The sequence below is a fragment of the Streptomyces sp. NPDC054765 genome (assembly GCF_053612065.1).
The window spans coordinates 1-56736 of record NZ_JBSHBP010000038.1; the positions used below are offsets into that span (position 1 = coordinate 1).

At 70.4% G+C, this 56736-nt stretch carries 53 protein-coding genes and 1 pseudogene (1 of these 54 only partly in view); 28 read left to right on the top strand and 26 right to left on the bottom strand.

The window, feature by feature from the left end:
- Positions 1-398: 398 nt before the first annotated feature.
- Positions 399-1427 (top strand): tryptophan--tRNA ligase, encoded by a 1029-nt coding sequence (gene trpS / locus ACWGJY_RS23045; protein WP_453262711.1) that lies wholly within the window; start codon positions 399-401, stop codon positions 1425-1427.
- A 156-nt stretch (positions 1428-1583) separates the two neighbouring features.
- Here the strand turns inward: trpS and proC are convergent, their stop codons facing one another.
- From proC to ACWGJY_RS23060, 3 genes are all read right to left on the bottom strand, one after another.
- Positions 1584-2393: a pyrroline-5-carboxylate reductase gene (proC, locus tag ACWGJY_RS23050; protein ID WP_453262712.1), complete on the bottom strand. Its 810-nt coding sequence runs from the start codon at positions 2391-2393 to the stop codon at positions 1584-1586.
- A gap of 102 nt (positions 2394-2495) precedes the next feature.
- Positions 2496-3335 (bottom strand): ABC transporter permease, encoded by an 840-nt coding sequence (locus ACWGJY_RS23055; RefSeq protein WP_453262713.1) that lies wholly within the window; start codon positions 3333-3335, stop codon positions 2496-2498.
- The gene (locus tag ACWGJY_RS23060; RefSeq protein ID WP_453262714.1) at positions 3332-4135 is read right to left on the bottom strand and encodes an ABC transporter ATP-binding protein; all 804 of its coding nucleotides are present in this window, start codon (positions 4133-4135) and stop codon (positions 3332-3334) included. Before ACWGJY_RS23060 ends, ACWGJY_RS23055 begins: the two co-directional genes overlap by 4 nt.
- A 263-nt stretch (positions 4136-4398) precedes the next feature.
- Between ACWGJY_RS23060 and ACWGJY_RS23065 the strand changes: the two genes are divergently transcribed.
- The 5 genes from ACWGJY_RS23065 to ACWGJY_RS23085 all read left to right on the top strand — a co-directional run bounded on the left by ACWGJY_RS23065 (position 4399) and on the right by ACWGJY_RS23085 (position 10193).
- Positions 4399-4821, top strand: coding sequence for a hypothetical protein (locus tag ACWGJY_RS23065; protein WP_453262715.1), 423 nt, complete (start codon positions 4399-4401; stop codon positions 4819-4821).
- A 240-nt stretch (positions 4822-5061) separates the two neighbouring features.
- Complete coding sequence (locus ACWGJY_RS23070; RefSeq protein ID WP_453262716.1) at positions 5062-6648, top strand: SulP family inorganic anion transporter; 1587 nt, start codon at positions 5062-5064, stop codon at positions 6646-6648.
- A gap of 193 nt (positions 6649-6841) precedes the next feature.
- Positions 6842-8269 (top strand): M1 family metallopeptidase, encoded by a 1428-nt coding sequence (locus ACWGJY_RS23075; RefSeq protein ID WP_453262717.1) that lies wholly within the window; start codon positions 6842-6844, stop codon positions 8267-8269.
- A gap of 242 nt (positions 8270-8511) precedes the next feature.
- The gene (locus tag ACWGJY_RS23080) at positions 8512-9225 is read left to right on the top strand and encodes a TetR family transcriptional regulator (RefSeq protein ID WP_453262718.1); all 714 of its coding nucleotides are present in this window, start codon (positions 8512-8514) and stop codon (positions 9223-9225) included.
- 8 nt (positions 9226-9233) lie between these two features.
- Positions 9234-10193: a hypothetical protein gene (locus tag ACWGJY_RS23085; RefSeq protein WP_453262719.1), complete on the top strand. Its 960-nt coding sequence runs from the start codon at positions 9234-9236 to the stop codon at positions 10191-10193.
- 13 nt (positions 10194-10206) lie between these two features.
- On the opposite strand, the gene ACWGJY_RS23090 is transcribed toward ACWGJY_RS23085, so the two are convergent.
- Positions 10207-10761, bottom strand: coding sequence for a hypothetical protein (locus ACWGJY_RS23090; RefSeq protein ID WP_453262720.1), 555 nt, complete (start codon positions 10759-10761; stop codon positions 10207-10209).
- A gap of 200 nt (positions 10762-10961) precedes the next feature.
- Entirely contained in the window at positions 10962-11282 is a 321-nt protein-coding gene (locus ACWGJY_RS23095) for a peptidase (protein ID WP_453262721.1), read from the bottom strand.
- Between the two features lie 171 nt (positions 11283-11453).
- Between ACWGJY_RS23095 and ACWGJY_RS23100 the strand changes: the two genes are divergently transcribed.
- The gene (locus ACWGJY_RS23100) at positions 11454-13799 is read left to right on the top strand and encodes a protein kinase domain-containing protein (RefSeq protein ID WP_453262722.1); all 2346 of its coding nucleotides are present in this window, start codon (positions 11454-11456) and stop codon (positions 13797-13799) included.
- Positions 13800-13956: 157 nt separating this feature from the next.
- On the opposite strand, the gene ACWGJY_RS23105 is transcribed toward ACWGJY_RS23100, so the two are convergent.
- Positions 13957-14181 carry a hypothetical protein gene (locus tag ACWGJY_RS23105; RefSeq protein WP_453262723.1) on the bottom strand — a complete coding sequence of 75 codons (225 nt, stop codon included), beginning with the start codon at positions 14179-14181 and terminating at the stop codon, positions 13957-13959.
- A gap of 169 nt (positions 14182-14350) precedes the next feature.
- Here ACWGJY_RS23105 and ACWGJY_RS23110 point away from each other — a divergent pair, with 169 nt between their 5' ends.
- From ACWGJY_RS23110 to ACWGJY_RS23130, 5 genes are all read left to right on the top strand, one after another.
- A complete protein-coding gene (locus ACWGJY_RS23110) occupies positions 14351-15193 on the top strand; it encodes a DUF5753 domain-containing protein (protein ID WP_453262724.1) in 843 nt (280 codons plus the stop codon).
- Entirely contained in the window at positions 15175-15465 is a 291-nt protein-coding gene (locus ACWGJY_RS23115; protein WP_453262725.1) for a DUF397 domain-containing protein, read from the top strand. The genes ACWGJY_RS23110 and ACWGJY_RS23115 overlap by 19 nt, the downstream gene beginning before the upstream one ends.
- Before the next feature lie 139 nt (positions 15466-15604).
- Positions 15605-16183, top strand: coding sequence for a hypothetical protein (locus tag ACWGJY_RS23120; protein WP_453262726.1), 579 nt, complete (start codon positions 15605-15607; stop codon positions 16181-16183).
- A 3-nt stretch (positions 16184-16186) separates the two neighbouring features.
- A complete protein-coding gene (locus ACWGJY_RS23125) occupies positions 16187-17782 on the top strand; it encodes an alpha/beta hydrolase (protein ID WP_453262727.1) in 1596 nt (531 codons plus the stop codon).
- A 10-nt stretch (positions 17783-17792) separates the two neighbouring features.
- Entirely contained in the window at positions 17793-18353 is a 561-nt protein-coding gene (locus ACWGJY_RS23130; protein WP_453262728.1) for a hypothetical protein, read from the top strand.
- Between the two features lie 74 nt (positions 18354-18427).
- On the opposite strand, the gene ACWGJY_RS23135 is transcribed toward ACWGJY_RS23130, so the two are convergent.
- The 6 genes from ACWGJY_RS23135 to ACWGJY_RS23160 form a co-directional block, all read right to left on the bottom strand.
- On the bottom strand, positions 18428-18682 hold the full coding sequence (locus ACWGJY_RS23135; RefSeq protein ID WP_453262729.1) for a hypothetical protein: 255 nt from the start codon (positions 18680-18682) through the stop codon (positions 18428-18430).
- Positions 18683-19189: 507 nt separating this feature from the next.
- A complete protein-coding gene (locus ACWGJY_RS23140; protein ID WP_453262730.1) occupies positions 19190-19321 on the bottom strand; it encodes a hypothetical protein in 132 nt (43 codons plus the stop codon).
- Positions 19322-19383: 62 nt separating this feature from the next.
- Positions 19384-21234 (bottom strand): dihydroxy-acid dehydratase, encoded by a 1851-nt coding sequence (ilvD, locus tag ACWGJY_RS23145; RefSeq protein ID WP_453262731.1) that lies wholly within the window; start codon positions 21232-21234, stop codon positions 19384-19386.
- Positions 21235-21492: 258 nt separating this feature from the next.
- The gene (locus ACWGJY_RS23150; protein ID WP_453262732.1) at positions 21493-22149 is read right to left on the bottom strand and encodes a TetR/AcrR family transcriptional regulator; all 657 of its coding nucleotides are present in this window, start codon (positions 22147-22149) and stop codon (positions 21493-21495) included.
- Positions 22146-22970, bottom strand: coding sequence for a sugar phosphate isomerase/epimerase family protein (locus tag ACWGJY_RS23155; RefSeq protein ID WP_453262733.1), 825 nt, complete (start codon positions 22968-22970; stop codon positions 22146-22148). Before ACWGJY_RS23155 ends, ACWGJY_RS23150 begins: the two co-directional genes overlap by 4 nt.
- 163 nt (positions 22971-23133) lie before the next feature.
- Positions 23134-24087: an Lrp/AsnC family transcriptional regulator gene (locus ACWGJY_RS23160; RefSeq protein ID WP_453262734.1), complete on the bottom strand. Its 954-nt coding sequence runs from the start codon at positions 24085-24087 to the stop codon at positions 23134-23136.
- Between the two features lie 141 nt (positions 24088-24228).
- On the opposite strand from ACWGJY_RS23160, the gene ACWGJY_RS23165 reads away from it, so the two are divergent.
- The gene (locus ACWGJY_RS23165; RefSeq protein WP_453262735.1) at positions 24229-24528 is read left to right on the top strand and encodes a hypothetical protein; all 300 of its coding nucleotides are present in this window, start codon (positions 24229-24231) and stop codon (positions 24526-24528) included.
- 88 nt (positions 24529-24616) lie between these two features.
- Positions 24617-25984 carry an amidohydrolase family protein gene (locus tag ACWGJY_RS23170; protein ID WP_453262736.1) on the top strand — a complete coding sequence of 456 codons (1368 nt, stop codon included), beginning with the start codon at positions 24617-24619 and terminating at the stop codon, positions 25982-25984.
- 183 nt (positions 25985-26167) lie between these two features.
- Here the strand turns inward: ACWGJY_RS23170 and ACWGJY_RS23175 are convergent, their stop codons facing one another.
- On the bottom strand, positions 26168-27094 hold the full coding sequence (locus ACWGJY_RS23175; RefSeq protein WP_453262737.1) for a Ppx/GppA phosphatase family protein: 927 nt from the start codon (positions 27092-27094) through the stop codon (positions 26168-26170).
- A 75-nt stretch (positions 27095-27169) separates the two neighbouring features.
- Here ACWGJY_RS23175 and ACWGJY_RS23180 point away from each other — a divergent pair, with 75 nt between their 5' ends.
- Positions 27170-28048: a hypothetical protein gene (locus ACWGJY_RS23180; protein ID WP_453262738.1), complete on the top strand. Its 879-nt coding sequence runs from the start codon at positions 27170-27172 to the stop codon at positions 28046-28048.
- A 123-nt stretch (positions 28049-28171) separates the two neighbouring features.
- On the opposite strand, the gene ACWGJY_RS23185 is transcribed toward ACWGJY_RS23180, so the two are convergent.
- Positions 28172-30022, bottom strand: coding sequence for a BACON domain-containing protein (locus tag ACWGJY_RS23185; RefSeq protein WP_453262739.1), 1851 nt, complete (start codon positions 30020-30022; stop codon positions 28172-28174).
- A 397-nt stretch (positions 30023-30419) separates the two neighbouring features.
- On the opposite strand from ACWGJY_RS23185, the gene radA reads away from it, so the two are divergent.
- A complete protein-coding gene (radA, locus tag ACWGJY_RS23190) occupies positions 30420-31832 on the top strand; it encodes a DNA repair protein RadA (protein WP_453262740.1) in 1413 nt (470 codons plus the stop codon).
- 123 nt (positions 31833-31955) lie between these two features.
- The gene (disA, locus tag ACWGJY_RS23195; protein ID WP_453262741.1) at positions 31956-33080 is read left to right on the top strand and encodes a DNA integrity scanning diadenylate cyclase DisA; all 1125 of its coding nucleotides are present in this window, start codon (positions 31956-31958) and stop codon (positions 33078-33080) included.
- 112 nt (positions 33081-33192) lie between these two features.
- On the opposite strand, the gene ACWGJY_RS23200 is transcribed toward disA, so the two are convergent.
- Both ACWGJY_RS23200 and ACWGJY_RS23205 read right to left on the bottom strand, forming a co-directional pair.
- The gene (locus ACWGJY_RS23200; RefSeq protein WP_453262742.1) at positions 33193-34020 is read right to left on the bottom strand and encodes a hypothetical protein; all 828 of its coding nucleotides are present in this window, start codon (positions 34018-34020) and stop codon (positions 33193-33195) included.
- A 491-nt stretch (positions 34021-34511) separates the two neighbouring features.
- Positions 34512-35324: a hypothetical protein gene (locus ACWGJY_RS23205; RefSeq protein ID WP_453262743.1), complete on the bottom strand. Its 813-nt coding sequence runs from the start codon at positions 35322-35324 to the stop codon at positions 34512-34514.
- A 397-nt stretch (positions 35325-35721) separates the two neighbouring features.
- Between ACWGJY_RS23205 and ACWGJY_RS23210 the strand changes: the two genes are divergently transcribed.
- The 6 genes from ACWGJY_RS23210 (at position 35722) to ACWGJY_RS23235 (ending at position 40788) form a co-directional block, all read left to right on the top strand.
- Positions 35722-36681, top strand: coding sequence for an A/G-specific adenine glycosylase (locus ACWGJY_RS23210; RefSeq protein ID WP_453262744.1), 960 nt, complete (start codon positions 35722-35724; stop codon positions 36679-36681).
- A gap of 357 nt (positions 36682-37038) precedes the next feature.
- Positions 37039-37653 carry a SigE family RNA polymerase sigma factor gene (locus ACWGJY_RS23215; protein ID WP_453262778.1) on the top strand — a complete coding sequence of 205 codons (615 nt, stop codon included), beginning with the start codon at positions 37039-37041 and terminating at the stop codon, positions 37651-37653.
- Positions 37654-38034: 381 nt separating this feature from the next.
- Positions 38035-38592, top strand: coding sequence for a hypothetical protein (locus ACWGJY_RS23220; protein WP_453262745.1), 558 nt, complete (start codon positions 38035-38037; stop codon positions 38590-38592).
- Between the two features lie 9 nt (positions 38593-38601).
- Positions 38602-39312 carry a two-component system response regulator CseB gene (gene cseB, locus ACWGJY_RS23225; RefSeq protein WP_453262746.1) on the top strand — a complete coding sequence of 237 codons (711 nt, stop codon included), beginning with the start codon at positions 38602-38604 and terminating at the stop codon, positions 39310-39312.
- A gap of 8 nt (positions 39313-39320) precedes the next feature.
- On the top strand, positions 39321-40625 hold the full coding sequence (cseC, locus tag ACWGJY_RS23230) for a two-component system sensor histidine kinase CseC (protein WP_453262747.1): 1305 nt from the start codon (positions 39321-39323) through the stop codon (positions 40623-40625).
- Positions 40626-40659: 34 nt separating this feature from the next.
- Positions 40660-40788 (top strand): hypothetical protein, encoded by a 129-nt coding sequence (locus ACWGJY_RS23235; RefSeq protein WP_453262748.1) that lies wholly within the window; start codon positions 40660-40662, stop codon positions 40786-40788.
- Positions 40789-40893: 105 nt separating this feature from the next.
- Here ACWGJY_RS23235 and ACWGJY_RS23240 read toward each other — a convergent pair whose 3' ends face one another.
- Positions 40894-42498, bottom strand: coding sequence for an MDR family MFS transporter (locus ACWGJY_RS23240; RefSeq protein ID WP_453262749.1), 1605 nt, complete (start codon positions 42496-42498; stop codon positions 40894-40896).
- 192 nt (positions 42499-42690) lie between these two features.
- Here ACWGJY_RS23240 and ACWGJY_RS23245 point away from each other — a divergent pair, with 192 nt between their 5' ends.
- Positions 42691-43302 (top strand): TetR/AcrR family transcriptional regulator, encoded by a 612-nt coding sequence (locus ACWGJY_RS23245; protein WP_453262750.1) that lies wholly within the window; start codon positions 42691-42693, stop codon positions 43300-43302.
- On the opposite strand, the gene ACWGJY_RS23250 is transcribed toward ACWGJY_RS23245, so the two are convergent.
- Entirely contained in the window at positions 43284-43952 is a 669-nt protein-coding gene (locus ACWGJY_RS23250) for a M23 family metallopeptidase (RefSeq protein ID WP_453262751.1), read from the bottom strand. The two genes, ACWGJY_RS23245 and ACWGJY_RS23250, sit on opposite strands and share 19 nt — an antisense overlap.
- Positions 43953-44772: 820 nt before the next feature.
- Between ACWGJY_RS23250 and ACWGJY_RS23255 the strand changes: the two are divergent.
- The 3 genes and pseudogenes from ACWGJY_RS23255 to ACWGJY_RS23265 all read left to right on the top strand — a co-directional run.
- Positions 44773-45081: pseudogene (locus ACWGJY_RS23255) on the top strand (NACHT N-terminal Helical domain 1-containing protein); the annotation flags it as partial.
- Positions 45038-45505, top strand: a complete 468-nt coding sequence (locus ACWGJY_RS23260) for an NACHT N-terminal Helical domain 1-containing protein (protein ID WP_453262752.1) — start codon at positions 45038-45040, stop codon at positions 45503-45505. The pseudogene ACWGJY_RS23255 and the gene ACWGJY_RS23260, both read left to right, overlap by 44 nt.
- 106 nt (positions 45506-45611) lie before the next feature.
- Positions 45612-48023: an NACHT domain-containing protein gene (locus ACWGJY_RS23265; protein WP_453262753.1), complete on the top strand. Its 2412-nt coding sequence runs from the start codon at positions 45612-45614 to the stop codon at positions 48021-48023.
- 382 nt (positions 48024-48405) lie between these two features.
- Here ACWGJY_RS23265 and ACWGJY_RS23270 read toward each other — a convergent pair whose 3' ends face one another.
- Positions 48406-50931 (bottom strand): ATP-dependent Clp protease ATP-binding subunit, encoded by a 2526-nt coding sequence (locus ACWGJY_RS23270; RefSeq protein WP_384428108.1) that lies wholly within the window; start codon positions 50929-50931, stop codon positions 48406-48408.
- Positions 50932-51430: 499 nt separating this feature from the next.
- Here ACWGJY_RS23270 and ACWGJY_RS23275 point away from each other — a divergent pair, with 499 nt between their 5' ends.
- Positions 51431-52111 (top strand): SCO3374 family protein, encoded by a 681-nt coding sequence (locus ACWGJY_RS23275; protein WP_453262754.1) that lies wholly within the window; start codon positions 51431-51433, stop codon positions 52109-52111.
- Here ACWGJY_RS23275 and ACWGJY_RS23280 read toward each other — a convergent pair.
- From ACWGJY_RS23280 to nadC, 7 genes are all read right to left on the bottom strand, one after another.
- The gene (locus tag ACWGJY_RS23280) at positions 52042-52380 is read right to left on the bottom strand and encodes a histone-like nucleoid-structuring protein Lsr2 (protein ID WP_129298539.1); all 339 of its coding nucleotides are present in this window, start codon (positions 52378-52380) and stop codon (positions 52042-52044) included. The genes ACWGJY_RS23275 and ACWGJY_RS23280 overlap by 70 nt on opposite strands.
- 156 nt (positions 52381-52536) lie before the next feature.
- Entirely contained in the window at positions 52537-53055 is a 519-nt protein-coding gene (locus tag ACWGJY_RS23285; protein ID WP_453262755.1) for an amino-acid N-acetyltransferase, read from the bottom strand.
- 9 nt (positions 53056-53064) lie between these two features.
- Positions 53065-53607 (bottom strand): BlaI/MecI/CopY family transcriptional regulator, encoded by a 543-nt coding sequence (locus ACWGJY_RS23290; RefSeq protein WP_453262779.1) that lies wholly within the window; start codon positions 53605-53607, stop codon positions 53065-53067.
- 172 nt (positions 53608-53779) lie between these two features.
- The gene (locus ACWGJY_RS23295; protein ID WP_453262756.1) at positions 53780-53959 is read right to left on the bottom strand and encodes a hypothetical protein; all 180 of its coding nucleotides are present in this window, start codon (positions 53957-53959) and stop codon (positions 53780-53782) included.
- A gap of 60 nt (positions 53960-54019) precedes the next feature.
- Entirely contained in the window at positions 54020-54637 is a 618-nt protein-coding gene (locus tag ACWGJY_RS23300; protein WP_453262780.1) for a hypothetical protein, read from the bottom strand.
- A gap of 352 nt (positions 54638-54989) precedes the next feature.
- The gene (locus ACWGJY_RS23305; protein WP_453262757.1) at positions 54990-55787 is read right to left on the bottom strand and encodes a type III pantothenate kinase; all 798 of its coding nucleotides are present in this window, start codon (positions 55785-55787) and stop codon (positions 54990-54992) included.
- 5 nt (positions 55788-55792) lie between these two features.
- Positions 55793-56736, bottom strand: the 3' portion of a protein-coding gene (gene nadC, locus ACWGJY_RS23310) for a carboxylating nicotinate-nucleotide diphosphorylase (protein ID WP_453262758.1). The gene runs 151 nt beyond the window's last position; the window shows 944 of its 1095 coding nt (coding positions 152-1095); its start codon lies off the right edge, out of view — the gene reads right to left on this strand; it ends in the stop codon at positions 55793-55795.

Here is a 56736-nt window from a genome sequence, read left to right on the forward strand (position 1 = left end):
CGGAATTCCTCGTTGACGCATAATCACGTCACGGTCCGAATTTCGGCATGCCGAAATTGTTCCCGGTGAGGGGCCGTGCAGTAGTGGTGTGCCGCTGTTGCGGCGGGATGGCTGCCGCGGGGCCTGTCGGCTCCTTGGCAACTCGGAGGACACTACACGAGGGGTTGGGGTTGTTCAAACCCGCGCCTGGCAGGGGTTTGCCCGGTAGTTTGGGTGTATGACTACGCATGCGCTCGTACAGCAGTGGTGGCCCGCCTGACGGCGGCCGACCAACAGCGCATGCATGACCACGGCCGCCGCTTCGGCGGCCGTTCGCGTATCTCCCTCTCGTAACCGGCCGGCGGGGTCGGCGGTCTCGATACGCACTCGACGCGGGTGCGGGAGCTCGGGAGAGACGGATGAACGCGATGGTGACGGCGGTGGGCGCGCGCAAGCGGATCTTCAGCGGGGTGCAGCCGACGGGGCATCTGACGCTGGGGAACTATCTCGGGGCGATCCGGCGGTGGGTCGAGGAGGACCAGCATCGTGCGGAGGCGCTGTTCTGTGTGGTGAATCTGCATGCGCTGACCGTGGAGCACGATCCGGCGCGGGTGCGGCGGCTCAGCCGGCAGGCCGCGACGCTGCTGCTGGCCGCGGGGCTGGACCCGGAGCGCTGCACGGTGTTTGTGCAGAGCCAGGTGGATGAGCATCTGCGGCTGTCGTATCTGATGGAGTGCACGGCCTCCGACGGGGAAATGCGGCGGATGATCCAGTACAAGGAGAAGGCCGCGCGGGAGCGGGCGCGGGGCGGGAGTGTGCGGCTGTCGCTGTTGACGTATCCGGCGCTGATGGCGGCGGACATCCTGGCGTACGGGACGCATGAGGTGCCGGTCGGGGACGACCAGGCACAGCATGTGGAGCTGACGCGGGATCTGGCCGTGCGGTTCAACCAGCGGTACGGGGCGACGTTCGTGGTGCCGAGGGCCACGTCTCCGGCGGTGGCGGCGCGGGTGCGGGATTTGCAGGAGCCGACGTCGAAGATGGGGAAGTCGCACGCCCGGAGCGCGGGGGTCGTCTATGTGCTGGACGAGCCCGAGGCGGTGCGGAAGAAGGTGCTGCGGGCGGTGACGGATTCGGGGCGGGATGTCGCGTATGAACCGGAGCGGCGTCCGGGGGTGGCGAATCTGCTGGAGGTGCTGGCCGCGTGTGCGGGCGGGGAGCCGCAGCGGCTGGCCGGGGAGTACGACTCGTGCGGCGCGTTGAAGAAGGACGTGGCGGAGGCCGTGGTGGAGATGTTCCGGCCGGTGCAGGCGCGGCATGCGGAGCTGGCGGCGGACCCCGGGTACGTCGATGCCGTTCTGCTGGCGGGGGCCGAGCGGGCGCGGGGGCTGGCCAAACCGCGGGTGGATGCGGCGTTCGAGGCGGTGGGGTTGCGGCCCAGGGGGTGAGGGGTTGAGGTGGTGAGGGGCGGGCGGGCCGTTCGAGCGGGCGGGCCGTTGGAGCGCCCGCCCCTCACCCCCTCCCCCGCTTCTTGTTGGGCGAGGGCCCGCCGCGAGGGCGGGCCCTCGCCGCGCGGGCGGAGCGAGGGGCGGGGGCGGCGCGGGTCAGCCGTTGCCGGAGGCCAGTTCGCGGCTGCGGTCGCGGGCGGCCTCCAAGGCGGCGATCAGGGCGGCGCGGACGCCGTGGTTTTCGAGTTCCCGGATGGCGTTGATGGTGGTGCCGGCCGGGGAGGTGACGTTCTCGCGGAGCTTGACGGGGTGTTCGCCGCTGTCGCGGAGCATCACCGCGGCGCCGATGGCGGCCTGGACGATCAGGTCGTGGGCCTTGTCGCGGGGCAGGCCGAGGAGGATGCCGGCGTCGGTCATGGCCTCGACGAGGAAGTAGAAGTACGCCGGGCCCGAGCCGGAGAGCGCGGTACAGGCGTCCTGCTGGGACTCGGGGACGCGCAGGGTCTTGCCGACGCCGGAGAAGATCTCTTCGGCGCGGGTGAGGTGTGCGCCGGTGGCGTGGGTGCCGGCGGAGATGACGGACATCGCCTCGTCGACGAGGGCGGGAGTGTTCGTCATGACCCGTACGACCGGGATGCCGGCGGCGAGGCGTTCCTCGAAGTAGGAGGTGGGGATGCCGGCGGCGCCGCTGATGACCAGGCGGTCGGCGGGGAGGTGCGGGATCAGCTCGCTCAGGAGGGTGCCCATGTCCTGGGGCTTGACGGTGAGGATGAGGGTGTCGGCGGACTTGGCGGCCTCGGCGTTGCTGACCGCTTCGACGCCGTAGCGGGCGTGCAGCTGCCTGGCGCGTTCCGCGCGGCGGGCGGTGACCAGGAGGTCGGAGGGTGCCCAGCCGCCTCGGATCATTCCGCTGAGCAGGGCTTCGCCGATTTTTCCGGTGCCGAGTACGGCGACCTTCTGGGTCATGCTGCGGTTCACCTCACCGTGGTGCGTGCCTGGCCGGTTGTCCCGTCATCCTCGCACCCGGGGGCGCGAGGTGCCGGGGCGTATCGAGGGCCGGGACGGTGTTCAGGTCGTGCGGCGGCGGAGGGTGGCGGCGCCGAGGGCGAGGACGAGGAGGGCGCAGCTGCTGACGATGGCCACGTCGCGGAGGAAGTCGCCGGTGAGGCCGGGGTGTGTGAGGACCTCGTTCATGCCGTCGACGGCGTAGGACATCGGGAGGAGGTCGGAGATTGCCTCCAGAGCCGGCTGCATGGTGTCGCGCGGGGTGAACAGGCCGCAGAGCAGCAGCTGGGGCATCAGGACGGCGGGCATGAACTGCACGGCCTGGAATTCGGAGGCGGCGAAGGCCGAGACGAACAGGCCGAGGGCGGTGCCGAGGAGGGCGTCCAGAACGGCGACGAGCAGCAGCAGCCAGGGGGAACCGGTGATATCGAGGCCGAGGGCCCAGACCGAGAGGGCGGTGGCCAGGGCCGACTGGACGATCGCCAGCAGGCCGAAGGCAAGGGCGTAGCCGCTGATCAGGTCGGCCTTGCCGAGGGGCATGGCGAGCAGGCGCTCCAGGGTGCCCGAGGTGCGTTCGCGGAGGGTGGCGATGGAGGTCACCAGGAACATCGTGATCATCGGGAAGATGCCGAGGAGCGAGGCGCCGATGCTGTTGAAGGTCTCGGGCCGGGCGTCGAAGACGTAGCGGAGCAGGGCGATCATCACGCACGGGACGACGAGCATCAGCGCGATGGTGCGCGGGTCGTGGCGGAGCTGGCGCAGGACCCGGGCGGCGGTGGCCAGGGTGCGGGACGGGGAGAGGGGCGCGGTGGCGGAGTCCCGCGCTGCGGTGGGGAGGGGCGCGGCGTCGGGGAGGGGCGCGGCGTCGGGGAGGGGTGCGGCGCCGGGGAGGGGTGTGGTCATTGCGCTGACTCCTTGGGGGTGGCGGTGCCGGGCGCCGTCGCTTTGCCCGCGGCCCCGGCCTCGTCGACCAGGTGGAGGAAGGCGGCCTCGACGGTCGGGGAGCCGGTGCGGTCCCGGAGTGCGTCGGGGGCGCCGTCGGCGAGGATGCGGCCCTCGCGCATCAGGAGCAGCCGGTGGCAGCGCTCGGCCTCGTCCATGACGTGCGAGGAGACGAGGAGGGTGACGCCACGGTCGGTGGCGAGGGTGTGGAAGAGGTGCCACAGGTCGCGGCGGAGGACCGGGTCCAGGCCGACGGTGGGCTCGTCGAGGACGAGGAGTTCCGGGGCGCCGAGCAGGGCCACCGCGAGGGAGACCCGGCTGCGCTGGCCGCCGGAGAGGTTGCCGGCGAGGGCGTCGGCGCGGCGGGTGAGGCCGACGTCGTCGATGACGCGGGTGACGCGCTCGCGGCGCCGGGCGCGGGCGGCCCGGCCGGGGTGCAGGACGGCGGCGAAGTAGTCGAGGTTCTGGCGGACGGTGAGGTCGTCGTATACGGACGGGGCCTGGGTGACATAGCCGATGCGGGGGCGCAGCCCGGGGTCGCCCGCGGGCCGGCCGAGGACGTCGAGGGTGCCGGTGACCTTGGCCTGGGTGCCGACGACGGCGCGCATCAGGGTGGACTTGCCGCAGCCGGAGGGGCCGAGGAGGCCGGTGATACGGCCGCGGGGCACGTCGAAGGAGAGGGCGTCGAGGACGGTGCGGCCGCCTCGGACGACGGTGAGGTCGTGGGCGTGAACGGCAGGGTCGCGGCCGTAATTCATCATGCGGTGAATAGTGCTCCGGGCGGGATGGGGCGTCAACCCGTCAACGGCCCGGTGGGCCTGTGGGTGACATGTCGGCGGAGTGGAGCACGGGGCGGCGCATGGGCGGGCGGAGGGAGCGCCGGCGGGCGCCGGAGCGCAGAGAACCGGCCGTTGGCGGTCGACAACTCCGCGTTTACAGGGTGGTTACATACCGGAGTTGCGGTCCTGCGTGTCCGCTTGGACACAATGGGGTGACCTGTCCAGCCGCGCCGGAAGGGGCGACGATGGCGAAGATCCGGGTCGGCGGCCTCGGCCGGCTCCTGTTGATCGTCGTGGCCGTCGCACTGGCCCTGCCGGCCCTCGCACTGGCCCTGCCGGCCCTCGCCGAGGGCGCGTACGGACGGAGCCCGGCGGCCACCCCGGCCACGAACAGCGCCACCCAGGGCGGTTCCCCGGGCACCGCCCTCCGGGCGTCGGACACCTCGGAACATCCGGAATACGGCGTTGACCGCTGCCGGCTGCGCCATGGCAGGCGTTCGGTGGCCACGGTGTCCGCGCCGACGCCGCGGGGCACGACCGTGTCCGCCGCCGGCCCGGTACGGACCGGGGACGGACTGAGCGCGACCGTCGCGCTGACCGGCCGCCAGGCCGTCCCCCTGTCGAGATCCGGCGAACTGCCGGTCCTTCACCTCGTCTTCCGCTGCTGAGAGCCGAGAGCTGCCCCCAGGGCCTCCCCGGCCCGCGCAACTGACGGATCCAGCCGTCATCCCCCTTCATGGCGCGCGCCTCGTGGCGCTGCGCGGCAACAGGCCGACGCCGGACGCGGAATGCCGGCGCCGGGCGGCTGCCCGCGTGGCTCCGCGTCCGCCCGTGCGTATTCGTGCGTCCCGTGCGTATCCGTGCGTACCCGTGCGCCACCGCATCTCGCACTCGCTGGAGGCATCCTCATGCGTAAGTTCCGTGTTGCCCGGCTCCGCCCGTTCCGGCCGTCGATACCGTCACGGCAGGCGCGCTCGCTCTGGCGCGCCGATGTCACCGCATCGCTCGTCGTCTTTCTCGTCGCCGTCCCGCTGTGTGTCGGGGTGGCCGTGGCATCCGGGGTGCCGGCCGAACTGGGGCTGGTCACCGGGATCGTCGGCGGGCTGCTCACCGGGCTGCTGCCCGGCAGCAGTCTGCAGGTCAGCGGCCCGGCCGCGGGGCTGACCGTGCTGGTCTACGAGGCCGTGCAGGAGTACGGGCTCGGCACACTGGGCGCACTGGTGCTGATCGCCGGGGTGCTGCAACTGGCCATGGGCGCGCTGCGGCTGGGGCGCTGGTTCCGGGCGATCTCCGTGGCGGTCGTCCAGGGGATGCTGGCGGGGATCGGGCTGGTCCTGATCGCCGGGCAGCTGTACGCCCTGGTGGACGCCAAGGCGCCCGGCAACGGGCCGGCGAATCTGGGCGGGCTGCCGGAGCTGGCGGCGGACACCGCCGGCTCCGGCCCCGCGCTCGCGGCGCTGGCGGTCGGCGCGGGGACCCTGGTGCTGCTGATGCTGTGGCCGAAGTGGCGGTGGGCGGCCCGGCTGGTGCCGGCGCCGCTGGTGGCGGTGGCGCTGGCCACGGCCGTGGTGTTCCTGCTGGATCTGCCGGTGGCCCGGGTCGAGGTGGCGGGCCTGCTGGAAGTCGTCCAGCCGCCGGGCGGTGCGGACTTCCTGCGGCTGACGGAGGCGGGGGCGGTGGCCGGAGCGCTGGGCACCGTGCTGGCGTTCACGCTGATCGCGTCGGCGGAGTCGCTGTTCAGCGCGGCCGCGGTGGACCGGCTGCACGACGGGCCGCGGACCGATTACGACAAGGAGCTGATGGCCCAGGGCGCGGGCAACACGGTGTGCGGGCTGCTGGGCGCGCTGCCGATGACCGCGGTGATCGTCCGCAGCGCCGCGAATGTGCAGGCCGGGGCGCGGACGAAGGCCTCGCGGGTGCTGCACGGGGTGTGGCTGCTGGTCTTCGCGGTGGCCTTCCCGGTGGCGCTGGGCGTGGTGCCGGTCGCGGCGCTGGCCGGTGTACTGGTGCATGCGGGCGGCAAGTTGCTCCCGGTGAAGCAGTGGCGTCCGCTGTGGCGGGAGCACCGGGGTGAAGCCGTGGTGCTCGCCGCGACGGCGGTGGCGATCGTGGCCACCAATATGTTCGAGGGGGTGCTGCTGGGGCTGCTGATGGCCATTGCGAAGTCGGCGTGGGAGACCTCGCACGTCCACCTGGAGATCGTGGGACTGGACGAGCCGACGGCGTCCGACGGCGACGCGACCACAGCGGGCCACGGGCCGGGCGGGCCCCGGCGCCCCATCCTGGTACGGGCCCTGGGCCATGCCACCTTCCTGCGGCTGCCGAAGCTGCTCGACCAGTTGGAGGCGCTGCCCGAGGACCGGGAGGTCGAGCTGGATCTGTCCGGGCTGCGGCATCTCGACCATGCGTGTGCGGCCGCGCTGGGCAGCTGGGAGGAACAGCGGAGCGGACCGGGCGGGACCACCCGGCGCGCCGCGTCGTCCCTCGCCCCGTAGGGCCTTCTCGTCACACTCCCGTCCGCCCGGACCGCGGGGCAGACGGGAGTGTGACGACCGGGCCCGGGAAACCCGGGGCCCGGGGCCCTTTCCGGCACATCGGATTCGGACCGGACCCGTGCGGAAGGGACCGGCATTGCGCGGAAATGACCGTAGGGTCGGGATGCTTGTGCTCGCCGACCCTTGGAGTGCTGTGAATCGCCGGCCCTTCCGCTCCTGCGGCGCGACCGCCGCCCTGTCCGTCGCCCTGCTGCTCTCCTCCTGCACCAGCAGCGCCATGGACGCGGCCGGGGCGGCGGGCAGCGGCGGGGTGGGGGACCCGCTCTTCCCGGCGCTGGGCAACGGCGGCTACCAGGTGCGCCACTACGGCCTCGATCTCGACTACGACGTGAAGAAGCAGCGGCTGGACGCGACCGCGGACATCACCTCCGAGGCCACCGAGAACCTGCGGTCCTTCCAGCTCGACCTACAGGGGCTGCGGGTGTCGGACGTACGGGTCGACGGCAAGGACGCCGGGTTCTCCCGTAAGGGACACAAACTGATCGTCCGGCCCCCCGAGGGCCTCAGGAAGGGTGCCCGGTTCCGTACGACCGTCGACTACGGCGGGACGCCTCAGGAGTTGAAGGATCCGGACGGGACGACCGAGGGGTGGGTCAAGACCGCCGACGGGGCGTTCGTGTCGGGCGAGCCCGCCGGGTCCATGACGTGGTTCCCCGGCAACAACCACCCCGATGACAAGGCCACCTACGACTTCACGATCACCGTGCCGAAGGGCTATACCGCCGTCGCCAACGGGGACTTGCGGTCGGAGAAGGTGACCGGCGGCCGGACCACCTTCGTATGGCACAACGGACAGCCCATGGCCAGTTACCTCGCCACCGCCTCCATCGGGAAGTTCGATGTCAGCCGGTCCCGGACGCCGGACGGGCTGCCGCTGTATGTCGCGGTGGACCCGGCGGAGGCCAAGGCGAGCAAGGTGCCGCTGGAGCGGCTGCCGGAGATCCTGAAGTGGGAGAGCGGGCTGTTCGGCCCCTACCCCTTCTCGTCCGCGGGCGCGATCGTCGATCACACCCCGGCCCGGATCACCTGGATAGCGCTGGAGACCCAGACCAAGCCGCTCTACGCCGGGGCGCCGGACACCGTGGCCGTGGTGCACGAGATGGCCCACCAGTGGTTCGGCGACTCGGTGACGCCGAAGACGTGGAAGGACACCTGGCTCAACGAAGGCTTCGCGACCTACGCCGAATGGCTGTGGCAGGAGCACAAGGGCGGCAAGACCCCGCAGCAGCAGTTCGACGCGCTCTACAAGGACGACGAGAACAACCCGCGCTGGGCCTTTCCGCCGGGCGATCCGGGCACGGCGAAGAATGTGACCGGCCAGGCGGTCTACGAGCGGGGCGCGATGCTGCTCCAGGAGCTGCGGAACGCCGTCGGCGACCAGACCTTCTTCACGATCCTCCGGGAGTGGCCCGCCAAGTACCGCTACTCCAACGCCGATTCGCGGGACTTCATCGACTTCTGCCAGGAGCGCACGGACGTGGATCTGGCTCCGTTGTTCCAGGCGTGGCTGTACCGGAAGGGGAAGCCGGAGCTGCAGGTCAAGCCGGAGCAGAAGGGCTGAGCGGGGCGTCCGGGGCGTCCGGGGCGTCCGGGGCGTCCGGGGCGCAGCTTCGCCAAGGGCTCCCCGCAGAAAGATCAGGCGGTCGCCCTTGCCGGATCTCCGTCGGGATCGGCACTGCGCACCGGCACCGGCCGTGCTGTCGTGCGGAACGGTGCGGAACGGTGCGGCATGGGTGCAGCGTGGGTGCAGCGAAAAAGTCAGACTCGGTTTGAATTTGAACCCGGTCTGGCTATGGTGTCCTCATGTCGGGATTGCGGGAGCGGAAGAAGGAACAGACGCGGCGGCGGATCGCGGCGACGGCGTGGCGGCTGTTCGCCGCGCGCGGCTTCGAGTCGGTGACCGTCAGCGAGATCGCCGAGGCGGCCGAGGTGGCCAAGGCGACGCTGTTCGCGTACTTCCCGACGAAGGAGTCGCTCGCCCTGCAGGGCGTGGGGGACGACGACCTGGCGGGGATCGTCGCCGGACGGGCACCCGGCCGGTCGGCACTCGACGCGCTCCGGGCGCACTACCGCGCGATCGCCGCCGGGCCGATGACCGGGGCGGACCCGGACACGCTGGTCTCCCGGGTCCGGGTGATCTTCGACAGTCCCGCGCTCAGCAGCGCCGCGAACGCCCTGCTCTACCAGCAGCGGCAGAAGCTGGCGGAGACACTGACCGCGGCACACGGCGAGCGGACCGCCGCACTGATGGCAGCTCAGATCAGCGCCACGCTGGTCACCCTCCAGGAGACGTTCTTCCGGCAGCTGGCCGCCGGCTCCTCGCCGGAGGAGGCCCGCCGCCGGCTGGGCGAGGACGTCGAGCTCGCCTTCGACCTGCTGGCACACGGACTTGACCACGTTTTTGACCAGGTTCTTGACCGCGCTCTCGACCACCTTCCGGGGCCTGCCGAAGACGGGCGGCCCGGCCAGGAGGAAGACCCGGCGGAAGACCCGGCGGAAGACCAGAGAGGGCAGTGAGAGGCGATATGCGCGCACGGGGCATCAACTACGACACCGGCTTCCTCCCCGGCGAGGAGCTCTCCCGCAAGACCTTCACCGCCGAGGCGGTGCGGCACGATCTCGCGGTGATCGCCGGCGAGCTGCACTGCGACGCGGTGCGGATATCGGGCGGCGATCCGGAGCGGCTGAGTCTCGCCGCGCAGTGCGCCGCGGACGCCGGCCTGGAGGTGTGGTTCGCGCCGTTCCCGGTGGATCTCACGCCCGAGGAGCTGCTGCCGTTCTTCGCCGACTGCGCGGAGCGGGCCGAGGCCGTACGGGCGGGCGGGGCGGAGGTGGTGTTCGTCGCCGGCTGCGAGCTGAGCGCCTTCTGCGCGGGCTTCATCCCCGGGGACACCTACAGCGACCGGCTGCAGGCGATGGTCACCGCGGACCTGGACTGGTGGATGTCGCTGGGGCCCGTGCAGGAACGCCTCAACGGCTTTCTCGCCGAGGCCGCCGCGCAGGTCCGCTCCCGCTTCGGCGGCCGGGTCAGCTACGCCTCGGGCCCGTGGGAGGCCGTCGACTGGCAGCCGTTCGACATCATCGGCGTGGACGCGTACCGGGCCGCGTACAACGCCACGACGTTCGTGGACGAGCTGCGCGAGCACCTCGGCCGGGGCAAGCCGGTCGCGGTGACCGAGTTCGGCACCTGCGCCTACCGGGGCGCGGGCGAGCGGGGCGGGATCGCCTGGCAGCCGCCGGAGGGCGCGGAGCCCGACGAGGGCGAGCAGGTGCGCTACCTCACCGAGCTGCTGGACATCTTCGAGGCGGAGGGCGTCGACACCGCGCTCTGGTTCACCTTCGCCGCCTTCAAGACCCGTAAGGGCGCGGACCTTTCCTCGTACGGCGTGGTCCGGATGCTCGACGAGACGCGCTGGGAGCCGCGGGAGGTCTTCCACACGATGGCGGCCCGGTATGCGAGGAACGAGCCGGACGCCGAGGGCTGAACCGCCGGCCCGTTCAGCGCCGCTTCTTGGGACGGGACTTCTTGGCGGCCGGATTGCCGGTACGGGTGCCACGGCGGCGCTCGTACCGCTCACGGGCCGCGGCGTATTCGGCGCGGCGCAGCTTCTCCCCGGGGGCCTCCACGAGGCTGCGGCAGAAGTAGGCGAGCAGCGAGCCGATGAAGCCGATCAGCAGCAGACCCTGGGAGGACTTGTCGGCCGCGCTCCGGGCCGCCGGGTCCGGGCGGCGGACGAAGCCGTCCCAGGTATGGCGGAAGGCCAGGGCGCTGCAGATGGCGAAGCCGGCGACGACGAGGATGCCGACGAACCGGCCGACGGAGGCGATCTCCAGCCCCTGGAACGCAAAGCGCAGCACGACCGCGCCGAGCGCCGCGAGCGCGAGCGAGCCCACCGCGGCACCGGCCCGGCGCAGGCCGTAGCCGCCGTCGTGGCGGACCCAGGTGGTACCGAAGAACCGGATCTCCTCGGGCTCGGGGCCGCCGCGCTCGGGCGCCCCGCGCCCGGAACCGCCGGGCTCCGGGTTTCCGGCGGGCGTCTGCTCATCGCTCATGGCAGCGATTATCCCTGGGGGGCCAAAGGCCCGGCGGCGGGTGACCCGCATCCGGTGACCCCGGCGGCCGGCGGTGCGGTGTGCGGTGGTCCGGCGGTGCGGTGCGCAGTGGTCCGGCGGTGCGGTGCGCAGTGGTGCCGCGATGCCGTCGGCGTGGGGCTTCGGCGTCACAGTCCTGTGGCGCCGCCGCTCCCCTGCCCTCAGTTCGAGCAGCGCGGCGCGACCATGCCGCTGCTGCCCGTGTGGACATATGCATCGGCGACGTACTGGCCGGGCCCGATGTTGTCCCAGATGTCCGAGGTGCCGTACGGACCGCTGACCGACTGGCCGTGCCGCTGGCAGCGGATCTGGACCCGGGCCCCCTCCGTCAGCTGACGGACGACCGGGTAGCCGGTGCCGGGTCCCTGGCGGACCTTGAGGCGGTAGCCGGGTGCGACGGGATAGGTGAGGCCGCCGGCCTCGGCGGCGAGCGCCTGCTCCCCGGCCGGTTCCACGGAGCCGAGATCGTCCTGAGTCGTCATGTCGTTTCCCCCGTTGGTGAAGCTCATGCAGAAGTGGCGTGTGAAGACGCGCTGCGGTGGTTCCGCAACGCGCACGCTAGCAAGCCTCGTTCATCTCGTACGCGCCATCGACTAGGCTCCGCGCGTCGCACCTGCGGCCTCATGGCAAGGGAACAACACGGGGGTGGAACCATGCCATCGCTGCGCAATTCCGGGGTCGGCCCGGAAGCGGAGCATCCGGAATACGCCGGCCAATACCGCCTGGAAGCACGGCTCGGATCCGGCGGTATGGGCGTGGTCCATCTGGCGCGCTCATCGTCCGGACGGCTGCTCGCGGTCAAGGTCATCCATGCCGAATACGCCCAGGACCCGGAATTCCGTGGGCGGTTCCGGCAGGAGGTGGCCGCCGCGCGGCGGGTCAGCGGGGCCTTCACCGCACCCGTCGTGGACGCCGATCCGGATGCCGGACGCCCCTGGATGGCGACCCTCCACATTCCCGGCCCGACCCTCTCCGATCATGTGAAGCGGAATGGTCCGCTGGCGGTCGAAGAGGTGCGGCGGCTGGCCGCGGGACTCGCCGAGGCGCTGCGCGACATTCATCGCGCCGGAGTGGTGCACCGCGATCTCAAGCCGGGGAATGTGCTGCTGGCCACCGATGGGCCGAAAGTCATCGACTTCGGTATCTCGCGGCCGTCCGACAGTGAAATGCGCACCGAGACCGGCAAATTGATCGGTACGCCGCCCTTCATGGCGCCCGAACAGTTCCAGCGGCCGCGCGAGGTGGGACCGGCGGCGGATGTCTTCGCGCTGGGTTCCGTACTGGTCCACGCCGCCACCGGGCGCGGCCCGTTCGACTCGGAGAGCCCGTACCTCGTCGCGTATCAGGTGGTGCACGACGCTGCCGATCTGGCGGGTGTGCCGACGGAGTTGGTGTCGCTGATCGAGAGCTGTCTGGCGAAGGATCCGGCGGACCGGCCGACGCCGGGCGCGCTGATGGAGCTGCTGCGCACGGATGCGCCCCAGGGGGCGCCACCTGGTCCGCCTCTGGGGGCGCCGTTGGGTGCGCCGCTGGGGGTGCCGCTGGGTGCACCGCTGGGCCGTCCGCTGCCGGACGGCGCGCTGCCGGAGCTACGGATACCGGAACAGCGACAGCCGGAACAGCGGCAGCCGGAACAGAAGACGACGCAGGTCCGCGCCCCCGCGCCCGTCGCGAGCCCCACCGACGCCGGCCCCCCGGCCGGCCCGGCCCGCCACGCCACCCCCGGCCACCCCGCCGGGCCCCGCCGCCCGGCCCGCTCCCGGGCCCGCCGCTGGCCCCTCTGGGCCGCGCTCGCCCTGGTCGTGACCGGCGCCGGGGCGTACGCGGGCGTCCAGGCACTGTCCCCGGGCGGGACCGGGCAGGACCCCGCCCTGCAGATCCGCCCGTCATACGCCGGCCGCACCGACTTCCACCCGTGGCGGACCACGCTCGTCGAGCGCCCCAAGGGCCACGACGCCGAAATGCCGTACTGCACCGCCGGATCCGGCGCCCTGTTCTGCGCTCAGTCCGGCGTCCAGGCCGCCCGGCTCGATCCCGGCACCGGCCATCCGGCATGGCGGCGTACGGACAAGGGCGCCAAGGGCAAGAACGCCGCGAAGGACGCCGCGTCGCCGACCCCGCCGGTGCTCTCCGGCGGGCTGCTGTACGTCTTCTCCCCCGACGGCAAGCACCTGACGGCCCTCGATCCGTCGGCCGCCGGCCAGGGCGCCACCCGCTGGACCAAGAACGTCTCCGGATACGAGGGCGAGACCAGGATCGTCGGGAACCGCATCCTGCTGACGGCCGCGGACGGCACGGTCACCGCGCTGGACAGCACGACCCACCGGCAGCGCTGGCACAAACGTTTCCCGGGACACCGACTGCCGCTCTTCTCCTCGTTCGGCGACGCGCACACCGCCTATGCGGCCGAGGCCACCCCCGACGGGACCGGCACCCAGGTCACCGCCATCGACCCGGCCGGCGGCAGGGTCCGCTGGACGCGGCAGCTGCCCGGGACACTCGCCCCGGCCGGTACCGGTACATCCGGAGCGCTCTATCTCACCTCCACCGATCCGACGATGGCGTACCGCACCACCGCCGTCGTCCGCTACGACCCGGCCACCGGGCAGACCCGGCGCCTCCCGCTGACCGCCCCGCTCGACCAGGTGGCCGCCGTGGTGCACGGCGAGACGGTGTACCTGCTGGCCGAGGGCGGTGCGCTCCAGGCCGTCGGGCAACGGAAGTGGGACACCGAAACCTCGGTCAGCCGGGGCTCGGCGCCGGTGGTGAGCGGCGACCGGCTGTACTTCACCGCGGCGGACGGCCGGCTGCTGGCGGTCGACACCCGCTCCGGCGGGCTGCTCGGCCAGACCCCGCCACGGCTGGACGGCCGCCGCCACAACGGCTATCTCCAGATGCTGCCCGCCCCGCAGGTGGACGCGGCACACGGCCGGATCTACGCGGCCGCGCCGGACGGCAGGGTCTTCGCCGTGGCCATCGGGGACCCGGCCGCCTGGTGACCGCCGGGCCGCGCGCCGACCGGTGCGTGGCAGCGGCAGGTGCAGACTTCCCGCCGGACGCCGGGCACGGCGGCGGCCTCGGGCCCGGGGCCGCCCTTGGTGCACCTCGTGTGCGTGCCGACATGGCACGCCGGGGAGATGTACGGGACGCGCGCGGTCACCGCGGCACCCGGTTGAGCACGGCGATGAGCTGATGCGTCGTCTCCAGGTTGCAGCGCCCCAGCTCGATGAGCGGACGCGGCTGCGCGTAGCCGTACGACACGGGGTCGATGCCGAGGGACGGCAGGACGATGCCCGTCCGCTTGAGCGCGGCCGCCAGCTCGGCACAGGCCGTCTCGGCCTCTTCCCTCGTTTCGGCCGCCGCCCGTCGTTCCGCTGTCATCAGCACCGCTCCTGTCTGCCGTTTTCCTGCCTGGAGGACCGGAGCGCAACTACCGTGTGTGTTCCGGCCCTTACGAGAATGGGCCAGAAAAAGGGCGCGAATGCCGCTTGCGGGCCGAATTTCGCGACCACGCACCGTTAGTTCCACACCTTCCACGGAGGAGGTCGCGATGCCGCCGAGGCGAGCGGTCACCGGTCGGAGCCAGGAGCCACGCCAACGATTCATCGAAGAGCTGCGATTACTGCGCGCGCAGAAGGGCGACAGCCTGCGGCAGCTCGGTGACGTCCTGGGCTGGGACTGGTCGCTGTTCGGGAAGATGGAGGCCGGCCAGACCCTGGGCGGCCCGGAGGTCGCGCAGGCTCTGGACCAGCACTACGGGACGAAGGATCTCCTGCTGACGCTGTGGGAGTTGGCAGCGGGAGATCCTAAGCAGTTCAAGGAGCGGTACCGGCGCTATATGACCTTGGAAGCCGAAGCGGTGAGCCTGTGGCACTTCGGAGTCAGCACCATTCACGGACTTCTACAGACGGACGAGTACGCATATGCCGTGCTCGCGGTGGGCGGCCTCAAAGGCGACGATCTGACGCGACAGGTCGATGCGCGTACAGGACGCCGCGAGTTGCTGATGGGTGATGACGCGCCCCCCTTCCGCACCGTCCTCTCCGAGGCTGTGTTGCGCACGCCGCTGGAAGATCCTGGAAAGTGGCGAAAGCAGCTTGAGTACCTGTCCGGGGCGGCCGAGCGCCCGAACCTCACCCTTCATGTACTCCCTCATGGGGCTGGGCCGCACGGCTTGGTAAGTACCGATGTGATGTTCCTGCGGCTACCGGATGGCCGCACCGTCGCCTACACGGAGAACGCCCATCGAGGCGAACTCATCGAGGAAACAAGTTCTGTTGAGCGTCTGCAACGCGCGTACGATGCGGTGCGTGACCTGGCGTTGAGCCCGGCCGAATCGCGGAAGTTCGTCATGCGGATGTTGGAGGAAGTGCCGTGCGAGCCATCGACCTGAGCAACATCACCTGGCGCAAGAGCACGTACAGCAACCCGGACGGCGGCGCCTGCATCGAAGTCTCCGACGACCTCCTGAGCACCGCCACCTGGCGCAAGTCCAGCTACAGCAACCAGGACGGCGGCCAGTGCATCGAGGTCTCCGACGACTTCCCCGCCCTCGTCCCCGTCCGCGACAGCAAGCACCCCCACGGTCCCGCGCTCCTCTTCGAGGCGTCCACCTGGTCGTCCTTCGTCACCGCCGTGAAGAGCGGAACGCTGCCCGGCGCCTGACGCCGCCGCGCCCCGCGCCCCACAGACCGGCCCCCGTCGCTCGCCCGCGACGGGGGCCGTCGCCGCAGTGAGGCATCCCCCTCGGGAAGACCCGTTGATAACGTTTCGTCCGTACAGAGTTACGGGGAGGGGACGCTCAGTGTCCAGCAGAACGTCGGTCCAGACCGGCGACTTACGTGCGGCGGCGCATGCCCAGCGCGGTATCGCCGACGACATCAAGAAACCCTGCGACAAGGCCGTGACCGAGACCGGTACGGCTGCGGATGCCACCAAGGGGTGGTCCGTCGCCTCAGCGCTGCACATGATCAGCGAGACCTGGAAACCCGCTCTCGACGGCCTGCACAAACGCCTGCTGCAAGGCGCCGGAAACCTCAGTGAAACCGCTTCCAACCATGAGTGGAACGACGGCATGGTGGATCAGGACTTCGAGGACTTCAACGGGGACAAGGTGGGCGTGATCATGTCGGCCCCCGCATCAGGGAGCGGGCCCGGCTCGACGGTGTACGCCGGACTGCCGCACACCGGTGCGCCGGGCACCGATCCAGTACAAGGGGCCATTGGCGAGTACCAGCCGCCGCCACCCAGTACGCCGTCGCCCAGCACTGACGACATGATGCACGCCAAGCCGACCATGCCCGTGTACGACCCAGGCGAAGCGCTCACGGAGCCCGGCCGGGAAGCCACACCGCGGCACACCGACGACAATCCCTTTGGGTAAGTGATGGCTTCCGACTACGCACGTCTGCTGAAGCAGGACTTCGCAGATATGACGGCTGCCGCCGACTCCTGGCAGCGGGTTTCGCGGGAGATGGACAGCGCATTCGACCAGCACCGTACGAAGGTGACCGGTCCGCTGCACTCGTCCTGGCAAGGGGACGACGCCAAAGCCGCGCTGACGTTCCTTGAGGACATCGAGATGCGCATCAATGTGGTCCGCACCGAGTCGATGACCATCTCGAAGGCGATCGACACGGTTCGGTTCCGTATGGAGCAGGCGCAGACAGACTTACGCAACGCGGTGCGGAGCACGGAATCCGAGGGATTCGTCGTCGACGACTCCGGTTCCGTAGGTGAAGCTTCCTGCGAAACGGACGAGTCGCCGGACGAAGCACAGAGCAAGCTGGACCGGATGAAGCACTTCCAGGAAGAGATCGACACCGCGGTCAAAGATGCACGGAAGGCCAGTGACGACGGTCATCACGCACTGGCGGCGCTGCGTGGCGAGATCATGGACCGCACCAACAAGCACATGGCCGCCGAGTCCGCAGGCGACACCCAACAGGCCATGAAGGACCTGGGCATCAAGGGGCCGCAGATCCCCAAGGACCCCAAGAACGCCGCCGCTTGGTGGAAAGGCCTCGACGACGCGTCTCGCCAGGAGTACGCCACCATGTACCCGGAGCAGATCGGCAAGGCGAATGGTCTGCCGAGCAATGTCCGCGACGATGCGAACCGGCTCGCACTGGATCAGGAACTCAACTTCGTCAGCGGCAGCGACCAGGCTATCCCTGGCATCCCGGAGGACCGTCACAACCTTGAAGTTCTGAAGGCAGAACTCGACAAGCGTGACGGTGCAACGGGTAACAAGAAGCTCTACCTTCTCGACTTCGACGACTTCGACGACGGTAAAGCCGTGATCGCCATGGGAAACCCGGACACCGCTGACAACGTCGGTGTGCAGGTGCCCGGCACTGCCACGACGATGGACTCGACCGGGGGACAGCTGTCGCGGATCGAAAAACTGCAGAGGTCGGCTGAGCGCGCCAATCCATCGGCGAACACCTCGATGGTCTACTGGCTCGGTTACGACGCCCCCGAAATTCCCAGTATCGACGCCCCGAATCTCGCCGTCGCCGGCACTGGCCGGGCGGACGATGCCGCACCGGATCTGCGAAATTTCACCCACGGCCTGCGCGCCTCGCATGAGGGGCCGGACCGTGCGCACATGACCGTGTTGGGGCACAGCTATGGCGCGTCGGTTGTGGGCGACGCGGATGCCGGGGGCAATGGGCTCGACGCAGACAGCATTTCCGTCGTCGGCAGTCCGGGGATGACAGTCGGCAGCGCATCAGATCTCCATGTCAATCCCGACCACTTCTACACGGGGATCGCCTCCGACGATCCCATCAGCCAAGCGCAGGATCTGACACTCGGACCCGACCCGAACACGCAGATCTTCGGCGGGACCCGGTTCGTCACCGATACCCACGGACACAGTGGCTACTGGGACGACAACAGCGGGAGTCTCGCCAATCAGGGACGGATCATTGCAGGTCGAGAGCCGGATAAGGCACCCTATGCACCCGTTGACATGTAAGGAAAAACCCTTGGAGAAAAAGCACTCCAAGGTGACGATCAAGCTATTTAGGCGAACCTGCCTGATCGTATTGGCCGCCTCGGTCATCTTGTTCACCGGAGCCTGTATGACTCAGCAATCCAACGACCCCAACAAGGCACTACCGCGTAAAAGCCGTGAGGAATCATTGGCTTGGGCGAAGAAATACACCTCGACCATGGCCCACTATGCCAAAGTCAAGATAGGTAATAAATTCGGCCCTTTCACGGACTTCGAGGAATGTATCGGCCAGAACGACGAGGTGGCGCAGGACGGCCGGTACACGCTGACGTACACCGTGTACGCCGACCTGCCGCAGGCCGAGCACATTCCAGCGGTCCGCAAACTCCGGGCTGCGCTCAAAGAGCAGGGGGGCGTGGATGTTTCGTCCTACGAAGAACGCCCGCATGCTCACCAAGTCGTTCTCGACGGCCGCCACGACAAGGAGAACTTCTCGCTCATCGCGGATTCTGTGAAGCCCCCCAACACCCTCCGCCTGTCCGTCAGTACCCCCTGCTTCCTGCCCCCCGGGGCCAAGCAGCAGAAGTTCTGAGACGCGCACGGGCCGCCGTGGCGCGCGCACATCGGCCGCACAGCGCCTGCGGCGTCGGCAGCCGCCGACCGGAGTCAGCACCAGGTAGTGAGGTCGTATACGGCCTGGCAGCGGATATCGGAGACCGGTCGCTGGAAACGTTCGAGGTCGTGTGACGATGCCAGCGCCGGGAAGATCATGTCGGCGGTCCCACCGCGTGAGTCGACCTTCCCTGCCTCGTCGCGCATACAGAAGTCGAGCCCCCAGACATCGCCGGTTTCCGTCCATCTGACGTAGTACCGGGCGTACCGCTCGTCGACGAGCATGAAGCCGAGGAGGCGCCACTCCACCTCCCCTGCTTCCTCTTCCACGTCTTCGGAAAGGGGCGCCGGGTCGTTCGCCGAACCGAGGGAAAGCAGCGGCAGGTACACAGCATCCGCCAAGGTGAGGGGCGGGGCATCGACGGTATGGAGGAAGTGACGCCGGGCGTCGAGTACAGGTACCGGGAATACTTCGTCGGGGTGGGCGGACCGAGAGCCTCGCGCTGGGCGATGCACGCGCGTAGTGCGGCGATGAAGTGATCGTGAGGGATTTCCTCTCCGTCATCGTCGAGCAGCGGGATCTCCAGGGCATACGTGGTGTCAAGATCTTGGCCGTCCCACAAGACGGCTCTCGCACCGTGATCCATTTCTGTCGGTGGGAGCAGCCCCCGCAACACCTGCGAACCCGGCGTCAAAGGGGAGGCCACGAATTCACGCAGCCTCCCCAACAGGCTCTCCAGGAGATCGTCGCGCGGGGTTCGGTCGGCGGTGGGGTCGTCCTCAACCACGGTGATCGATTCTCCCTGGGAGTGCGAGTCAGACGGTGTTCACGACGTCAGGGCAACGGTTGACGCCCTGACAGAAAGCGGTGATCGTACCGATCTTGCCCTTGTGTCCCGGCAGCTTGTAGCGGCCGTCCTTGGTCTGCCAGTGCCACCAGGAAATCACCTGCTGCGTCTTGCTCTGCCTTGCTGTGCCGCCGTGGCTGCCGCGCTGTATGCGCCCCGGCCTCAGCCCAGCTTGCTCACGTCGCGCACCGCGCCCTTGTCGGCGCTGGTGGCCATGGCCGCGTACGCGCGCAGCGCCTGCGAGACCTTGCGCTCGCGCTGCTTCGGCGCGTAGACGCCTTCCAGGGCCAGCTTGCGGGACTCCAACTCCACGTCGCCGACGAGGAGTTCGATGGTGCGGTTCGGGATGTCGATGCGGATGCGGTCGCCGTCCTCGACGAGGGCGATGGTGCCGCCGGAGGCCGCCTCGGGCGAGGCGTGGCCGATGGACAGGCCGGAGGTGCCGCCGGAGAAGCGGCCGTCGGTGACCAGCGCGCAGGTCTTGCCCAGGCCGCGGCCCTTGAGGAAGGAGGTCGGGTAGAGCATCTCCTGCATGCCGGGGCCGCCCTTGGGGCCCTCGTAGCGGATGACGACGACGTCGCCGTCCTTGACCTGCTTGGTGAGGATCTTGTCGACGGCCTCTTCCTGCGATTCGCAGACCACGGCCGGGCCCTCGAAGGTCCAGATCGACTCGTCGACGCCGGCGGTCTTCACGACGCAGCCGTCCTCGGCGAGGTTCCCCTTGAGGACGGCCAGGCCGCCGTCGGCGGAGTAGGCGTGGGCCAGATCCCGGATGCAGCCGCCGGCCGCGTCCACGTCGAGCGAGTCCCAGCGCTCGGACTGGGAGAAGGCGGTCGCCGAGCGCTTGCAGCCGGGGGCCGCGTGCCACAGCTCGACGGCCACGTCGGACGGTGAACCGCCGCGCACGTCCCAGGTCTTGAGCCATTCGCCGATCGAGGCGCTGTGCACGGTGTGCACGTCCTCGTTGAGCAGTCCGGCGCGGTAGAGCTCGCCGAGGATGGCGGGGATGCCGCCGGCCCGGTGCACGTCCTCCATGTAGTACGTGCCGCCCGGCGCGACGTTCGGCGCGACCTTGGCCAGGCACGGCACCCGGCGCGAGACCGCGTTGATGTCGTCCAGGTCGAAGTCGAGGCCGGCTTCCTGGGCCGCGGCGAGCAAGTGCAGGATCGTGTTCGTCGAGCCGCCCATGGCGATGTCCAGGGCCATGGCGTTCTCGAAGGCGGCGCGGGTGCCGATGTTGCGCGGCAGGACGGTGTGGTCGTCCTCGTCGTAGTGCCGCTTGGTGATCTCGACGACGGTGCGGCCGGCGTTCTCGTACAGCGCCCTGCGGGCGGTGTGGGTGGCCAGCACCGAGCCGTTGCCGGGCAGTGAGAGGCCGATCGCCTCGGTCAGGCAGTTCATGGAGTTGGCGGTGAACATGCCGGAACAGGAGCCACAGGTCGGACAGGCGTTCTCCTCGATACGGAGGATGTCCTCGTCGGAGATCTTGTCGTTGACGGCGTCCGAGATCGCGTCGACCAGGTCGAGGGTGCGGACCGTGCCGTCGACGAGGGTCGCCTTGCCGGACTCCATGGGACCGCCGGAGACGAAGACGGTCGGGATGTTGAGCCGCATCGCGGCCATCAGCATGCCCGGGGTGATCTTGTCGCAGTTGGAGATGCAGATCAGCGCGTCCGCGCAGTGCGCCTCGACCATGTACTCGACGGAGTCGGCGATCAGGTCGCGGGAGGGCAGGCTGTAGAGCATGCCGCCGTGGCCCATGGCGATGCCGTCGTCGACCGCGATGGTGTTGAACTCGCGGGCGATGCCGCCGGCCGCGTGGATCGCCTCGGAGACGATCCGGCCGACCGGCTGGAGGTGGGTGTGGCCGGGCACGAACTCGGTGAAGCTGTTGGCGACGGCGATGATCGGCTTGCCGAAGTCCTCCCGCGCTACGCCGGAGGCCTGCATAAGGGCTCGGGCGCCGGCCATGTTGCGGCCATGGGTAACGGTGCGGGACCTCAGCTCGGGCACGATGGTCACTCCCTCGGGATTACGTCCGTACGACCGCCGGCGCCGGTACCTGGCCCTGACCGTGGCACTGGCCCTGGCCCTGCCACGTACCGGGTGGCGTCATATATCAGCTCCCGTCGAGATTACGCCCTTGATCCAAGATCTGGACAGCCTCTCCGGCATGTGAGACGAGTGCCCGGACTGCGGACACCGGGGCGGAAGCCGTTCTTGCAGGTCGTGGCGGTGGGCAGGCCTCTGGGGCGGCAATCGAGCCGATTGTCAGGGCTGCGTCAGATAGCGCTGGAGAGCCGGCGCGACCATGGCGATGATCTCCTCCGCGTCCGCCGAGGCCACCGGTTCCATCCTGATCACATAGCGCAGCATGGCGATCCCGATGAGGTGCCCGGCGGCCAGCTGCACCCGGAACTCCGGGTCGGGCACGGCCAGTTCACCGGCCACCCGCTGGAGCATCCGGCGCTCGATGAGGCCGCGCAGCACCGCCGCCGCGGTGTCGTGGGTCAGCGCCGAGCGCATGATCGCCAGCAGCGGCTGCCGGGTGACCGGGTTCTCCCAGACGCCGAACATGAAGCGAGCCATCCGCTCGCCCACGTCCGCGCCGCCGCCCGCGAGCGCGTCCGGCATGGTCAGCGCGGGCGCGACGGTCAGCTCGATGGCGGCCTCGAAGACCTGCTCCTTGGTGCCGAAGTAGTGGTGCACCAGTGCCGCGTCCACCCCGGCCGCCTTGCCGATACCGCGCACCGAGGTCTTGTCGTAGCCGCGCTCGGCGAACTCCGTACGGGCCGCGGCCAGGATGCGTTCGCGGGCACCGGGACCGGCCTCGGCGGCGGCGCGGGCCGGGCGGCCCCGGCGGCGGGGCGGCGGGGGCGTACCGGGCCCGGCGGGGGTGCCGTCCGGCCCGTCCCCGCGGCCGCTCACGAGCCCGGGACCCAGGTCGGCGAGGCCAGATGCAGCCGGGTGAAGGCCAGTGCCTCGGCGAGGTCCGCCTCCCGCTCGGCCGCCGACATCGCCCGCCGGGTGTTGACCTCGACGACCACATGGCCGTCGAAGCCGGTGGCCGCCAGCCGCTCCAGCATCGCGGCGCAGGGCTGGCTGCCGCGCCCCGGCACCAGATGCTCGTCCTTGGCGGAGCCGTTGCCGTCGGCGAGATGGATATGCGCCAGCCGGTCGCCCATCCGCCCCGCCATCTCCAGGGCGTCGCTGCGGGCGGTGGCGGTGTGCGACAGATCGACCGTGAAGTGCCGGTAGTCGTCGTTGGTGGGGTCCCAGTCAGGGGCGTACGCCAGCATCTCGCGGTCCCGGTAGCGCCACGGGTACATGTTCTCGACGGCGAACTTCACGTCCGTCTCGTGCTCCATCCGCCATACCCCGCGGACGAACTCCCGGGCGTAGCTGCGCTGCCAGCGGAACGGCGGGTGCACGACCACCGTCGAGGCGCCCAGCTTCTCCGCGGCACTGCGGGCGCGCTGGAGCTTGACCCAGGGATCGGTCGACCAGACCCGCTGGGTGATCAGCAGACACGGGGCGTGCACGGCAAGTACCGGCACACCGTGGTAGCCCGAGAGCCGGCGCAGCGCCTCGATGTCCTGGCTGACCGGGTCGGTCCACACCATGACCTCGACGCCGTCGTAGCCGAGGCGCGCGGCGATCTCGAAGGCCGTCGCCGTCGACTCCGGATACACCGAGGCCGTGGACAGCGCGACCTTCGCATCCGGGATGCGCACCACTGGCTCTGTCACGAAGGACAGCGTACGGGCCGGGACCGGGCGCGGGGCAGGAGGTCCGGCGACCGCGGCCCCCCTGTCGGTGGAGGCAGCGAAGGCGGGACAGGGGGCTACGGGTGTGGCAGGGCGGACCGGGGCGTGACGAGTCTCACGAAGGCCGGGCGGGCGGCGGGCCCGCCTAGTAGGTATGCGGCACCGAACCGGCACGCTTGAAAGTGCGGGTGACGGGGGCGGTTTCGACCTGGGTGAGGCCGGGGAGGGCGGCGACGGGGCCGGTGAGGTAGGTGTGCAAGGCGCGGTTGTCGGTGCAGGTGATGGCCGCGTAGAGGTTGGTGGGGCCGGTGGTGGAGGCGGCGAAGGAGACTTCGTCGTGCTGCGCGAGGGCGCGGCCGGCTTCTTCGAGGTGGGGTGGGGCGACAGTGGCCCACAGCATGGCCAGGCGGGAGCGCTGCAGGATGTGCGGGTCGTAGTCGACATCGAAGTAGAGGACGCCCGCATGGCGTAGTTCGGCGACGCGGCGTTGGGCGGTGGACTGTGAACAGCCCGCGGCTTGGGCGAGTTCCTGATTGGTTGCGCGTCCGTCCTCGTACAGGACGGCCAAGATGGCGCGGTCGGTGTCGGTGAGTTGTGTCGGGCGGGGCGGCCGGCTGGGAAAGGCGAGCGCGGTGATCTGCTCGGGGGTGAGGGGGGCGACTTTGTCGACGAGGCTTTGTGGGCCGCCGTAGTAGCTGTGGAGCAGGCAGTGGGCGGTCATGGAGGTGACGCGGGGGGTCTTGGGGAGGTTGCGAAGGAGGAGGGGGTCGGCACCTTCGGGGTTGCGGGTGGTGCAGACGATCTCGGTGCCGCCGGAGGTGATGTGAATCCAGACGGTCTCCTCGTGGCGGGCCAGGGCGCGTGCGACTTGGCCGGTGGCATCCGGGGTGCAGCGCACGCGCAGGAACCATTCCTCGTCGCCCAGCGCGTAGGGCTGGGTGCGGCCGAGAACGCGCAGGGAGGCCGCAGTGCGCAGGTGTGCGTAGCGGCGGGTGACGGTCTGGGGTGAGACCCCGATGACCTGGCCGATCGCTCGGAACGAGGCGCGGCCGTCAAGCTGCAGCGCGTGGAGAATCTTCCTGTTCAGGGCTTCGGCCACGGTTCATATTCTCCGTAATGAGCAACTGGCTGTCCATTTTCTTGAGAAGTGGGCGCTGGCTGGGTCTGGTGGCGGGCTGCTCTCACAGTGGAGGGTGTCGGCCGGTTGGCCGGTATCTCGTTGAGGCTGTGAGGTACTTCGATGCGTCAGTGGTGGCCGTTGGCGGCCATCTGCCTGGGAACGTGCATGCTGCTGCTGGACGTGACCAACGTGAATGCACCCGGCCGGCGCGCGATGGTGGCCGAGGCCCTCAACAGTGCCTTCGCCCACGGCAGTGCCTTCGCCCACGGCCTGCAGCAGATCTTCCGCACCGCCGGCCTGTCCGCCGTCGCCGTCGGTATCGCCGCCTGGTTCCTCATCGGCCGCCTCGGCCGCGACGCCCATGCCCCGGCCCGGCCGGCCGCAGCCGCCACGCCGGCCCCCGCGAGCACGCAGCACTGAGCGGCCCGGCCGGCACCTCCTCCAACTGAGCGGCCCGGCCGGCATCTCCTCCGTCCGATCGCACACACCTCTGTTTCAAGGAGCGCACGTGACAGTCCGCCTCTACCGCAATGCCCGCATCCTCACCATGGACCCGACGCTGGGGGATTTCGAGGCCGGCGACCTTCTCCTGGACGGCGACCGCATCGTCCAGGTCGGCACAGGCCTTCAGGCCCCCGAGGGCGCTGAGGTCGTGGATGCGCGCGGCTGCATCATCATTCCCGGCTTCGTCGACACCCACCGTCACATGTGGCAGGGCATCCTGCGCGGCATCGCGCCCGCCCACACCTTCCCGCAGTACATGGACAACATCCTCGGCGACTTCGGCCCCGCGATGACGCCGCACGACCTGTACACCGGCAATCTGCTCAGCGCCCGCGCCGCCCTGGCCTCCGGCATCACCACGATCCAGGACCTCTCCAATATCCAGGACACGCCCGCGCACAGTGATGCCCTGGTCAGCGCCCTCAAGGAGTCCGGGATCCGGGCCGTCTTCGCCTACGGCAAGAGCTTCCCCACCATCCGCTCCGAGGGCACCGTCCTGCCCGACGACACCCGCCGCGTGCGCGGCGAACTGCTCAACGACCCCCACGCCATGGTGACGATGGCGCTGGTGGCCGAGGGCGGCAGCGACGAGGACGAGCTGGCCAATGTCGCTCTCGCCCGCGAGCTGGAGGTGCCGATCTCAAGGCACTTCTCCTCCCGCCTGACCGCCGCCGCCCACCTGCACAAGATCGGCGCCATCCTGCCGGGCACCACCTTCATCCACGCCAACGGCCTCAGCAGTGCGGAACTGTCCGTCATCGCCGACAGCGGTGGCAGCATCTCCGTCTCCCCCGCCATAGAGATGATCATGGGGCACGGCTACCCGATGATCGCCCCCGGGCTGGCGCAGCCCAACCTGCCCGTCACCCTCAGCGTCGACGTCGAAGTCACCGTCGCCGGCGACATGTTCACCCAGCTGCGAGCCGCCTACCAGGCCGGACGCTATGCCCACCAAGGGAAAGACGTCTTTGAGGTAGCCCTTACGGATCATGGCGTCGATGCCGATCGCCGCGCTGCGGACCACACCGTCGGCGCACCCGACAGCATCACGGTGCGCGACGTACTGCGCATGGCCACCCTCGACGGCGCCCGCTCCCTCGGCCTGCACGAGCGCACCGGCTCACTGACCCCCGGCAAGCAGGCTGACCTGATCGTGCTGCGCGCCGACCGCCCCGACGTTGCCCCCGTCCACGACCCCTACAGCACCGTCGTGCTGCAGATGGACCGCTCCCACATCGACACCGTCACCGCCGCCGGACGCGACCACGTCCGCGCGGGCCGCCCGGTCGCCGACAGCACGCACCTCCTCACCGACGCCGACCAGACCGCACACCGCCTCCACAAGGCCGGCATCACCGCGGCCCGGAGGTGAGGGGCCGGCTACCCGTTACGACGAGACACCCGAAAGCTGCCGAGCCGGACTGCACCCACGCGGCGCAATCATCCGGCTCCGCAGCCTCCCGGCCTCCCGGCCTCCCGGCCACCCAGCCACCCAGCCACCCAGCCACCCAGCCACCACATGATCTCAACCCGGAACAGGCCCGGGGCGGACCCCCTACGGCAGATGGTCCAGCCGCCGCAGAATGACGCCCTCGCGCAGCGCCCAGGGACAGATCTCCAGCGTCTCCACCCCGAAAAGATCCATCGCCGCCTCGGCGACCAGCGCCCCGGCGAGCAGCTGCCGCGAGCGCCCCTCGGACACCCCGGGCAGCGTGCCCCGCTCGTCCGCGGACATCCCGGCCAGCCGCGGCACCCACTCCTCCAGCTTCTTACGGGTGAGCTCCCGCTGGACGTACAGGCCCTCCGCCGAGCGCGCGGCGCCCGCGATCCGGGCCAGCTGCCGGAAGGTCTTGGAGGTGCCGACGACCCGGTCGGGAGTTCCGTAGCGGGTGAACTCGCTCACCACCTTGGCGATCTCGGCCCGCACCCGGCGGCGCAGCGTCCGTACGTCGTCGGACTCCGGCGGATCGCCGGGCAGACCGCCCGCGGTCAGCCGGCCGGCGCCCAGCGGCAGCGACACCGCCACGTCCGGGTCCTCGTCCAGGCCGTACGCGATCTCCAGCGAGCCGCCGCCGATGTCCAGCACCAGCAGCCGGCCGGCCGACCAGCCCAGCCACCGGCGGGCGGCGAGGAAGGTGAGCCGCGCCTCGTCCTCACCGGACAGCACCCGCAGCTCGACACCGGTCTCCACACAGACCCGGCGCAGCACGTCCTCACCGTTGGTGGCCTCACGGACCGCCGAGGTGGCGAACGGCAGCACGCTCTCGACGCCCTTGTCCTCGGCCACCTGGAGCGCCTCGTGAACGGTGGCCACCAGCCGCTCCACACCCGGGTCGCTTATCGCCCCGGCCTCGTCGAGGAGTTCGGCGAGGCGCAGCTCCGCCTTGTGCGAATAGGCGGGCAGCGGGCGCGCGCCCGGGTGTGCGTCCACCACCAGCAGATGGACGGTATTCGAACCCACATCGAGGACACCGAGTCTCATACGGGGAAACCTACTGCGCGCACCGCTCACTGCTGTCGTCGCGGTGCGCACCGCGACGCGCCTTAGGCTGGAGTCGTGGCAAAGACGAAAAAGGCGAAGCACGAAAAAGCGCTCACCAAGGAAGAAAAGCGCTCTCAGGCGACTGACGGGGCGCGGTCCCCGAAGAAGGCCCCGGCTGACGAGGTCGGCCTCGACTTCGCCCGCGCCTGGGTCACCTTCCCCGACCCGGCCGACGACGAACAAATCTTCCGCTGTGACCTGACCTGGCTGACCTCCCGCTGGACCTGCATCTTCGGCAGCGGCTGCCAGGGCATCCAGGCCGGCCGGGCGGACGACGGCTGCTGCACGCTCGGCGCGCACTTCTCGGACGAGGAGGACGAGGAGCGGGTGGCCGGGCACGTGGCACGGCTCACGCCCGACCTGTGGCAGCACCACGACGTGGGCACCACGACCGGCTGGACCGAGGAGGACGAGGACGGCGAGCGGCAGACCCGGCGCTGGGAGGGCTCCTGCATCTTCCAGAACCGCCCCGGCTTCCCGGCCGGCGCGGGCTGCTCGCTGCACCTCCTCGCGCTGCGCGAGGGCCGCGAGCCCCTGGAGACCAAGCCGGACGTCTGCTGGCAGCTGCCCGTCCGGCGCACCTACGACTGGATCGACCGGCCGGACGACACCCAGATCCTGCAGGTGACGATCGGCGAGTACGACCGGCGCGGCTGGGGCTCCGGCGGCCACGACCTGCACTGGTGGTGCACCTCCGCGACCTCGGCACACGGCGCGGGCGACCCGGTCTACGTCTCGTACAAGCCGGAGCTGACGGAGCTGATGGGCAAGAAGGGCTACGCCAGGCTCGCCGAGCTGTGCGAGGAGCGGCTGGCCGCGACGCTCCCGATGGCGCCGCATCCGGCGGACCCGAAGCCCCCGAAGCCCCCGAAGAAGCCGCAGAAGCAGAAGTAGAAGCAGAGAAGTAGAGAAGTAGAAATACAAGGAGAGAAGTAGGAGCAGAAGGAGAAGTAGGCGCAGAAGCGGAAGTGGGCGCGCGTCGGGGCCGGCGGGGGGCGCGACACGGCCCCGGTGCGCTCAGCGGGCGGGACGCGTCGTGTTCGACGGTGCCGGGGCCGGGCCGGACCCGGTGGGCTTCGGGGCCGGCGTCGCGGGCGGGGAGCTGGGCGCCGGGGCCGTGGGGGTCGGCGTGGGCGTCGGCGCCGGGTGCGAAGGACGCGGTGCCGGCTTCGCGGGCGTCGGACGCTGCGGGCCCGGGGCGGGCCCGGTCACGCCGTAGCCCTCCATCGTGACGACGGTGCCGCCCGGCTCGATGGCGATCCTGGCCCGCCAGTGGCCCGCGGGCTCCCGGTCGTGGTCGATATAGACCGTGATCGTCGTGGACTGCCCCGGCCGCAGCGACCCCGCCGTATGACTCATCTGCAGCCAGGACGCGCCCGCCGACGCGCGCCAGCGCACCGGCGCGCTGCCCGCGGCGCTGAGCGTGAGGACCGTGGTCCGGCCGCTGGGCTGCGCGGCGACCGTCAGCCGGCCGGGGCCCGACTCCGTGCGGCTGCCCGGCTCGCCCGGCCGCTGCGGGGTGCCGTCCGCACTGATCACCTCGACGGACACATCGGGCGTCCCGTCGCCGCCCCGGAACCCGGGCTCGGGCGTCGTCCTCGCATTGCCGGCGTTCTCGTACGGCCGGCCGCCCAGCTGCTCCCCGGCCCCCCGGTCGCCGGCCGTCACCGAAGGCGAGTCGTCCGCCGCCGCATCCGTGGCGGGGCCGCCGTGATACGCCGCCCACAAGGCCAGCACCGGCGCCGCGACCACCGTGGCGATCACGGTGGTGGTCAGCGCCCGGCCGCGCAGCCGGCGCCGGCGGGCCACCCGGTCCGTGGGCGGGCCGACGGGAAATCCCCTGCGGTCATAGCGAGGAGAACCGTTTGCCCCACCCGTCCGGCCACCGCCTCCCGCACCGGCCACGCCCTCCGCCCGGCCCGACTTGGTGCGCCGGGCCGCCGCCAGCGCACCGCGCACGGCCTCGCGGGGCGCGGCGATCAACGGCAGCGTGCCCCGGGCCACCGGCGCGGTGCCCGGCCACGTCCCCGGTGCGGTGGCCCGCTCGGCGGTCCGACGGCACTCGGCGCAGTCGTCGACATGACGCACCAACTCCCGGCTCAGCGCCGCCCCCAGCAGCATCTGGGTGTCCCCCGCCAGCTGCGCGACCTCCCGGCAGCGGCCCGATTCGACGACGGCCAGCGCCGCCCCGGTCCGCTCCACCTCGCAGGACGCGGTGGCCAGCAGCGCGCGGGTGGCGATCGGGGCGGTACCGAGCACCGCGGCGACCTCGTCGGCCGAGAGGTGATGGCGCACCGAGAGCTCCAGGGCCTCACGCTGCTCGGGGGTGGTGCCCGCGGCCTCCGGCCAGGCCAGCGCGGCGAGTTCACGCTGCCGGCGCCCGGCCTCGGCCTCGGCGGCTGCGGCTGCGGCTGCGGCTGCGGCTGCGGCGCCAGAGGTGGTTGCGGTGGTGGCGGTGGTGGCGCCAGGGGCGGTGACGGCGCCGGAGGTGATGACGGTGGCGGCCGGGACCCTGGCGGCCGGGCCGGTCCGTTCGGCGAGCCGGCGCAGACAGGCCCAGCGGGCCAGCGCATAGAGCCAGGAGCGGTACAGCGCCCGGTCGGAAGGGCGCCGGCCGTTCTGCCGCTCGGCGAGCGCGAGCATCTCGCCCAGCACCGCGGTCGCCGCGTCGTGTTCGCACAGCACCGACAGGCAGTAGGTGAACAGCCCGTCCAGGTAAGGCTCGTAGCCGTCGGAGCGCTTGTCCGGAGGGCGCGCGGCGTCCGGGCCGGGCGGCTCGGAGGGCTGCGGTCGGCTCCGGCGCCGGCCGTCGCCGCGCGACCGGTGTGCGCCGGTGGAGTGCGTGGGGTGCTCGGGCCTGCTGCTCATCACCCCGGCGACGGTAGGCGGATGATGCAGCCGGTCTTGCTCGCGTGGACACTTTTAACCCTTACGGGTGACCATCTCCCTCAAAAGAGGACACGAATAGCCCTTTACACCGCGGGTGCGCTCCGTCGGCGCAACCGCCGGCGAGGACACCCGCCTCACTCCGCCCCACTCCGCGCCGCGCCGCCCCCTCCACCCCTGAACAATCCGGACACGGGCCCCGGCCCCTCAAGACCTCGGACGCGGCCCCTACCCCTCAAGCGCTCGGGGCAGCAGGGCAACAGAGCAACAGGGCAACAGAGCATCCAGGCATCCAGGCATCCAGGCATCAGGGAAGCAGGGAAGCAGGGAAGCAGGGCGCCGGGGAAGCACTGTCAGACCCCACCGCTACGGTGACCCCATGGCAACGCGTAAATCCTCCGGCAAGGAGCGCCCCTCCTACCGCTGCACGGAATGCGGCTGGACCACCGCGAAGTGGCTCGGCCGCTGTCCCGAATGCCAGGCGTGGGGCACGGTCGAGGAATTCGGCGGCGCCCCCGCGGTGCGCACCACCGCCCCCGGCCGGGTCACCACCGCCGCGGTGCCCATCGGCCAGGTCGACGGCCGGCAGGCCACCGCCCGCTCCACGGGCGTGGACGAACTGGACCGGGTGCTGGGCGGCGGGCTGGTCCCGGGCGCCGTGGTGCTGCTGGCCGGCGAGCCCGGCGTCGGCAAGTCCACCCTCCTGCTGGACGTCGCAGCCAAGGCCGCCTCCGACGCCCACCGCACGCTGTATGTCACGGGCGAGGAGTCCGCCAGCCAGGTACGGCTGCGCGCCGACCGCATCGGCGCCCTCGACGACCATCTGTATCTGGCGGCCGAAACCGACCTCTCCGCCGTCCTCGGCCACCTGGACACGGTCAAGCCCTCACTCCTGATCCTGGACTCCGTACAAACCGTTGCCTCACCCGAGATCGACGGCGCCCCCGGCGGCATGGCCCAGGTCCGCGAGGTCGCCGGCGCGCTGATCCGGGCATCCAAGGACCGTGGCATGTCCACCCTCCTGGTCGGCCATGTCACCAAGGACGGCGCCATCGCCGGACCGCGCCTCCTGGAGCATCTCGTCGATGTCGTCCTGCACTTCGAAGGCGACCGGCACGCCCGGCTGCGCCTGGTCCGCGGCGTCAAGAACCGCTACGGCACCACCGACGAGGTCGGCTGCTTCGAGCTGCACGACGAAGGCATCACCGGCCTCGCCGACCCCTCGGGCCTCTTCCTGACCCGCCGCGCCGAGCCCGTGCCCGGCACCTGCCTGACGGTGACCCTGGAAGGCCGCCGCCCGCTGGTCGCCGAGGTCCAGGCGCTGACCGTCGACTCCCAGATCCCCTCACCGCGGCGCACGACCTCCGGCCTGGAGACGTCCCGGGTCTCGATGATGCTCGCCGTCCTGGAACAGCGCGGCCGGATCAGCGCCCTGGGCAAGCGCGACATCTACAGCGCGACGGTCGGCGGTGTGAGGCTCACCGAACCCGCCGCCGACCTCGCCGTGGCGCTCGCCCTCGCCAGCGCCGCCAGCGACACCCCCCTCCCCAAAAACCTCGTCGCCATCGGCGAGGTGGGCCTCGCGGGCGAGGTCAGAAGGGTCACCGGTGTCCAGCGCCGGCTGTCCGAGGCCGCCCGGCTCGGCTTCACCCACGCCCTGGTCCCCTCCGACCCCGGCAAGATCCCCGACGGAATGCGGGTACGGGAAGTCGCCGACGTCGGAGCGGCCCTCAGCGTCCTGCCCAAGCGGGTGCGCCGGGAGCCCCCACAGGAAGAGGGCGCACGCCGGTAGACTTTGCCCTGGTCTCGCCCGTCACCGCAGAATTGCCTGTCGGCCACGTACGCTCCGCCGTACGTCAACACAGCATGGGCCGGGCGGCCTGCGGACCGACAGACCTTGCGACGGAGGAGTGCAGTGGCAGCCAACGACCGGGCATCGACTTCCGGCAGGTCCGGTGGAAGCTCCGGCACCGAGAGCCTGATGCGCGCCTCGCTGAGCGCCGTCGCGCCCGGTACGGCCCTGCGCGACGGTCTGGAGCGCATCCTCCGCGGCAATACGGGCGGGCTGATCGTGCTGGGCTTCGACAAGACCGTCGAAACCATGTGTACCGGCGGTTTTGTGCTCGATGTGGAGTTCACCGCGACCCGGCTGCGCGAACTGTGCAAGCTCGACGGCGCGCTGGTCCTCGACAAGGACATCACCAAAATCCTGCGGGCCGGTGTGCAGCTGGTGCCGGACGCCTCCATCCCGACGGAGGAGACCGGCACCCGCCACCGCACCGCCCAGCGCGTCTCGATCCAGGCCGGCTTCCCGGTCGTCTCCGTCAGCCAGTCGATGCGACTGATCGCCCTCTACGTGGACGGCGAGCGGCGCGTCCTGGAGGAGTCGGCCGCGATCCTCTCCCGCGCCAATCAGGCGCTGGCGACCCTGGAGCGCTACAAGCTCCGCCTGGACGAGGTCGCCGGCACCCTCTCCGCCCTGGAGATCGAGGACTTGGTGACGGTCCGCGATGTCACCGCGGTCGCCCAGCGCCTGGAAATGGTCCGCCGGATCGCCACGGAGATCGCCGAGTACGTCGTCGAACTCGGCACGGACGGCCGGCTGCTCACCCTCCAGCTGGAGGAACTGATCGCCGGCGTCGAGCCGGAACGCGAACTGGTCGCCCGCGACTACGTCCCCGAGCCGACCGCCAAACGCTCCCGCACGGTCGTCGAAGCGCTCGCCGAACTGGACGCGCTCAGCCACACCGAACTCCTCGAACTCTCCACCGTGGCCCGCGCGTTGGGCTACAGCGGCGCCCCCGAGACGCTGGACTCCGCGGTCTCCCCGCGCGGCTTCCGCCTGCTGGCGAAGGTCCCCCGGCTGCCCGGCACGGTCATCGACCGCCTCGTCGACCACTTCGGCGGCCTGCAGAAGCTGCTCGCCGCCAGCGTCGACGACCTCCAGACGGTCGACGGCGTCGGCGAGGCGCGCGCCCGCTCGGTCCGCGAGGGACTCTCTCGACTGGCGGAGTCGTCGATCCTGGAGCGGTACGTCTAGGCAGCCGTCCCGTCCGGACCCTCCCGGCGAAGCCACGCCCAGGCCGGTGGCTCCCGGCGTCAGTCCTTGGCCGGTGCCCCCTGGCGTCAGTCCTGGCCGGTGGCTCCCGGCGTCAGTCCTTGGCCAGGACGAACGAGGCATGGGCCGCTTCCAGCCCCGGCACCTTGGCCTCGATCCGGTACTTGCCGTCCGGCACCGTGGCCGAGCTCGGCGTCTCGCACTGCGGGCTGCTGGCCCGGCGATCCCACACGAGGGTGCGCTTCACAGAACCCTTGGCCGGCACCTGCAACAGTGCGGGCTCGGTGCCCGACGGGCAGTCGTTCGAGGCCCACACCCGGTCGTCGCCCGCCATGTCGGTGATGGTGAGCACCGTGGCCTTCTGTCCGAGGTCCACCTTGCAGGCGGCACCGGCCGCATTCTTGATCGTCAGCTCGAACTTCGGCTTCACGTCCGTCGGGTAGGAATCCTTGACGCTGTCCAGCACCAACTCCGCCTTCCCGGAAACGCAGTTGGGGAGCGACGATGCAGCCTCGACGGCGTTCTTGCCCGAGCCCTGGCCGATCGGACCACCGGGAACGGAACCGGAACTTCCGGAGCCGGAATCGCCGCCACCGGACTCATCACTGCCGCCGCCCGCGGCGCCCGATCCGCCACCGGAGCCGGACCCGGAACCCGAGCCCCCGCCACCCGACTCATCGCGCCCGCCCGGCTTTTGGCCGATCACCGGACCGCTGGAGGAGGGCCCCGGCGTGATGGACGTCGCGGGTCCCTTACCGTGCGACCCCTTGCCCTCGGCGCTGTTCTTGCCGCCGCTTCCGCCCAAGTTGAGGGCCCACACCACCAGAAGGGCGAGCAGCACGACGATGGCCAGCGCAACAGCCCTCCGCCGCCAGTAGATGGAGGAGGGAAGCGGCCCGATCGGATTGCGCAGTGATCCCACGCGGAAACTCTACGAGAGATCGGCCGCCACACCGGCCAGTACCCGCCGCATCCGACTGCAACTTTTCCCATGATCGGTCCGGCAGCGGCTTGCGTTCACCCCCGCGACGACTTCCCGGCCGCATTTCCACCCTTAACACGCCAGATGCCCGTTAGGTCTGGTTCTACTCCTAGGTCTGATTCTGCTCCGCTCCGGCCTCGCCATTGCCCGAGACGCCCTTCGCCGTCGGCGGGATGCGCCCGTGGCCGTCGGCACCCTGCGCCCGTGGCCGTCGGCGAGTTACCCCCTGAACGTTCGCCGGATGCCTCTGAACATCGGCGGGTCGCACCCTTGACCCTCGTCGGAAGAGACGGAAGAAACGGAAGAGGAAGAGAAAGAGGAAGCACGGGCGGGCCTTCCATCCTCACCGGAGAGTCCCCCTCTCCAGAGCGTCCACCCTCTCCAGAGAGTCCGCCCCCACCGGAGAGGAAGCGCGGGCCGGCGTTCCGCCCTCACCGGCTCGGCCACTCCTCCTTGTGACCGAAGCCCTGCCCGTTGTCGATCAACCGCAGCCAGTCGGGGCGCAGCTCCCACAGCACGGTCCGCTCCAGCGCGGCGCGCAGCCGGTCGCTCGCCGCGACGAAGGGGAAGCGCTCCAGATAGACCCGCCAGCCGGCCGCCCGCTCGGCGCCGGTCAGGGTGCGGCAGCGGCCCCGCCCCTGAAGTCCAGTCAGGGCGCTCCACTCCTGGCCGTCCCGCTGCGCCGTGAACGCGACCCGTGCGCCGGGCTCCGCCAGAGCCCGGCCGTGCCGAGTCGTGGCCGCGGTGACGAAGTACAGCGCGGGCCCGGCACCCACCGCACCGCCGTCCTTCCTGCCACCCTCCCCGTCGATTGCGCCAGCCGCACCGGCCGTGTTGGCCGCACCGGCCGCACCAGCCGTGTCGGCCGCACCGGTCGCATCAACTACACGGGCCGTATCGACCGCATCAGCCGCACCGGCAGCGCCAATCGCATCGAGAGCGCCAACCGCATCGGTCGCGTACAGCACCGCGCACGCCTGCGGTCCGCCCTCGTCCACATACGCCAGCGTCATTGTCGTATGCGCGGCCAGCGCCCGCCGGATCACCTCCGGGCAGGGCGGATCGCCCACCCCCGCCGCACCGGCCGATCCAGCCGCACCGCCCGCACTCACCACGCCGCCCGATCCGCCCGCACCTGCCGCGCCCTCCCCGCCACTCATCTCCGCCCCACCCGCATCCGCACTACCTGTACCCGCCATGCCCTCATCCGCGACGCCCACATCGGTCACGCCCTCATCCGCCATGCCCTCATCCTCCGCTTTCCCTGCTTGCCGCCTCCATTATTCCAGCAACGATTACGCAGAGTAATCAGTTCCCCTCATTTTGTGGTCGCCCTGAAACCCTGAACCCTGAATCCCTGAGTGCCCAACCCCACCGCGTCCTGCATCCGGCACCACCTGCCACACACCGCATGCGGCATGCCGCATGCCACGCCCCGCCCATCCGAGCCCGACACCCTGTCGTCACGCCCCGCCCATCCGAGTCCGGCGCCCGCTCGTCCCGTACCGCCGCATACCGCCGCATACCGCCGGTAGCCGCCACCCGTGCGTAACCGTTCGTCCTGCGTGCGGGTGGGCGCGCGGCGGGGCGGGCCCGGTGCGTTTCCCGGGTGAGCCCGGACGTGCCAGGATCGGCAGTGCCATGACTTCGACGCCTGTCACCACCACTGCCACGACCGCCGCCGCCGAGACCGTTTCCGCCGCCGACGCGGCCGCGGGAGCCGCCGACGGGACCGCGCTGCACGGCCCGGTCACCGACTGGTTCGACGAGCACGCCCGCGATCTGCCCTGGCGCCGCCCCGAGGCGGGCGCCTGGGGCGTGATGGTGAGCGAGTTCATGCTGCAGCAGACCCCGGTCAGCAGAGTGCTGCCGGTCTACGAGCAGTGGCTGGCCCGCTGGCCGCGCCCCGCCGACCTGGCCGCCGAGGCACCCGGCGAGGCGGTACGGGCCTGGGGCCGGCTCGGCTATCCGCGCCGCGCCCTGCGGCTGCATGCCGCCGCCTCCGCCATACAGGAGCGGCACGGTGGCGACGTGCCGCGCGAGCACGGCCAGTTGCTGGCGCTGCCCGGCGTCGGCGAGTACACCGCCGCCGCCGTCGCGTCGTTCGCGTACGGGCAGCGGCATGCCGTGCTGGACACCAATGTGCGCCGGGTGTTCGCCCGCGCGGTGGCCGGTCGCCAGTTCCCGCCGAACGCCACCACCGCGGCGGAGCGCAAGCTCGCCCGCGCACTGCTGCCCGAGGACGAGAACCTGGCTGCGCGCTGGGCGGCGGCCACGATGGAGCTGGGTGCGCTGCTGTGTACGGCGCGTGCGCCGGAGTGCGGCCGCTGCCCGATTGCCGCGCAGTGCTCCTGGCGGCAGGCGGGGTCCCCGGCGCACGACGGTCCGCCACGTCGTACCCAGACGTATGCCGGTACCGACCGGCAGGTACGCGGCAAGCTGCTGGCTGTGCTGCGCGAGGCGGTCACGCCGGTGCCGCAGCAGGTGCTGGACGCGGTGTGGGACGAGCCGGTACAGCGGGCACGGGCGCTGGACGGGCTGGTCTCGGACGGTTTGGTGGAGCCGCTCGGCGGTGGCCGCTACCGGCTGCCGCTGACGTAGCGCGGCGGTTCACCCGTAAGGGAACAGGGGGCGCGGCCGCTTCGGAGGCCGCGCCCTTCCGCGTTCGGCACCCCTGCCTGATCCCCAGTCACTTTTCGCGTCACTTGACCGAAAGGTGCCCGGATACGTCCGGAAGAAGTCCTTCCCGCCGCCGGATTGCCGCCGCGTCACGGCCGGCCCCACCTTCCGGCGGGGGCGCCCCTCCCCCCGGAGCATGACGCGCAGCGGGCCCCTGTCCATCTGAGGTATGACCCCTGGCGGGCTGTTACACAACCGAGGGTTTTCCGTGCACTCCCTGTAGGGCCGACGCACATTACGCCGCAACACCCTCTCCGTAGCGTCTCCCTCGTGCTGGAGATGACCGCCAGCACGGTCAACGTGGGGAACCGTAAGCGGATCGGAGGCGTCGGAATGGCGACCAGCGGCGGCAAGGTACTGGACTTCGAAGAGTACGTTCGTACGCGGCAGGAGGCCCTGTTGCGGAGTGCCCGGCGCCTGGTGCCCGACCCGGTCGACGCCCAGGATCTGCTGCAGACGGCATTGGTGCGTACTTACGGGCGCTGGGACGGCATCGCGGACAAGTCGCTGGCCGACGCCTATCTGCGCCGCGTCATGATCAACACGCGGACGGAGTGGTGGCGGGCGCGCAAGCTCGAAGAGGTGCCCACCGAGCAGCTCCCGGACGCGAGCGTGGACGACGGCACCGAGCAGCGTGCCGACCGCGCCCTCCTGATGGACATCCTCGGGGTGCTGGCTCCCAAGCAGCGCAGCGTTGTCGTGCTGCGGCACTGGGAGCAGATGAGCACGGAGGAGACCGCGGCGGCGCTCGGCATGTCCACGGGAACTGTCAAGAGCACGCTGCACCGCGCGCTGGCCCGACTGCGCCAGGAGCTGCAGATGCGGGACATCGATGCCCGGATGCTGGAGCGCGGCGAGCGGGGCGAGCGGAGCCGGGAGCGGTGCGCAGCCTGAGGGCCGCCGCACGGCGCGAGGCGCCACAGCGAGCGCCGCGTCGAGCATCACATCGAACGGCACATCGAACGGCACATCGAGCGCCACGCCGAACGGCACGTCGAGCATGACAACTGACATAGCGCCACATGCAAGGCAAAGTCCGCCTTTATTGATGAAAACGGACACAGCGCCAGGCGCCTTACGGCTCACAGCTCGACGCGCGACAATCACATCAGGAACAGCAGCGGGATCAGCGGCTGTGCGAGCAGCACGGTGAGCAGGAGCGGATTGACCAGGAACAGGTTGACCAGGGTCGGGTTGACCAGAGGCGGCGCGGCCACGGCAGGAGTGGCCGCCGTCGGCCTTTTGCTGGCCGGATGCAATCCGGGGGGCGAGGGCGTGCGCAGCGAGGGAGCGGCCAGCACCACCCCCGCACCCAAGGGCGCGGTGCGCAACACCCCGAGCCCGGTCTCGACCGCCCCTTACAAGAAGGTCGACGCCGTCAAGCTGCTGAAGGACGCCCCGAAGGTCGGCCCGGATGTGAAGAAGTCGCTGGCCAAGCCGTGCGCCGCGGACGAGTACCCGGTCGAGGTGACCTATGCGTCGCTGACCGGCAGCAAGGACCCCGATGTCATCGTCAACGTCATGACCTGCGCGGATTCCGTCGGCATCGGTGCGTATGTCTTCCGCAGGCACGACGGCTCCCCGGACGGGTATGACACCGTGTACAGCAATGAACAGCCGTCGGTCTACGCCGGGGTCAACAAAGGCGATCTGGAGGTCTCCAAGCAGACCTACGCCGCGGGGGACAAGGTGTGCTGCCCCTCCGGTGAGGACGTGATGACCTACCAGTGGGCAGGCGACCACTTCCGCGAACACGACCGCTATCACACCGACTACAGCAAGACCACCGCCGACGGCGCCACGCCGGACGACGGCACGGGAACGGAGGGTTGAGACAACCGCATGGCCGAGACCCATGTGCTCTTCGTCGAGGACGACGACGTCATCCGCGAGGCGACCCAGCTCGCCCTGGAACGGGACGGGTTCGTGGTCACCGCGATGCCCGACGGGCTCGCGGGCCTGGAGGCGTTCCGCGCCAACCGCCCCGATATCGCGCTGCTCGATGTGATGGTGCCGGGACTCGACGGTGTCAGCCTGTGCCGGCGGATCCGCGATGAGTCGACGGTTCCCGTGATCATGCTGTCGGCGCGCGCCGACTCGATCGATGTGGTGCTCGGCCTGGAGGCCGGCGCGGACGACTATGTCACCAAGCCGTTCGACGGCGCGGTGCTGGTCGCCCGGATCCGCGCGGTGCTGCGCCGCTTCGGCCACGCCAGCGGCCCGGACCGGGCCGGCGCCGCCTCGGGGGAGGTGGACGACGCCGCCGAGCCGGTGCTGCGCTTCGGTGATCTGGAGGTCGACACCGAGGGCATGGAGGTGCGCAAAGGTGGCGAGAACGTCGCGCTGACGCCGACCGAGATGCGGCTGCTGCTGGAGTTCTCCAACGCACCGGGTACGGTCCTGTCGCGTGACCGGCTGCTGGAGCGGGTCTGGGATTACGGCTGGGGCGGTGACACCCGGGTGGTGGACGTCCATGTGCAGCGGTTGCGCGGCAAGATCGGCCAGGACCGGATCGAGACGGTCCGCGGCTTCGGATACAAGCTGAGAGGCTGACACCTCTGGTGGTCAGGCTGGCCCTGCGGACGGGGCTGAGATGGAAGCTCAGCGCCGCGATCGCGCTCGTCGGAGCTCTGGTCGCGATCGCGCTGAGCCTTGTCGTGCACAATGCCGCCCGCCATTCGATGCTCGACAACAGCCGGGATGTGCAGATCGAGCGGCTCAACTTCACGCAGAAGATCTTCGTCTCCACCAACCGGCTGCAGTTCGGCGCGAAGATCGACGATCCGGCGCTGCCGGAGGCGCTGCGCGACGAGGTCGCCAAGAACAAGCGCGCCACCTACCTCCAGGACACCGGACAGACCGCCCCCGAGGTGTGGGCGGCCTCGCCGATCAGCAACGGCCGGGTGCTGTCCGTCCACGACCGCTTCCCCGACCGCTTCGCCGTCCTGGACGATCTCGACCAGGCGCTGGTCATCGGCTCGACCGCGGTGGTGGTCGGCGGCTGTGCGCTGGGGGTGCTGGTCGGCGGGCGGCTCTCCAAGCGGCTGCGCAAGGCGGCCGCGGCCGCCGGAAAGCTCGCCGACGGTGACACCTCGGTGCGGATCCGCGACGAGGTCGGCAGCGGCCGGGTGCGTGACGAGACCGACGATCTGGCCTTTGCCGTGGATGCCATGTCGGATGCCCTCCAGGAGCGCATCGAGGCCGAGCGGCGGGTCACCGCCGATATCGCGCACGAGCTGCGCACCCCGGTCACCGGCCTGCTGACCGCCGCCGAACTCCTGCCGCCCGGCCGCCCCTCCGAGCTCGTACGCGACCGTGCGCAGGCGCTGCGCACCCTCGTCGAGGACGTCTTGGAAGTGGCCCGGCTCGATGGCCATGCGGAGCGCGCCGAGCTGCAGGATGTCGCGCTCGGCGAGTTCGTCTCCCGGCGGGTGCGCGCCCTCGACCCGGGGATCACCATCGATGTCGTACGGGACGCCGAGGTCACCACCGACCCGCGCCGTCTGGAGCGGATTCTCGGCAATCTGATCGCCAACGCCGCCCGGCACGGCAGCCCGCCGGTCGAGGTCACCGTCGAGGGGCGGGTCCTGCGGGTCCGCGACCATGGCACGGGCTTCCCCGAGGCGCTGCTGCGCGAGGGCCCCAGCCGCTTCCGCACCGGCAGCAGCGACCGGGCGGGCCGCGGGCACGGCCTGGGCCTGACCATCGCGGCCGGCCAGGCCCGTGTGCTGGGCGCCCGGCTCACCTTCCGCAACGCCGATGAGCTCACCGACGGCTCGACCGGCGCCGTCTCCGTCCTGTGGCTGCCGGAGAACGCCCCCACCAGTACGGGCAGCTTCCCGGTCCTTCATCTTCCCGACCGCTGACGGGGCTGCCGCCCGCCCTCCGACGACGGCGACGATGACGATGACGACGCTGATGACGACCACGACGACGACGGCGGCGGCGGCGGCGACGATGGCGACAGCGACGATGGCGGTGACGATGACGGCGGGTATGCGGTACTACCCGCGCGGTACCCGCCCGTAGGCGCCGACGGCTGCGGGCGGCTCAGTTCCGCAGCCGTAAACACAGCGAGCGGCCCCCGGCGGAAGAGAAAGCCGGGGGCCGCTCGGGCGCCGGGAACGGGGCCGGTCAGACGGCCTCTGCCACCATCGGCCGGTCCACCGGAGCGTCCCCACCCTCCGGGCTCCCGGCGGGCTTGGCCGGGCCGCCGCGCAGCGGCACCTCCTTGAGGAACCAGGCCGCGGCGAAGCCGATGATGCTGACCGCCGCGCCCCACAGGAAGACGTGGTGGGTGCCGGTGGCGACCGCGTGCGCGTAGGCGTCCTTGATCATCGGCGGGAGCTTGGCCAGCCCCTTCGGGTCCATCTGGGCCCCGCCGCCGGTTATCTTCTCGCCGGCCTTGCCGATCCGCTCGGCCATCGTGGACTGCACCTGGTGGGTGAAGATCGCGCCGAAGATCGCGACGCCGAAGGAGCCGCCGATCGTGCGGAAGAGGGTGGCCGAGGACGAGCCGACGCCCATGTCCTTCATCTCGACGCTGTTCTGCGCGATCAGCATCGTGGTCTGCATCAGGAAGCCCATACCGGCGCCGAGCACCGCCATGTAGAGACCCGAGGTGAAGCGGGTGGTGCCGGTGTCCATCAGGGACAGCAGCGCCAGGCCCGCGGTGATCAGTCCGCCGCCGACCACGACGAAGATCTTGTACTTGCCGGTCGTGGTGGTGACCCGGCCGGCGAACAGCGACACGGCCATCATCGCGAGCAGCATCGGCAGCAGCAGCAGGCCGGAGTTGGTGGCCGAGGCCCCCTGCACGGTCTGCTGGAACAGCGGCAGGAACGTCATCGACCCGAACATCACAAAGCCGACCAGGAAGCCGATGACCGTGACCAGCGCGAAGTTGCCGTTACGGAAGATGTGCAGCGGCAGCACCGGCTCGCCGACCCTGCCCTCCACCACCAGGAAGAGGGCGAGCGCGACCACGCCGAGGATTCCGAGGCCGATGATCTGGCCGGACAGCCAGTCGTACTCGGTGCCGCCCCAGGTGGTGATCAGTACCAGCGAAGTGATGCCGACGGTGAGCAGCGCGGCACCGGCGTAGTCGATCCGGGTCTGCGACCGCTTCTTCGGCAGATGCAGCACCGCGGTCACCATGACCAGCGCGATCGCACCGAGCGGCAGGTTGATGTAGAAGCTCCAGCGCCAGCCGAGGTGGTCGGTGATGCTGCCGCCGACCAGCGGTCCGCCGATCATGGCGACGGCCATGACGCCGGCCATCATGCCCTGGTACTTGCCGCGCTCCCGCGGCGGGATCAGATCGCCGATGATCGCCATGACGCCGACCATCAGACCGCCCGCGCCCAGGCCCTGGACGGCGCGGAAGCCGATCAGCTGCCCCATGTCCTGCGCCATGCCGGACAGCGCGGAGCCGATCAGGAAGAGCACGATGGACGACAGGAAGACGCCCTTGCGCCCGTACATGTCGCCGAGCTTGCCCCAGATCGGCGTCGAGGCGGCGGTGGCGAGGGTGTAGGCCGTGACGACCCAGGACAGATGGTCCATCCCGCCCAGTTCACCGACGATCGTCGGCATCGCGGTGCCGACGATCATGTTGTCCAGCATCGCGAGCAGCATCGCGATCATCAGCGCGAAGAGCACCACCCGTACGCCGGCCGGCTGCTTGGCCGAGCCCGGCTCCGGTATCGCGTCCGGTATCGCGTCCAGTCTCCCCTTCATCGCCGTCTTCCGTCCGTCCCCCGTCGGGGTCGCATGCTGCGACTTCCCCATCACTCACTCCCACTTACTTGCCGCCCGGCTAGTTCAGTACAGTGATGAAGGTAGGCGGCGAACTAGCCGGGCGTCAAGTAAGTTTCTCTTCGGCCCGGCTGGGCAGCCCTCTGACCAGTACCGACGACGCAGGAGAACACCATGAGCACACAGGCGCGCAGGGGAAACACCCGCCAGCGCATCCAGGACGTCGCTCTGGAGCTGTTCTCCGAACAGGGCTACGACAAGACATCACTGCGCGAGATCGCCGAGAAGCTCGACGTCACCAAGGCGGCGCTCTACTACCACTTCAAGACCAAGGAAGACATCGTCATCGGCCTGTTCCAGGACCTGGGCCGGCCCATCGACGAGCTGATCGCCTGGGCCGAGGAGCAGCCGCGCACCCTGGAGACCAAGCGGGAGCTGATCCGCCGCTACAGCGAGTCGCTGCGCTCGGCCGAGCCCCTCTTCCGCTTCATGCAGGAGAACCAGGCCGCGGTGCGTGATCTGAGCATCGGCGAGATCTTCAAAGCGCGGATGCTCACGCTCTTCGGGCTGCTCAAGGAGCCCGAATCGGAGCTGACGGACCAGGTGCGCTGCCTCACGGCACTGTTCTCCATGCATGCGGGCATCTTCGCGATGAAGAACGTGGAGGGCGACCCCGAGGACAAGCGCAAGGCCGTCCTCGAGGTCGCCACAGAACTGGTCACGGCGGCAAACCCGCCGAGCCGCCGGCCAGCCCGGCCGGACTCAGCTCAGACGGCGTCGCCGTGAGCCCGCAGGAATCCGGTCGGCTCGATGCCCGACCCGTAGTTGGGGCCGGTGCGGACCTCGAAGTGCAGGTGGGGGCCGGTGGAGTTGCCGGTGCTGCCGGACAGGGCGATCTGCTGGCCGGTGCCGACCTGCTGGCCGACCTGGACCTGTATCTGTGACAGGTGCGCGTACTGGGTGTACGTGCCGTTGTCGTGCTGGATCACAATGGCGTTGCCGTACGCCGGGCCGTCGCCGCCGCCCCAGGGACCGGCCTTGACGACGGTGCCCTTGTGGACGGCCTTGACCGCGGTGCCGGTCGGCACGACGAAGTCCTGGCCACTGTGCTTGTGCGCCCAGTGGCTGCCGGCGATGCCGAAGGGCTCACCCAGGGTGTAGTGGTCCACCGGCTTGACCCAGGCGTCGGCCTTCTTGGCCGCGTCCTTCTTGGCCTTGGCGGCGGCCTTGGCGTCCACGACGGACTTCGCCTGCGCGTCGGCCTGCGCGGTGACGGTCGAACCGACACCCGAGGTGAGGTTCAGCAGACCACCGTCGGCAGCGGTGGCGACACCGGCGCCGAGTGCGGCGGTCACGCCGATACCGGCGGCCACTATCGCGACGCGATTGCGCAGAGCGGACTTCTTCGAATTGCGGAGAGCGGCGAACTTCGACATGCGGGTTTTCCTCCAGAGAATTGATTGGTTTCCCGGCTGCGGTCCGGGATAGCCATTCCTTGGTAACCCGCCTGCGCCGCCCCGCCAAGGGGCGCTTCTACTAACCCGGCCCGTACGAGGAGCCGGGTGAACTGGACCCTTGCGTGCCCTCCAGAGCTCTGCGCGAAACACCCGAATTCGGACATCTCGCACTACCCTGGAGGCTGGTCGCACACCCTTTGAACAGGGGGTTTCCCCCCATGCCGGACGGGCGCCACCCTTCCCCGGCCGCCCACCCCCCGAGCGCCCCCCGAGCACCCCGCCCCGGGGCCCGAAAACCCCGGCGGCTCCACGGCCCGCTTCCCCTAATTCCTCTAGTAGGCCCCAAATCGACTGTGCGCCATGTCACCGATAAACAAGATCCAATCCCTTTCCGCGGCCATTCGCGCGCCCGATTCGGGCCCAAGGGCCCCTGTGACGCGGGTTACTCGGGAATGTGTGACGCGGGTTACCCGGTCTTTGTGACCCCGGTAACTCGATAGCGGCGGCCCCGGAACTCCAAGGCCGAGGAATGTCCCTAGAGGAATCTCCCTGTGGGACGGGAAGGGGAGGGCGAGGGGGTGACATCCGTGGCCGGCGCCACACCCTGCCCCCGCCACCACGGTCCGCTGTCCGCTCTCCCCCAGCCCCCAGCCCCCAGCCCCCAACCGTCTCTCCCCTCCGCCCTCCGCGTGAACCTGGCCGATCCCCGCCCGGCGCCCCGGCGGCCGCTCTAGCCCGGCCGGACGACAGCACCGGCCACGGACGACAGCACCGGCCAAGGGGAAGGGCGGACCGCAGCATGGACCCGTCAGCAGTGGGCGTACGACTCGCCTCCGGCGTGGTCGCACCGCTCGTCAGGAAACTCTTCGTCCAGGAGGGGCCGGGCGCCGCGCTGGTGGCGGCACCGGTACGGATATCCGGCCTGGTCAGCTTCAAGGGCGAGAAGCGGACCCTCTCCGAAAGGGATCTGCACAAGCTCGCGGCGGAGCTGGTGGACCGGGCCGTACGGGCCGCCGGCCCCGGTGAGCGCCCGCTCCCCGCGGACGAGGAGCCGGCCGTGGCCGATGCCCTGGCCGCCACACTGCGTGGCCTCGGCACCCTCGACATGGACGACGTACAGGCCGTCCACCTGGGCGCCACCGGCCTGGCCGCCCGTCTGCAAGCCCGCCCGCCCGCCTGCCGCCCGCGGCCTGTCCCGCGATGCCGAGCTGCTGCACGACACCCTGCTCGGCACCGCCTGCCTGCACATCGTCCACTTCTTCACCCAGCGCTCGGCCTTCGTGGCCCGCACCCTCGTCCAGCAGAGCCGGAGCCTGGACAGCCTGATCGGCGTCATCGACGCCTTCCTCGCGGCATCCGTCCCCGCGGGCCGCCGACGCCGCGTTCGAGCGCACCTATCTCGCCTACCTCGCCCGCAAGCACGGCCGGCTGACCATCTACGGCATCGATCTCGCCCACTCCCCGGACCGGTGGCCGCTGGACGCGGCGTACCTGAGCCTGGAGGCCACGGCCGCCGCCCCGGCCACCTGTGAGCTGCCGGTCATCGGCCCCTTCGCCGAGGAGGGCGGCGGCCCCCGGCCCGAACCGCCGGCCCCCGTTCCCGCCCCCGCCGACCAGGCCCTGGCCAACCGCGACCGGGTGCTGCTGCGCGGTGTCGCCGGCTCCGGCAAGAGCACCCTCGTCCAGTGGCTGGCCGTCTCCTGCACCAAGGCCCCGGGCGAGAGCGCCCTGCCCCACCTCTACGGCCGGATCCCCTTCGTCCTCCCGCTGCGCACCCTCACCCGCGACGGCGCGCCCCTGCCCGCCCCCGACCGCTTCCTCACGGCCGTCAGTTGCCCCGTGTCCGGGTCGCAGCCCGACGGCTGGGCCGACCGCGTACTGGCGTCCGGGCGGGCACTCCTCCTGGTCGACGGGCTGGACGAGATCCCCGAGCGCGAGCGCGAGCTGACCCGCCGCTGGCTGCGCGATCTGATCGACGCCTTCCCGGACAACCTGTGGATGATCACCTCCCGCCCCTCCGCCGTACGCGACGACTGGCTCGCCGACGACGGATTCGGCGAGCTGACGCTCTCCGCCATGAGCCGCAGCGAGGTCACCGCGTTCATCGGCCGCTGGCATCGTGCGGTCCGCTGTGACGCCGAGGACCCCGACCGCCTCGACGCCTACGAACAGTCCCTCCTGGCCGCGGTCCACACCACACAGGACCTCGCCCGGCTCGCCACCAACCCCCTGATGTGCGGCCTGATCTGCGCACTGCACCGGGACCGCCGCGGCTATCTGCCCACCGGCCGCAAGGAGCTCTACGACGCCGCCCTGGGCATGCTGCTCTCCCGCCGCGACCGCGAACGCGATATGGCCGCCCCCACGGGCATCGAGCTGAGCGACGAGCCGCAGATCCAGCTTCTCCAGCGGCTCGCCTACTGGCTCATCCGCAACGGCCGTACCGAACTCGACCGTGAGCGGGCGGAGCGCATCGTCGGCGAGGCGCTGCCGTCCGTGCCCGCAGCCGCCGAGCAGGGAACCGCAGCGGCCGTCCTCCGCCATCTGCTGTTGCGCAGCGGTCTGCTCCGCGAACCGGCCCCCGGCTCGGTCGACTTCGTCCACCGCACGTTCCAGGACTACCTCGGCGCCAAGGCGGCCGTGGAGGACGGCGATTTCGGGCTGCTGGTGTCCCACGCGGACGACTCCCAGTGGGAGGACGTGATCCGGATGGCGGTGGCACACGCCCGGCCGCGGGAACGGGCGGAGATCTTACGGGGGTTGATGGCGCGCGGCGACGGCATCGAGGACCGCCCGGCCCGTTTGCGCGTCCATCTGCTGGCCATGGCCTGCCTGGAGCATGCGACGGAACTGGACCCGCGGGTGCGGGAGGAGGTGCACGAGCGCGCGGGGGCGATCTTGCCGCCCCGGATTCGCGAGGAGTCGAAACTGCTGGCCGAGGTGGGCCCGCTCGTCCTGGGACTGCTGCCCGGCCCGGAGGGGCTGGCGGACGACGAGGCGCAGGAGGTGGTGGCGACCGCCGCGCTCATCGGGTCGGACGCGGCGCTGGAGGTCATGAAGCGCTTCCGGGGCCACACCTCGGCCGGTGCCGGCTTTCAACTCGCCAATTCCTGGCACTCTTTCGACACCGACCACTACGCAGAGCAGATCATCCGGCACCTTGACACGGATGTATCCGTCACCGTCAGCAGCGTCGCCGAGCTGTGTGCGCTGAAAGCCCTCGGCGGCCGGCCGCGCACCGAGGTACGCGGCCCCTTCACCGCCCGTCAGCTCCTCGGCGGACTGCACGCCCACCGGATCACGCATCTCCTTCTCGCCGACAACCCGGAGCTCAGGTGCCTGGAGTTCCTCCGGGAATTCGGGGCGCTGGAGTCGCTCGTTCTCCGGGGCTGCCCGTCGGTCGGGAGCCTGGCTCCACTGGCGGACCTGCCGATCCGCTCACTGGCCCTCTCCGGGCCCGACGGCACCGTCGTTCCCACCCACGGACTCGACGGCCTGCGTCACACACGTTCCCTGGTGGTCTACTCCGACCTCCTTCCGGACGTCATGGCCGCCCTGCCGACGCGAGCCCCGCTGACCGGCCTGACGCTCGGGCAGCCCATCGGATCCAGCTTCACGCAGGTGGCATCCTGGCCCCGCCTGCGGCACCTCCGATTGCCCCGCATCACGGACGAGTTCGCCGAGGATCAATGGGGTGCGCTCGCAGGCCTCTCCGAGCTGGCGGACTTTGCCTTCGGGCCGGCCGAGGAACAGGCCACCTTGCGGATTCCCCCCGGCCTTCAGGTGCCCCACGTGCACACCCTGAGCATCCTGAACCCGGCCCGCCGCCCGGCATCCGACCTGAGCGACCTGCTGGAGGCCGTCCTCCCCGCGTTCCCCGGCGTCCGGAAAATCCAGCTCTACGGCCTTCTCGACACCCCCATCGGCCTCCCCTCCCTGGCCGCCCTGCCGGACCTCCAGGAGGTGCATCTCTCCTACCTCCGGCCCGAGCCCGGCCGCCCCCTCCCTCCCCACATCAAACTCACCCGCTACCCACGCCCCCGCACATAGGCCTACGAACGGCGCAGCCTCCCCGCACCCCACCCCCACACCACCGGTCGACCGGTCCGCCGGTCCACCGGTCCACCGGTCCGATCCGGTGGCGGCTCGTCCATGACCTGGGAGTTTCAGGGAGTGGCGGTCTGCCTTTCCGAAACCGGGCAGGCTTTGTCCCGGCCGTCGTATTCCACCGGTGCGTGGTGTTCCCGAAGGGATTGGCGTCGTCCGGAGGCAGCGGACGGGTGCCGGTGATGTTGTCCGTAAACGGCCGAAAATGGCCTAGCAATTACGGAGCCTATGGATACGCATTTCCTTCTGCCGTATACAGAACTGCCCCGGAACCGTGAGAAACGATTCCGGGGCAGTGCCGTATGCGCGATATAAGCGGTGCCGGTCAGGCGTCCTTGCTCAGGTTCGGGCCCGAACCGCCGGCCGCGGACTCGATCGGCGGGGCGTCCGGCAGCGCCGACTTCTCCTCGCCGCGGAAGGTGAACTTCGCAGTGTCACCCTCGCCCTCGACATCGACGACCACGATGTGGCCCGGACGCAGCTCGCTGAAGAGGATCTTCTCCGAGAGGGCGTCCTCGATCTCGCGCTGGATCGTGCGGCGCAGCGGCCGGGCGCCGAGCACCGGGTCGTACCCGCGCTTGGCCAGCAGCGACTTGGCCTCGCCGCTGAGCTCGATGCCCATGTCGCGGTCCTTGAGCCGCTCGTCCACCTTGGCGATCATGAGGTCGACGATCTGGATGATGTCTTCCTCGGTCAGCTGGTGGAAGACGACGGTGTCGTCGACACGGTTGAGGAACTCGGGGCGGAAGTGCTGCTTGAGCTCTTCGTTGACCTTGTTCTTCATCCGCTCGTAGCTGGACTTGGTGTCGCCCTGGGCCGCGAAGCCGAGGTTGAAGCCCTTGGAGATGTCCCGGGTGCCGAGGTTGGTCGTCATGATGATGACCGTGTTCTTGAAGTCCACGACCCGGCCCTGGGAGTCGGTCAGGCGACCGTCCTCCAGGATCTGCAGCAGCGAGTTGAAGATGTCCGGGTGGGCCTTCTCGACCTCGTCGAAGAGCACGACGGAGAACGGCTTGCGGCGCACCTTCTCGGTGAGCTGGCCGCCCTCTTCGTAGCCGACGTAGCCGGGAGGCGAACCGAAGAGCCGCGAGACCGTGTGCTTCTCGCTGAACTCCGACATGTCGAGGGAGATCAGCGCGTCCTCGTCGCCGAACAGGAACTCCGCCAGCGTCTTGGACAGCTCGGTCTTACCGACACCGGACGGACCGGCGAAGATGAACGAGCCACCGGGACGCTTGGGGTCCTTGAGGCCGGCCCGGGTACGGCGGATGGCCTGGGAGAGCGCCTTGATGGCGTCCTTCTGGCCGATGACGCGCTTGTGCAGCTCGTCTTCCATCCGCAGCAGCCGGGAGGACTCCTCCTCGGTGAGCTTGAAGACCGGGATGCCGGTCGCCGTCGCCAGGACCTCGGCGATCAGCTCCTCGTCCACCTCGGCGACGACGTCCATGTCGCCGGCCTTCCACTCCTTCTCCCGCTTGGCCTTGGCGGCCAGGAGCTGCTTCTCCTTGTCGCGCAGGCCCGCAGCCATCTCGAAGTCCTGCGAGTCGATCGCGGACTCCTTCTCCCGGCGCACATCGGCGATCTTCTCGTCGAATTCGCGCAGGTCCGGCGGCGCGGTCATCCGGCGGATCCGCATCCGGGAGCCGGCCTCGTCGATCAGGTCGATCGCCTTGTCCGGCAGGAAGCGGTCGGAGATGTAGCGGTCGGCGAGGGTGGCCGCGGCGACCAGCGCGGAGTCCGTGATGGAGACGCGGTGGTGCGCTTCGTAGCGGTCCCGCAGACCCTTGAGGATCTCGATGGTGTGCGGCAGCGACGGCTCCGCGACCTGGATCGGCTGGAAGCGGCGCTCGAGGGCCGCGTCCTTCTCCAGGTGCTTGCGGTACTCGTCGAGCGTGGTGGCACCAATGGTCTGCAGCTCGCCTCGCGCCAGCATGGGCTTGAGGATGCTCGCGGCGTCGATCGCGCCCTCGGCGGCACCCGCACCCACCAGGGTGTGGAGCTCGTCGATGAACAGGATGATGTCGCCGCGGGTGCGGATCTCCTTGAGGACCTTCTTCAGGCGCTCTTCGAAGTCACCGCGGTAGCGGGAGCCGGCGACCAGGGCACCGAGGTCGAGGGTGTAGAGGTGCTTGTCCTTGAGGGTCTCGGGCACCTCGCCCTTGACGATGGCCTGCGCCAGACCCTCGACGACCGCCGTCTTGCCGACGCCGGGCTCGCCGATGAGGACCGGGTTGTTCTTGGTACGGCGGGACAGGACCTGCATGACCCGCTCGATTTCCTTCTCGCGCCCGATGACCGGGTCGAGCTTGGTCTCGCGGGCGGCCTGCGTCAGGTTGCGGCCGAACTGGTCCAGGACCAGGGAGGTCGAGGGCGTGCCCTCGGCGGGGCCGCCGGCCGTGGCGGCTTCCTTGCCCTGGTAGCCGGAGAGCAGCTGGATGACCTGCTGCCGCACCCGGTTGAGATCGGCGCCCAGCTTCACCAGGACCTGGGCGGCGACGCCCTCGCCCTCGCGGATCAGGCCGAGCAGGATGTGCTCCGTACCGATGTAGTTGTGGCCGAGCTGGAGGGCCTCGCGGAGCGAGAGCTCCAGGACCTTCTTGGCACGGGGGGTGAAGGGAATGTGCCCGGACGGGGCCTGCTGGCCCTGCCCGATGATCTCCTCCACCTGCTGGCGGACCGCCTCGAGCGAAATCCCGAGGCTCTCCAGGGCCTTAGCGGCGACACCCTCACCCTCATGGATCAGGCCCAGGAGGATGTGCTCGGTGCCGATGTAGTTGTGGTTGAGCATCCGGGCTTCTTCCTGAGCCAGGACGACAACCCGCCGCGCACGGTCGGTGAACCTCTCGAACATCGTTAATCGCTCCTCAGAGCGGTCAGGCAGTTAGGGGTCGGTCCCCTCCCTGTCCTTCCGCATGCTAGTCCCGCGGGGCGGGACAGCTCATTCCAACTGCCGACACCCGTCCGGATCACCCCCGCTCCGGCGGGGAAATTTACTGCCGAACAGCTGACATCTGCTCCAACTCGATGGTGCGAGACGATGTTCCCGCAGGCCAGGTATATACGCCCTCTGCCACTACGCCCGTGGCGAACGCGCGCCGTACCGGCACGCCGTCCGCCGTCGGCCTCCGGCCGGGGGAAAGCGCCTCGGTCGCCGGTCACACCGTCTCTTCCCACTGAGACTGTCTTACCCGCAGGCACGGACACTCCATGCGGCGCGGGGCCCTTCCATCCGCTACGGGCGAACATCCGCACGCCGCCCGATGCGCCCTTGCACCCTTCCCTCCGGGCACAGTGCGTATCGATGGGTACACCCAGCGTAACTTCCGGGATTTTCGGGAGTTGCACCGGTCATGGCCCGCGTGCTTCCGCGCCCCCGCAGCCCCCTCACCACGGTCCGCCGGTGGTACGAGGAGGAGCTGGGCTGGCCGACCACCGGCACGGAGCCGGTGGAGCTGCTGACGGGGCTGCGCTTCGACGTCCTGGAGATGCCCGCCGATGCGGGCAGCGCCGTACTGCAGAGATTGCCGCGCACCGGCCCGGTGGCGCTCCTTCGGGCCGGATGCGACGAGAAACCCCGGGGTGATCGGCCGAAATTGCTCATGCTCATCGCAGCCGGCGGCGCCGAAGAACTCCCGGGAATCCTGGAATGGCTGGAGTGGGGCGCACTCGCAGCGGATCTCACGACCCGTGGGACCGGTGACCGGATGCCCGCGCCGGCGTTCCCCGCCTGCACCACACCCTCATACGGATTCGGCTCGTGGGAGGCCGCGGGATGGGTGCGGCCTCCCCGGCCCGGGTACGAGGCGGAGAATTCCCTGCCCACCACGGGGTGCGGGGCAGGATTCGGGGACGTTGGGGGCGCCCCCGACCTCGTACGGCTTGTGAGCGCGGCAGCGACCGAGTGCCACCGTGCCCGGTTGTTGCGTGCGGGTAATACCCAATCGGACCGCGCCTGTGGCGATCAGCCGTTGGCCTTCTCGAATGCCTCACGAATGTCGGCGGGGACGCGGCCACGGTCATTGACGTTGTAGCCGTTCTCCTTCGCCCAGGCACGGATCTTCGCGGTGTCCTGGCTGCCGCCGGAAGCAGCGGCACGCGACTTGCCACGGCCCGAAGAAGCGCGGCCACCGGTGCGGCGACCGGCCTTCACGAAGTCGGCAAGCGAGTCGCGCAGCTTCTGCGCGTTGCCGTCGGAGAGGTCGATCTCGTAGGACTTGCCGTCGAGAGCGAACGTCACCGTCTCGTCCGCCTCGCCACCGTTGAGGTCGTCGACAAGAAGAACCTGAACCTTCTGTGCCACCGGTTTCCCTTTCATCGAATGCGGATTACGACGGAAAGCAAACCGCTTTTCCGGGAAAAACACAAACCCTTGGGTAGGGTTCACTTGCCCGCAGACCGGGGAACGCATGCTTCCGCAGCCATGAGATAGGGGAGCGATTCGGACATAGAACACTCATCACAGGTGCAGAAGCATCCGGCTGTTACCCAGGGTGTTGGGCTTCACTCGTTCGAGGCCCAGGAACTCCGCAACGCCCTCGTCATAGGAACGCAGCAGCTCACTGTAGACATCACCGTCTACCGGGGCTTCGCCGATCTCCACGAAGCCGTGCTTGGTGAAGAAGTCGACTTCGAAGGTGAGGCAGAAAATGCGCCGCACTCCGAGCCAGCCCGCAGTGCGCAGCAGCTTGTCGAGGACTTGGTGGCCGACGCCGGATCCCTTCAGCCGCGGATCCACGGCCAGGGTGCGGACCTCGGCGAGGTCTTCCCACATGACGTGGAGTGCTCCGCAGCCGACGACCTCGGCGTCTTCGTCCCGCTCGGCCACCCAGAACTCCTGGATGTCCTCGTAAAGCGTGACGGTGGCTTTGTCGAGCAGGATCCCGTCACGTGAGTAGGCGTCGATGAGTCGGCGTACGGCCGGTACATCACCGGTCCTGGCGCGGCGGACGGTGAGGCCTTTTGAATGCGGAGGCATGCCGGGACGCTATCGCCCGTTGCCGGTGGCACTCGCCCCGGGTTCATCCCCTCCGGCCGCTCCGGCTTCATCGGCGCCTTGCGGTGCGGGCTGTGCTTCGCCTTCTTGCCCGGACGCGGCCCCTTCGGGCACTCGCGCCTGTTGTTCCGCTTGTTCCGTGCCTTGGGCGCCTTCCGCGCCCTGGGTGCCTTGGGTGCCTTGGGTGCCTTCCGCGCCTTCCGCCGGTTCGTCGACTTGCACCATCCGCACGGCATCGCGCAGGGCCTGTCGCTGTTCCGGCGACATCATGCCGAAGAAGGCCACAAGAGCGGCCGCGGGGTTGTCGCTGGCGGACCACGCTTCGTTCATCAGTGCGGCCGCGTAGGCGGCGCGAGTCGAGACCGCCTCATATCGATAGGCGCGGCCTTCCGCCTCGCGGCGCACCCAGCCCTTCTGATGGAGGTTGTCCAATACGGTCATGACCGTGGTGTAGGCGATCGACCGTTCCTTCTGCAGATCTTCCAGGACTTCTCGAACGGTGACCGGGCGGTTCCACTCCCAGACCCGCGTCATGACCGCGTCTTCCAGATCACCCAAGCGTCTCGGCACACAAGAACAATAGTGGGAGATGTCGCGAATGCCCGTTGATCTCGTTGCGTTTGGGCCGGAAAAACGATGTACGGCCCGGGACGATCAGTCCCGGGCCGTACCGTGTGCGCGGGCCGCCGAAAGGGCGGCGGGCGGATCAGGCGCTGTGCGCCGTGGGCTCCTGGCCGGTGGATTCGGCGCGGGCCAGCGCGGCGTCCACGGCGGCGTCCTCCTTGGACTTGTTCGCCCCGCCCTGGCTCTTGACCATCGTCACGATCAGAGCGGTGAAGGCCACGGCCATCACTACGGGCGGGAGCAGCGCTGCGACGTAATCCATGGCGTGTGGCCTCCTTATAGGGCTGAGCCTCCGAGAGTACGCAGCCAGACTACGCAGCCCTCAGGCGGTCCGGCTCTCGGGGGGCGGGGCGGGCTTGCGGCGGGGCGGGAAGACCTCGCCCGGCGTGGGGATCGGCCGGTCCCGCCGCGGAGCCTTCGGCCGCGGCGGCGGCTCGGACTCCGGCTTGCGCTCCGGTTCCGGCTCCCGCCCCGGCTCCGGCGCGCGTCCGTTGCGGGTGGCTGAGCGGCCGCCTGGCAGCGCGCGGAGCCGGGCCCGTACGGATTGCTCGGCCAGCTGCTCGCAGTGGCGCAGCAGGGCGCTGCGGCGCGCGCGTCCGGCCGGTCCGCCGGGACGCTCACCGAGCGCGCGCAGGGCGGCGAGATCGTCGGGGCCGGGGACATGGCCGGCTGCCAGCGCCTCGGTCAGCTGCGCGAGATAGCCGGCGGCGGAGCCGGGCAGGGCTGCGCGGTACCGGGCGAGGTCGGCGACCAGGAAGGCGCGCAGCCGGCTGCCTTCGTGGACCGCCTCGTCGACCGCCTCGGCCAGCCGGAGATATTCCTGGATGTCCTGCGACCACTCGGTGCCGGGGGCGCCGGGCGGGGCGGGGTGGGACGTCGTCTGCAGGGCATGGGCGAGGGCGCGACGGAGCACACGCAACTCATCGGCGCTGAACGCCATGCCGCCGCGGGTTCCGTTTGGCATCGGCATGTGGCGACTTTACGACCGTTTCCGACAAAAGCCGCTTATTCGTGAACGGTGGCGCGGCAACGAGCCGCGCCACCGGGCGCCCCGCGCGGAAAACGGCTCCGGGGCGCGGGCCGCGCTCCCCCGGCGGCGCCCCGCTCCGACCGGGTGGTTGCCCGAGGGCCGGCAGGCGTCCCCGGGGAGAGCGGGCAATGTTCTGGTACGGCCGAGTGATGACCCCGTACGGCCGGGCGATGCCCCCGTACGGCCGGGCGATGATCCCGTACGGCCCGGCGATGTCCCCGTACGGCCGGGCGATGTCCCCGTACGGCCCGGCAATATTGCGCTACGACCGGGCGATGTTCCGCTCGTAGACCAGGCGCAGGCCGATGAGGGTGAGCCACGGCTCGTGCGCGTCGATCACCGACGATTCACCGAGCACCATCGGGGCCAGCCCGCCGGTGGCGATCACGGTCACCTCGTCCGAGTCCTCGGCCAGCTCCCGCGCCATCCGCTGCACCACACCGTCGACCTGGCCCGCGAAGCCGTAGAGGATGCCGGACTGCATGGCCTCCACGGTGTTCTTGCCGATGACGCTGCGCGGCCGGGCCAGTTCGATCTTGCGGAGCTGAGCGCCCTTGACGCCCAGCGCGTCCACGGAGATCTCGATGCCCGGCGCGATCACGCCGCCGACGTACTCGCCACGCGCGCTGACCGCGTCGAAGGTGGTGGCCGTGCCGAAGTCGACGACCACCGCGGGGCCGCCGTAGAGCTCGACGGCCGCCAGGGCGTTGATGATCCGGTCGGCGCCGACCTCCTTCGGGTTGTCCATGAGGATCGGTACGCCCGTCTTGACGCCCGGCTCCACGAGGACGGCCGGCACGTCGCCGTAGTAGCGGCGGGTCACCTCGCGCAGCTCGTGCAGGACGGAAGGCACCGTGGAGCAGATGGCGATGCCCTCGATGCCGTCGCCCAGGTCGTCGCCGAGCAGCGGGTGCATGCCCATCAGGCCCTGGAGGAGGACGGCCAGCTCATCGGCGGTGCGCCGGGCGTCGGTGGAGATCCGCCAGTGCTCGACGATCTCCTCGCCGTCGAACAGGCCGAGCACGGTGTGGGTGTTTCCTACGTCGATGGTCAGGAGCATGGCGGTCAGCTGCCCTCACGTGCGTCGTCGTCCGCACCCCGAGCGCCCTGACCGTCGTCCTCGCGCAGGTCGAGGCCGATGTCGAGGATCGGGGAGGAGTGCGTGAGCGCGCCCACCGCGAGGTAGTCGACTCCGGTGTCCGCGTAGCCGCGGGCGTTGTCCAGGGTGAGGCGGCCCGACGACTCCAGCATGGCGCGGCCGGCGACCAGCTCCACCGCCTCCCGGGTCTGCTCGGGGGTGAAGTTGTCCAGCAGGATCAGGTCGGCGCCCTCGGCGAGGATCGGCGGGATCTGGTCGATCCGGTCGACCTCCACCTCGATCGGCACACCGGGGAACTCGGCCCGTACGGCCGTGAACGCCGCGGCGACGCCGCCCGCCGCGACCACGTGATTGTCCTTGATCAGCGCCGCGTCCGACAGCGACATCCGGTGGTTGACGCCGCCGCCGCAGCGCACCGCGAACTTCTCCAGGGCGCGCAGCCCCGGCGTCGTCTTACGGGTGTCACGGACCTTGGTCTTCGTCCCGTCCAGCGCATCCGCCCAGGCCCGGGTCGCGGTCGCGATGCCCGACAGGCGGCACAGGAGGTTCAGTGCGCTGCGCTCGGCGGTGAGCAGATCGCGGGTGCGGGTGGTGACGCTGAGCAGCGTGGTGCCGGCCTCGACCCGGTCGCCGTCCTCGACATGACGTTCGACCGCGAACTCATCGGTGCACACGAGGGACAGCACCGCCTCGGCGATCCGCAGGCCGGCGACCGTACCGGCCTCACGGGCCGTGAAGTCGCCGGTGGCGACCGCGTCCTCGGGCACGGTCGCCACGGTCGTGACGTCCACACCCTGGTCGAGGTCCTCCTCGACGGCGAGGTGCGCGATGTCCTCGACCTGTACGGGGTCGAGGCCGGCGGCCACCAGGAGCGCGGCCAGGTCGGGGTCGAGGCCGCAGGTCAGCGGGT

Coding starts and splice junctions, on each gene's coding strand:
- trpS (WP_453262711.1), top strand. CDS start 399: ATGAACGCGATGGTGACGGCGGTGGGCGCGCGCAAGCGGATCTTCAGC.
- proC (WP_453262712.1), bottom strand. CDS start 2,393: ATGACCCAGAAGGTCGCCGTACTCGGCACCGGAAAAATCGGCGAAGCC.
- ACWGJY_RS23055 (WP_453262713.1), bottom strand. CDS start 3,335: ATGACCACACCCCTCCCCGGCGCCGCACCCCTCCCCGACGCCGCGCCC.
- ACWGJY_RS23060 (WP_453262714.1), bottom strand. CDS start 4,135: ATGATGAATTACGGCCGCGACCCTGCCGTTCACGCCCACGACCTCACC.
- ACWGJY_RS23065 (WP_453262715.1), top strand. CDS start 4,399: ATGGCGAAGATCCGGGTCGGCGGCCTCGGCCGGCTCCTGTTGATCGTC.
- ACWGJY_RS23070 (WP_453262716.1), top strand. CDS start 5,062: ATGCGTAAGTTCCGTGTTGCCCGGCTCCGCCCGTTCCGGCCGTCGATA.
- ACWGJY_RS23080 (WP_453262718.1), top strand. CDS start 8,512: ATGTCGGGATTGCGGGAGCGGAAGAAGGAACAGACGCGGCGGCGGATC.
- ACWGJY_RS23085 (WP_453262719.1), top strand. CDS start 9,234: ATGCGCGCACGGGGCATCAACTACGACACCGGCTTCCTCCCCGGCGAG.
- ACWGJY_RS23090 (WP_453262720.1), bottom strand. CDS start 10,761: ATGAGCGATGAGCAGACGCCCGCCGGAAACCCGGAGCCCGGCGGTTCC.
- ACWGJY_RS23095 (WP_453262721.1), bottom strand. CDS start 11,282: ATGACGACTCAGGACGATCTCGGCTCCGTGGAACCGGCCGGGGAGCAG.
- ACWGJY_RS23100 (WP_453262722.1), top strand. CDS start 11,454: ATGCCATCGCTGCGCAATTCCGGGGTCGGCCCGGAAGCGGAGCATCCG.
- ACWGJY_RS23105 (WP_453262723.1), bottom strand. CDS start 14,181: ATGACAGCGGAACGACGGGCGGCGGCCGAAACGAGGGAAGAGGCCGAG.
- ACWGJY_RS23110 (WP_453262724.1), top strand. CDS start 14,351: ATGCCGCCGAGGCGAGCGGTCACCGGTCGGAGCCAGGAGCCACGCCAA.
- ACWGJY_RS23125 (WP_453262727.1), top strand. CDS start 16,187: ATGGCTTCCGACTACGCACGTCTGCTGAAGCAGGACTTCGCAGATATG.
- ACWGJY_RS23165 (WP_453262735.1), top strand. CDS start 24,229: ATGCGTCAGTGGTGGCCGTTGGCGGCCATCTGCCTGGGAACGTGCATG.
- ACWGJY_RS23175 (WP_453262737.1), bottom strand. CDS start 27,094: ATGAGACTCGGTGTCCTCGATGTGGGTTCGAATACCGTCCATCTGCTG.
- ACWGJY_RS23185 (WP_453262739.1), bottom strand. CDS start 30,022: ATGAGCAGCAGGCCCGAGCACCCCACGCACTCCACCGGCGCACACCGG.
- radA (WP_453262740.1), top strand. CDS start 30,420: ATGGCAACGCGTAAATCCTCCGGCAAGGAGCGCCCCTCCTACCGCTGC.
- ACWGJY_RS23205 (WP_453262743.1), bottom strand. CDS start 35,324: ATGGCGGATGAGGGCGTGACCGATGTGGGCGTCGCGGATGAGGGCATG.
- ACWGJY_RS23210 (WP_453262744.1), top strand. CDS start 35,722: ATGACTTCGACGCCTGTCACCACCACTGCCACGACCGCCGCCGCCGAG.
- ACWGJY_RS23215 (WP_453262778.1), top strand. CDS start 37,039: ATGACCGCCAGCACGGTCAACGTGGGGAACCGTAAGCGGATCGGAGGC.
- cseB (WP_453262746.1), top strand. CDS start 38,602: ATGGCCGAGACCCATGTGCTCTTCGTCGAGGACGACGACGTCATCCGC.
- ACWGJY_RS23235 (WP_453262748.1), top strand. CDS start 40,660: ATGACGATGACGACGCTGATGACGACCACGACGACGACGGCGGCGGCG.
- ACWGJY_RS23240 (WP_453262749.1), bottom strand. CDS start 42,498: ATGAAGGGGAGACTGGACGCGATACCGGACGCGATACCGGAGCCGGGC.
- ACWGJY_RS23245 (WP_453262750.1), top strand. CDS start 42,691: ATGAGCACACAGGCGCGCAGGGGAAACACCCGCCAGCGCATCCAGGAC.
- ACWGJY_RS23250 (WP_453262751.1), bottom strand. CDS start 43,952: ATGTCGAAGTTCGCCGCTCTCCGCAATTCGAAGAAGTCCGCTCTGCGC.
- ACWGJY_RS23260 (WP_453262752.1), top strand. CDS start 45,038: ATGCCCTGGCCGCCACACTGCGTGGCCTCGGCACCCTCGACATGGACG.
- ACWGJY_RS23270 (WP_384428108.1), bottom strand. CDS start 50,931: ATGTTCGAGAGGTTCACCGACCGTGCGCGGCGGGTTGTCGTCCTGGCT.
- ACWGJY_RS23275 (WP_453262754.1), top strand. CDS start 51,431: ATGGCCCGCGTGCTTCCGCGCCCCCGCAGCCCCCTCACCACGGTCCGC.
- ACWGJY_RS23285 (WP_453262755.1), bottom strand. CDS start 53,055: ATGCCTCCGCATTCAAAAGGCCTCACCGTCCGCCGCGCCAGGACCGGT.
- ACWGJY_RS23290 (WP_453262779.1), bottom strand. CDS start 53,607: ATGACGCGGGTCTGGGAGTGGAACCGCCCGGTCACCGTTCGAGAAGTC.
- ACWGJY_RS23295 (WP_453262756.1), bottom strand. CDS start 53,959: ATGGATTACGTCGCAGCGCTGCTCCCGCCCGTAGTGATGGCCGTGGCC.
- ACWGJY_RS23300 (WP_453262780.1), bottom strand. CDS start 54,637: ATGGCGTTCAGCGCCGATGAGTTGCGTGTGCTCCGTCGCGCCCTCGCC.
- ACWGJY_RS23305 (WP_453262757.1), bottom strand. CDS start 55,787: ATGCTCCTGACCATCGACGTAGGAAACACCCACACCGTGCTCGGCCTG.